The following is a 55709-nucleotide window of genomic DNA, read 5'->3' as shown; positions in this document are numbered from 1 at the left end:
AGCACATTGGTGGCATCGAGCCGCCCGCCGAGCCCGGTCTCGATCACGCAGACGTCGGCGGGTTCGCGATGGAAGGCGAGGAAGGTGGCGACGGTGGTGACCTCGAAGAACGAGGGCGCTAGGTCCTCGCCCGCGTCGAGCACGTGCCTGAGCAGTTCGGCGAGCAGTTCGTCCGAAACGAGGCGCCCGGCGATGCGGATGCGTTCGTTGTAGCGGACCAGGTGCGGCTTGGTTGCGGCGTGGACCTTCAGGCCCTGCGCTTCGAGGATCGCGCGCAAGTAGGCGCAAGTCGAGCCCTTGCCGTTGGTGCCGGCGACGTGGAACACCGGCGGCAGCGCATCCTGCGGGTTGCCGACGCGGGCAAGCAGGGCGCGCACGGTGTCGAGCCCCAGGCGCCCGGTCGGCAGCGAGAGCGCGCCGAGGCGGTCCAGTTGGTCCTGGACCGCCGGATCGTCGGAAATGGCGAAATCGCGCAATCTACCCCTCCGTCAGCGCTTCGCGCTGCCACCTACCCGAGCAAGCTCGGGGAGGATCTGGCCAAGTTTATCCTTCCCGAGCTTGCTCGGGGAGGGGGACCGTCCGCCGGAAGGTGGAGGGGCTCATGCCGCCTTGGCCGCCGTCAGATAGCCGATCGTCCTGGCGAGGGTTTCCTTGAGCGCGTGGCGGTGCACGACCATGTCGAGCATGCCGTGATCGTGCAGGTACTCGGCGCGCTGGAAGCCTTCAGGCAGCTTTTCGCGGATGGTGTCCTGGATCACGCGCTGGCCGGCAAAGCCGATGAGCGCGCCGGGTTCGGCGATCTGAACGTCGCCCAGCATAGCGTAGCTGGCGGTGACGCCGCCGGTCGTCGGATCGGTCAGGATCACGATATAGGGCTGGCCTGCCGCGTGCAGCTTGGCAATGCCGACGGTGGTGCGCGGCATCTGCATCAGGCTGAGAATGCCTTCCTGCATGCGCGCGCCGCCGGCAGCGGTGACCGCGACATAGGGGCACTTTTCCTTCACCGCGCGATCGATGCCGGCGAGGAAGGCGTTGCCCACGGCCATGCCCATCGAGCCGCCCATGAAGGCGAAGTCCTGCACACCGACCACGGCCTTGTGCCCTTCGATGGTGCCGAAGGCGTTGGTCATCGCATCAGGATGCGGGTTGGCGGCCTTGGCGGCCTTCAGACGGTCGGTGTACTTCTTGCTGTCGCGGAACTTGAGCGGGTCTTCCTTGACCTTGGGCGCGGGCAGCAGCTCGAAACCGGGATCGAGCAATTGCGCAAGGCGCGCGTCGGCGCCGATGCGGCCGTGATGCTCACAGCGCGGGCAGACCGAGAGGTTGTCCTCGTATTCCTTGGTGAACAGCATCTCGCTGCACGAAGGGCACTTGATCCACAGGTTGTCGGGCGTGTCGCGCTTCGGGGTGAAGGGAAGCGCGTTGCGGACGCGGGTTAGCCAGCTGCTCATGCGAGTTCCTTTCGCGCCGAATGCACGGCCTGGGCAAGCGCGGAGACGAGCTTGCGCACAGGTTCGGCGGCGTTGGCGCCGTGTTCTGCGATCAGATCGACCAGTGCCGAGCCGACGACGACGCCATCGGCGACGCGTGCGATTGGCCCCGCCTGTTCGGGCGTGCGGACGCCGAAGCCGACCGCGACGGGGATTTCGGCGTGGGCCTTCAGCCGCTGCATCGCCTGCTCGATCGAATCGAGCGCGGCGGACTGCTTGCCGGTGATGCCCGCAACAGAGACGTAATAGAGAAAGCCCGACGAGCCTTCGAGCACCGCAGGCAGGCGGGCGTCGTCGGTGGTCGGCGTGGCGAGGCGGATCGGCGAAATGCCCTTGGCGCGCAGGGCGGGGCCGAGCTCGGGATCTTCCTCGGGCGGAATGTCGACGCAGATCACGCCATCGACGCCGGCCTTGGCGCAGGCGTCTGCAAACCATTCGGGGCCGCGAATGGTCATCGGATTGGCATAGCCCATCAACACCAGCGGCACGTCGGGATGGCGGGTGCGGAAGTCGGTCGCGATCCGCAGGATGTCGGCCGTCGTGGTGCCCGCGCCAAGGCTGCGCAGGTTGGCGAGCTGGATCGCCGGGCCATCGGCCATCGGATCGGTGAACGGCATGCCCAGCTCGATCACGTCCGCCCCGCCTTCGACCAGCGCGTCGAGGATCGCGGGCGTGGCGTCGGGCGTCGGGTCACCGGCGGTGACGAAGCAGACGAGGGCGGGATGGCCCTTGGCAAAGGCGGAGGCGAGGCGGGTCATCTGATTAGCTTCCAGATCGCTATGACAGCAGAAACAACGGCTCCGCAAAAGCTGGCGAAAGAAATGGCAACCAGCACTTTACCGAAGCCCATGGGTTCGCAGTCGAATTCACACCTTGGAGCTCTGGGGTCCATTGGTTGCCAGTGAAACTGGTCCGAGTTGCCCCAAGCCATAAGCGTGATCGACGCCGTCAGCAGGCCAATCGCAGCAATAGCAGCCAGGCCTGCGGTCACTTTCAAATCTTCACCCCCAGATGCTCGGCGACCGAGAAGATGTCCTTGTCGCCGCGGCCGCAAAGGTTGGCGAGGATGATGGTGTCCTTGGGCAGCGTCGGCGCGACCTTGGCCACGGCGGCGATGGCGTGGCTGGGTTCGAGCGCGGGGATGATGCCTTCGGTGCGGCAGAGCAGCTGGAAGGCGTCCAAGGCTTCCTTGTCGGTGACCGAAGTGTAATCGACGCGACCGATTTCCTTGAGCCAGGCGTGCTCGGGCCCGATGCCGGGGTAGTCGAGCCCGGCCGAGATCGAGTGGCCTTCGGTGATCTGGCCGTCTGCGTCCTGCAGCAGGTAGGTCTTGTTGCCGTGGAGGATGCCCGGGCGGCCCCCGGCGAGCGATGCGGCGTGTTCCTTGTCGAGCCCGTGGCCCGCCGCTTCGACCCCGAGCATCTTGACGCTGCTGTCGTCGAGGAAGGGGTGGAACAGACCGATGGCGTTGCTGCCGCCGCCGATCGCGGCGACGAGCAGGTCGGGCAGGCGGCCGGTGCGGGACAGCAGCTGTTCGCGCGCTTCGCGCCCGATCACGCTCTGGAAATCGCGTACCAGCTCGGGATAGGGGTGCGGGCCGGCGGCGGTGCCGATGATGTAGAACGTGTTGTGGACGTTCGCGACCCAATCACGCAGCGCCTCGTTCATCGCGTCCTTGAGCGTGCCTGCGCCCGCCGTGACGGGCACGACTTCGGCACCCAGGAGCTTCATGCGGAACACGTTGGGCTGCTGGCGGGCGACGTCGGTCGCGCCCATGAAGATGGTGCAGGGCAGGCCGAACCGCGCGCAGACGGTGGCGGTGGCGACGCCATGCTGGCCCGCGCCGGTTTCGGCGATAATCCGCGTCTTGCCCATGCGCATGGCGAGCAGGATCTGGCCGACGCAATTGTTGATCTTGTGCGCGCCGGTGTGATTCAGCTCGTCGCGCTTGAACCAGATCTGCGCGCCGCCGAGTTCGGCGGTGAGGCGCGGCGCGAAGTAGAGCGGGCTAGGCCGGCCGACATAGTGTTCGAGCAGGTCGTCGAACTCGGCCTGGAAGGCGGGATCCGCCTTTGCCTTGCGATATTCCGCCTCGAGATCGAGGATCAGCGGCATCAGCGTTTCAGCAACGTAGCGGCCGCCGAACTGGCCGAAGTGGCCGCGCTCGTCGGGCAGGGTGCGGAAGCTGTTGGGCGTCATCGTGGTCATGGCTCGCGCGTTGGCAGAGCGGGGCGCGAATGTCCAGTTTCCAGCCCCGTCGGGCATCCGGGGCGCAGACCGCGAAGCCGGGTCCCTGTCACACGCTGTTCATGTCCGTTCATCGTACTGCAATGCAGCGCGGCTAGGGGGAGCACGTCACGTCGTGGAAGGCGGTTCTGGTAACAGGGCCGCCTTTCGGCGTTTGTATTTCTTTACTGTGATATACTTAAACTTGCCTGCAATCTCTGTGTGGCAATTATGGCACAACTTCACCGTTATTACAGTTTTGTTGCAGTGCGGGGATTGCCCCTGCGCCTCACCGCTCCTAGCTCCCGCCCCGCCCCCAGCCAAGAAGGGGCTTGTAGTTCAGGAGTTTACATCAATGCGTACGATCCTTCTCGCAGCTGCGGCATCGCTTGTCGCCGCCACCCCCGCCCTTGCCAACGAAGCCCGCGTCGAAGCGCGTGGCGGCGTCGTGTGGAGCCATGGTGACAGCGAAGCGATCGCCGGTGTCGCCGCCGGTTATGACTACGACCTCGGTTCGGCCACGTTTGTTGGCGCCGAAGTCTCGGCTGACAAGATCCTCACCAGCGACACGCGCGTGACGTTCGGCTTCAACGGCCGCGCCGGCGCGAAGCTTGGCGAAGACGGCAAGCTCTACGCCGTCGGTGGCTACAACACCAAGAATTGCTCGGGCTGCGTTGGCACCTGGACGCTTGGTGGCGGTTACCAGCACTCGTTCGGCAACCTCTACGGCAAGGTGGAATATCGCCACTTCTTCGTGAAGGACGGCCTGCCTGACTTCGACGCGGTTGCTGTCGGCGTCGGCACCAAGTTCTGATCCAGCGCGGCATTGCGCCGCGTGTTTCGGACATTCGGGCGGTCTCCTTCGGGAGGCCGCCCTTTTTCTTTGGCGGTCAGGCGGCGCGGACGGCGCTGGCGAAGGCGGCAATGCGGCCCTCGTCCTTGACGCCGGGGGCGCTTTCGACGCCGGAAGAGACGTCAACCAGCGGTGCGCCGGTCACGCGAATGGCTTCGGCGACGTTGTCGGGCGAAAGGCCGCCGGCAAGGCCCCAGGCAAAGGGCGCGCGGTAGCCGGCAAGCAAGGTCCAATCGAACACCAGGCCAAGTCCGCCGGGCAGATCGGCGCCCTTGGGCGCCTTGGCATCGAACAGGACCAGATCGGCGGCGCCAGCATATCGCGCGGCGGCGTCGATGTCGGCACGGCTGGAGACAGACACGGCCTTCCACACCGGCAGGCCAAGCTGGCCGCGAAGAGCCGCCACCCGTTCGGGACTTTCCTTGCCGTGAAGCTGGATCGCACCAAGGCGGGCGGCGCTGGCCGCTTCGGCAATCGTCGCATCGTCGGCATCGACAAACAGCCCGACCGCGCTGGCACGGCCGGACAGCCGGGCCCCAAGCGCGGCGGCATCGCGCAAAGCGAGGTTGCGGGGGCTCTTGGCGAAAAACACGAAGCCCAGGTAATCGGCACGATGGCGAACGGCGGCATCGAGCGCGGCCGGGGTATTGACCCCGCAGATCTTGATCCGGGCAGTACTCATGCGCGCAGCCGATAGGACGGCGGCGCGCATGAGGTCAATCGCGACAGCCCTTCAGGGTGCCAGCTCGTAAGTAACGGTGACGTTGGCGCGCATTTCCAGTTCGCCTGCTGCGACCGGGCTCGGCGGCGCGGGCGGGGCGGCGTCCATCATCTTTTCTGCGCGGGCAAACAGCACTGGCTGCGGGCTCCAGCCACCGCTTTCGTTGATGGTCAGGACGCGTACGACCCGCAAACCCGCGGCTTTGGCATAGAGGTCGGCGCGCGCGCGCGCCTTCTTCATCGCGGCGATGCGCGCTTCGTCCATCGCGCCGTCACTGTCCTCGAGCTCGAAGCTGGGGCCGTTGACCTGATTGGCACCGGCATTGACGAGGGTGTCGATCACCTTGCCGTACTGGTCGAGCTTGCGCTGGCGCACCTGGACCTGGTTGGTCGCCTGGTAGGCGATGATTACCGGGTCGCCTTCGGTGGTGCCATCGGCGAGCCGCTTGGGCTGGCCATAGACGGGATTGACCGAGAGATTGCTGGTCTGGATGTCGCGGTCGGCGATGCCCGCCTTCTTGAGCGCTGTGATCACCGCGTTCATCTTGCCCGCATTTTCGGCGAGCGCGGCGCTGGCGGTCTTGGCCTGCGTGGTGACCCCGGCGTTGAACGTCGCAAGATCGGGGCTGCGGGTCGAGCGGCCGTCGGCAGAAACGGTCAGGACCGAATTGCCAGGCGCGACAACCGGAGCAGTGGAAAGCTGCTGGGCATTGGCGGCAAGCGGGACCGCGCAAAGCGGCAGTGCAGCAAGCGAAGCAGCAAGAATAAGGCGTTTCATCAGGTCGGTCTCCCTGTCGTGTGCCAACTTTGTGGACGAGACGAAGTTTCGCGGCGATGAACCGCTCAGGCGAGTGCGCGTTCCAGCACAACCATCGCGAACGGAAATTCACCGGGCATCGGGAAGGGGCGGATCTCGCCCGTGCGGACATAGCCGCGCCGTTCGTACCAGGCGATAAGCTCGGCGCGCCTGTCGATCACGGTCATTTCCATGAACGTTGCGCCGAAGTCGCGCGCGGCCTGCGCTTCTGCCGCCGCGATGAGCTGGCGGCCGAGACCCGCAGCCTGCAGATCGGGATCGACGCACAGCATGCCGAGGTAGGCATGGGTATCGCTCTTGCGGGTGATCGTGACGGTGCCGGTGAAGCGACCGTCATCGACCGCCACGATCAGGCGGCAGGCGGGATCGGCGAGTGTTGCGGCAAGCTCCTGCTCGTCGGTGCGCTCGTCATCGAGGAGGTCGGCCTCGTGAGTCCAGCCACCGCGCGCGGTGTCGCCGCGATAGGCGCGCTCTACCAGCAGGCGCAGCGTGGGGATGTCTGCCGCGGTCGCGAGCCGGATCGCGAGCATCGCGTCAGAGCGTGGCTTCGATCGCGCGGGCGGCGGCGACCGGATCTTCGGCGCGGCTGATCGGGCGGCCGATGACGAGCACGCTGGCCCCGCCGTCGCGCGCCGCACGCGGGGTGACAGCGCGCTTCTGATCGCCCAGCGCGGCTTCGGCAGGTCGCAGGCCGGGCACGACGAAGAAGCCGCTCTTCCAGCGCTTGTGGATCGCGGCCACCTCGTGACCCGAACAGACGATGCCGTCGAGCCCGGCTTCGTGCGCCAGATCGGCAAGCCGCAATGCCTGGTCGTGCGCGGTGCTGTTGACGCCGACGGCACCGAGATCGCCATCATCGAGGCTGGTCAGCACAGTGACCGCCACAACCTTGCAGTTTTCGCCCGCGGCTGCCTTGGCATCTTCCATCATCGCGCGCCCACCCGAGGCGTGGATGGTGACGATCGCCGGTTCGAGCACGTGGATCGACTGCATGGCGGCGGCGACGGTGTTGGGAATATCGTGCAGCTTGAGGTCGAGGAAGATCGGCAGGCCGACCTTGGCGACTTCGTGCACGCCATGGTGGCCGTGGGCGCAGAAGAATTCGAGCCCGAGCTTAAGGCCGCCGACATGACCGCGCACCTTCTGGGCGAGCGCGACGGCAGCGTCGAGGCGGGGAAGGTCGAGGGCGAGATAGATGGGGTTGCTCACGGCGTCTCTGTCGGTTGGCTGGCAGCGGCATCGAGCTGCGTGGAGGTGAGCGAGGCCGAGGCCTGCGCGGCGAGGTTGGCTTCGAGCTGCGCGATCCGCTTGCCCAGGCGCCAGCGGGTGGTGCGGTACACCAGCCAGGTCGGCACGAGCCCGGCAAGGAAGGCGAAGACCACCAGCGCCGGCAGCTTGGTATCGAGCACGAGGCCCTGCCAGATGCGCACTTCGACCGGGTTCCAGTTGGCGGCCGTGAAAGCCGCCAGCAAGGCGATGACGAGCACCCAGAAAATCGTTCGCAGGACCTTCATGCTTCCCCTTCCGGACCCTTTCCGCCCGTCGCAACCCTAGGCGGCGTGGACAAATTCCGCAACGCCACGGTTGCCCTGGTGAAGGCCCCGGCAAGGAGTGAGGCCGCAGGTGGAGTGGGCCTCCATCAAGGCCGAGCGACGCCGCCGGGGCCTTCACCAGGGCAACCCCGAAAGGGGCTGGACCAAAAAACGCCATCGCAGCGTCGGCTCGGCTCGCAATATTCCCGATATTGCGTCACCTCGCCTCCTCGCGCTGGCGTTTTTTGCCTCCAGCCGTGGCGCTGTGGAATCTGTCCACGCCGCCTGAGTCGCATCGACGCGGAAGGCGAGTCCGGAGGGTGTTGCGGCTTATTCGCCGAAAACGCGCGCGAAAATCGTGTCGATCGCCTTGAAGTGGTAGTCGAGGTTGAACTTTTCCTCGATCTGTTCGGCGGTCAGCACGGCGGCGACTTCCGGATCGGCCTTGAGCAGTTCCATCAACGAGAGCTGGCCGTCCGATTCCCACACCTTCATCGCGTTACGCTGGACAAGGCGGTAGGAGGCATCGCGCTCCAGCCCGGCCTGGGTCAGCGCCAGCAGCACGCGCTGCGAATGGACCAGGCCGCCCATCTTGTTGAGGTTCTTCTCCATCCGCTCGGGATAGATCACCAGCTTGTCGATCACCGAGGTCAGGCGGCCGAGCGCAAAATCGAGCGTGATCGTGGCATCCGGGCCGATGTAGCGTTCGACCGACGAGTGCGAGATATCGCGTTCGTGCCACAGCGCCACGTTTTCGAGGGCGGGGGTCACGGCCGAACGGACCACCCGGGCAAGGCCGGTGAGGTTCTCGGTCAGCACAGGGTTGCGCTTGTGCGGCATCGCCGACGAGCCCTTCTGCCCCGGCGAGAAGTATTCCTCCGCTTCCAGCACTTCGGTGCGCTGCAGGTGGCGCACTTCGGTGGCGAGGCGTTCGATCGAGCTGGCAATCACGCCGAGCGTTGCAAAGAACATCGCGTGGCGATCGCGCGGGATCACCTGCGTGCTGACCGGTTCAACCGCAAGGCCCAGCTTTTCCGCGACGTATTCCTCGACCGACGGGTCGATGTTGGCGAAGGTGCCGACCGCGCCGGAAATGGCGCACGTGGCGATCTCGCTGCGGGCGTGTTCGAGACGGGTCTTGCACCGGCTGAATTCGGCATAGGCTTCGGCCAGCTTCTTGCCGAAGGTGGTCGGTTCGGCGTGGATGCCGTGGCTGCGGCCAATGGTCGGCGTGTACTTGTGCTCGATGGCGCGGCGCTTGATCGCGGCGAGCAGCGCATCGAGGTCTTCGAGCAGCAGGTCCGCGGCGCGGGTCAGCTGCACGGCGAGCGTAGTGTCCAGCACGTCGGAGCTGGTCATGCCCTGGTGCATGAAGCGCGCTTCGGGGCCGACCTGCTGGGCCACCCAGTCAAGGAAGGCGATCACGTCGTGCTTGGTCACAGCCTCGATCGCGTCGATCGCGGCGACGTCGATGGCGGGATTGGTCGCCCACCAGTCCCACAGCGCCTTGGCGCCCAATGGCGGCACGACGCCGAGTTCGCCCAGCTTCTCGGTAGCGTGGGCCTCGATTTCGAACCAGATGCGATAGCGGGCTTCCGGCTCCCAGATGGCGGTCATCGCGGGACGGGCGTAGCGGGGTACCATGGTTCGACTCCGAAAAGTTCTGTCGCCCGCGCCGCTAGGGAAGGGGGGCAGCAGATGCAAGTGTGGGCTAGCCGTCCGATAATAACTGACGCGTCAGTCATGAACGTAGCAGGTTATAGATGACTGACGCGTCAGTTATTATCGGACGTCAAAACCGCAATTCCACATCCCCAGTGGCACGCCCCGCTGCATCGAAGCTGCGCTCGAAGGCGAGGCCACATCCATCGTGATCGACGAGGACAACGGTAGAGCAGCGCGTGCCATAGACCGGATTGGCAATGAAAACGGGCGAAAAGCCGGCGAGGGGGCCTGCGCCGCTTGGCGGCGGTGGCAAGGGCGTTTCGTCGCGCAGCGCGGCGAGAAGCGGGGCGATGTCCTCCACCGCTTGCGCCAGCCAGTCGGCCAGGACCGCCTCCAGCCGCAAAGTCTTGGCCCAGCGATCGTCGAAACCGCCGTTCGACAGCCCGTGGATCCCGGGCGAAAGCGGGGTCCGGGCAAGTTCGGGATAGTTGCTGCGATGCCACGCGCCTTCCGGTCCGGCCTCGATCAGGTGGAACGGGTTCATCGCTGCAAGGTCGCCGGGCTGCCGTCCGCCCAGCCAGTCGGTAACGAGGCTCCCGCGTGACGGGGCACCGGCGCGCGGATAGCCGTCGACACGGTAGTTGGTGACGAGCCCCAGCCGTCCTGCGGCGTTGACGCCCAGCCAGGTGCCGCCGGCCTGCAGATCGCGGCCTGCGATCGTGCCATCGTCCCAGCGCGAGAGCGGCGCTGCGGGCCGGTCGTGGAATTCATCGCGATTGCCGATGACGACAAGCCGCCAGCGCGGATGCGCGGACCAGGCGATCGCGGCGACGCACATGAACCTGTTTCTCCTGCGCTCAGCGCCGGGCTGGCGTGCCGAGGCTGCCCAGCACCGCAAACAGCGCGGCGAGCGCAGGTGGGCCCATGGCGAGGAGGCCGACGATCACCCCGGATTCGAGAATGTCCGAAACGAGAAAGCTGCGTCCCGCAACGCTTGCGATCGCGGGGTTGCCGCGCAACAGGTCGGGCACGAACTGCAGCGCGAGCAGGATCCACACGAGCGGCGGCAGCACCCGCAACCGCGTTGGCGCGATGGGATGGCGAACCTTGCGGTCGGTCAGCGCCTCGACCAGCGCATAAAGCTGGACCATCGCCCAGCAGGTAAAGATCCAGCCGAGGAAATTGGTCAGCGGCACGCCGAAATAGCCCGATGGATGCAGATAGCTCCAGGTGCCGGCGACGGTCGAACCCATTGCATCACCGACGAGGTCGAGCCCGGGAATGATGAAAGCGGCAAGCAGCGGCGCGCCCAGCAGGCGCTGCGCCGAAGGGCCGGGCTCCTCGCAGCGCAGGATGGTGCAGGCGAGCCGCCAGCCGAGATAGCCATAGACCGCGTAGGAAGGCGGCACGATCAGCGGCACGCCCAGCGGCCGGGGCATCGCCATGTGATGGACATAGAAGCCGAAGGGAAAGCCGGTGGCGATGCTCAGCGCTTCGAGGAGGAACGAAACCAGCATCGTCACGGCAAAGAACACCACGATGCTGCGCGCGCCCATCGTTGCAATGCCGTGGGCAATGACGAAGGCGATCAGCGCGAACAGCGACAGCCCCGGCTGCCCGGCCAGCTTTTCGGCCACAAGGACGATCAGCCACAGCAGTGCCAGGGCGATCGCCAGCGTGGCACCTCGGCCCGGGCCCTGCGCCAACCTGCTGTCGTCCAGTCTTGTCATGACGCATCTTCCCCTTGCCGCGACCCTGGACGGGTCATGGCGCGGGACAAGGGGGCTTGTCCACCTGTGCGTTCAGATCAGGCCCTGCGCCTTGAGCGAAACGTGACCTTCGCGCCCGATGATGACGTGGTCGTGGACGGTGATCCCGAGCAGTCGCCCAGCTTCGATGATCTTCTGGGTGATCTGGATATCGGCGCGGCTCGGCTGGGGGGAACCGGACGGGTGGTTGTGGACCAGGATCAGCGCGGCTGCGCCAATGTCCATCGCCTTGTGGATGACGCGGCGCGGATGGATCGCGGCTTCGTCGATGTCTCCATCGGCGACCTTTTCGTCGAGGATCAGGCGGTTCTGCGTGTTGAGATAGAGCACGCGGACGCGCTCGTGCGTCAGGTGCGCCATATCGATGGTGAGGTAGTCGATCAGCGCCTGCCAGCTGCCCAGCACGGGCATCTGCTGCACGCCCGTGCGGGCAAGGCGCCGGGCTGCTACACCGACGATGCGCAGCGATGCTGCAGCCGTTTCCTTGATCCCCGGCGTTTCGACCAGCGCCCGCCAGTCGGCGTTGAGCACGGCGGCCAGCGAGCCGAAACGCTGCAGCAGCATGCGCGCCTGCGGCTTCACGTCCTTTTGCGGGATTGCGGTCATCAGCAGGTATTCGATGACTTCGTGATCGGCCAGCGCATCGTCGCCGCCATCGAGCAGCCGCTGGCGCAGGCGGGCGCGGTGGCCCGAAGGATCGTTTCCGGCTTCGCGAACGCGGTCTTTTGATCGCCGATCGGGATCCCGTTCAGGAAAGAGTCGGGGTTCGTCGGGCATCGAGGAACTCACAGGCACCATTCTTGGTCGTGCACGTTTGCACAAACGTGCATTGCCGATGATGGGGGAGTGCGCAAGAAGGGGCCAATGGGGGACACGACCGATTTGGCGGAAGATCCGGGCGAGGTTGAAGGCGCTGATGCGCTGCCGACGCGCCGGAACCGCCGGGCACGCATTGCCGGACTTGTCGCCGGGACCGCGCTGATCGCGACGGCCGGCGCATTCTGGCTGGCGCGCGAGCGCATTGCCGATCGCGTGATCCAGCGCGAGCTGACTGCGCTCGGCTTGCCCGCGACATACGAGATCGACACGATCGCGCCCGGCGTAGAAGTGCTCAAGCACATCGTCATCGGCGATCCGAAGCACCCCGATCTGACCATCGAGCGTGCCGAGCTGCGCGTCGTCTATGGGCTCGGCCTGCCGCAGATCGGCAAGATCGTGCTGACCAACCCGCGCCTGCACGGCCAGTGGCGCGATGGGGGCGTCCATTTCGGCAGCCTCGACCCGCTGATCTATCCGGACAAGCCATCGACCGAGCCGTTTCGCCTGCCGCTGCTGAACCTCGAGATTGCAAACGGCAAGGCGCTGATCGACACCCCGATGGGCCCGCTGGCGTTCGTGGCGCGAGGCAAGGGCAAGTTGCGCAACGGCTTTGCAGGTACGCTCGTCGGCGCCGCGCCACGGCTGGCGAGCGCGGATTGCAGGATCGACAATGCGGCGCTTTCCGCGCGGATCACCAGCGCTGGCGAGCGGTTGCGTCTGACGGGCCCGCTTTCGCTCGACGCGCTCGACTGCCAGGGCCTGCACAGCGAAGCGGCGACGCTGGCGCTCGATGTCATCGGGGATCGCGACTTCAAGGGGGCGGTCGCCAAGAACAGCCTGCGGTCCGGCGAAATCGCCGCGGATGGACTTGCGCTCGAATCGCTGGCGCTCGATTCCGCGCTTTCATGGCGCGATGGCAAGCTGGGCGGGCGGATCGCGGGCAATGCCGGCGGCGTCCACGCAGGCGGCACCACGGTCGCGCTGCTCACCGTCGATGGCCGCGTGGCAGCGCGCGACGGATTCGCCACGGTGGAATTTCGCGGCGGGGTCGACGGGCAGGGCCTGCGGCGCGGGGCGGTGTTCGACCGCGCGCTGTCCTCTACCCAGGCGCAGGTCGAAGGCACCCTGCTGGGGCCGATGGTCGCGCAGATCCGCCGTGCGATCGCCAGTCAAGAACGCGGTAGCCGGCTGGGTGGCGAACTCGCCTACCGCAAGCAGGGTGATGGCTGGAGCCTCGTCGTGCCGGCGGCCGCGGTGAAGGGAGGTAGCGGGGTGCCGCTGCTGACCGTATCGCGCTTCCAGCTGGCATCGGCCGGCAATCGCACTCCGCGCATGTCGGGCGCGTTCCGCACCGGCGGGCCGGGCATGCCGCACGTGACCGCGCGGCTAGAACAGTCGCTGCCGGGCCGCGCCGTGTTCAGCGTGGCCATGGACGAATATCGCGCGGGCGACGGCCGGATCGCCATCCCGCAGCTCACCATCGCGCAGGTGGGCGATGGATCGCTCGGGTTCGCGGGCACGGCGCAGGTGTCTGGCGCCATTCCTGGCGGCCGGGTCGAAGGGCTCGAACTGCCGCTGCATGGCGCCTATTCCGCGCGCGGCGACCTTGCGCTGTGGCGCCGCTGCGTGACCCCGCGCTTCGAAAGGCTGGAACTTGGCGCGGTCGCGCTCGATGCGCAAAGCCTCATCGTATGCCCGGTCGGCGGGCAGCCGATCTTGCGCAACGGCGCTGGTGGCTTGCGCATCGCCGGCGGCACCAACGCGCTGGCGCTGAGCGGGCACCTGGGCGAAACGCCGGTGCGGCTGGCGAGCGGTCCCGTCGGCTTTGCCTGGCCAGGCGTGGTGACCGCGCGCAAGGTCGACGTAGCGCTCGGTCCGGAAGCGAGTGCCACGCAATTCAAGCTAGACGAGGTGGTCGCAAGGCTCGGCGGCGAAATGTCGGGCACGTTCTCCGGCGTCGAGGCCCGGCTGGCCGCAGTGCCGCTCGACGTGAGCGGCGCAAAGGGCGACTGGCGCTTCGTCGACGGCGCACTGACCCTGTCGAACGCAACCTTCGACCTGACAGACCGGCAGAGCCCGGCGCGGTTCGAGAAGCTGACCGCGCGCGATGCCACGCTGACGCTGGTCGATAACAGGATCGATGCAGCCGCGGTGCTGCGCAACCCGCAGGCCGATCGCGAAGTCGTCCGCGTGGCGATTCGCCACGATCTGACCAATGCCAGCGGCCATGCCGATCTCGATGTAGACCGGCTGGTGTTCGACAACGGCCTGCGCCCCGATCAGCTCACGCGCCTCGCGCTCGGCGTGGTCGCCAACGTTTCTGGCACGGTGAAGGGCAAGGGCCGCATCGACTGGACCGCGCAGAAGGTCACCAGCCGCGGCACCTTCGGCAGCGACAATCTGGATCTTGCCGCGGCATTCGGCCCGGTGCGGGGTCTTTCGGGCCAGCTCGTCTTCACCGATCTGCTGGGCATGGTCACCGCGCCGCACCAGGTGCTCAAGGTCGCGTCGGTCAATCCCGGGATCGAGGTCAACGACGGCACGATCGACATCCAGCTGCTGCCCGAACAGCTGCTGCGCGTGAACGGCGCGCGCTGGCCGTTCCTGGGCGGCACGCTGACGATGGAACCGACCGAACTGCGGCTCGGCCTTGCCGAAACGCGCCATTACACGATGGTTGTCGACGGGCTCGATGCGGCGAAATTCCTCGCCCGGCTCGAGATCGGCAATCTTTCGGCCACGGGCATCTTCGACGGGCGGTTGCCGCTGGTGTTCGATGCCGATGGCGGCAAGATTGTCGGCGGATCGCTCGTCGCCCGCCCGCCCGGAGGCAACGTCTCCTACGTTGGCGCGCTGACCTACAAGGACCTTTCGCCCATGGCGAACTACGCCTTCGACCAGCTCAAGTCGCTCGATTACCGCGAGATGACCATCGCCATGCAGGGCGATCTGGAGGGCGAGATCGTCACCAACGTCAAGTTTGCAGGCGTCAAGCAGGGTGCCAGCGTGAAGCGCAACTTCATCACCCGGCAGCTCGCCAACCTGCCGATCCAGTTCAACGTCAACATCCGCGCGCCGTTCTACCAGCTGATCACCTCGGTGAAGGCGATGTACGATCCGTCGTTCGTCAAGGATCCGCGCACCCTCGGCCTTGTCGACGAAAAGGGCCGGGCGGTCTCGCGGCTGACCAACGGGGTACGCGCCGGCGGCACGCCGGTGATCGTGCTGCCCGCCAACATTCAGCCTCCAGCAAGCGGAAAGATGCCATGAGGAGCCTCGAATTGACCACAGACACGAACCCTGCGACCCTTTCGATGATGAGGGAACGTGTAAGCCGGTCGAAGAAGGGGAAGCGCATCCTGCGGCTTCTCCCTGTGCTGGGCGCGACGGCGATGCTTGGCGGGTGCATTTCGGTTAAGGCGCCCGACAAGCCGATCGTCATCGAGCTCAACATCAACATCAAGCAGGAAGTGGTCTATCGCCTGGCGGCCGACGCTGCCCAGACGATCGACAAGAATGCAGGGATTTTCTGATCATGGCACGCATTGGGACCAAGTTTGTCGTTGCCGCCACGCTCGCCGGGCTGCTCCTGCCCGCCGCCGCGCTTGCGCAGCGCGACCCCGCCTACGCCGCCGCGCGCGCTGCGGGGCAGGTGGGCGAGAAGATGGACGGCTACCTGGGCTACGTCGTTTCGCCGAGCGCGGCGCTGCGCGCGGTGGTCGAGGACATCAACATCAAGCGCAAGGCGGTCTATGCCGACAAGGCGAAGGCCAACAGCGCCACGGTCGAGGAATATGCGCTCACTTCGGGCTGCCTTCTGATTGCCCAGACCAAGCCGGGCGAGAAGTACCAGGCGCCCGACGGTTCGTGGCAGACCCGCACCGCCGCGCCGCCCCTTCGGGACGCGCGCTGCCCCTGATCGCAGAGCCGATAGCGCGCTGCACCGGCGCGGTTGTGCGCATACGTAGCAAACAACGAAATTCCGCCCCTTCCTGCCCGCACAGGAAGGGGCATTTCATTTCGGATCACCTGTGGCCCGTAGCGGTTGACTTGAACAAACCCCCCGCCTAAGGGGCAGGCGCTCCCGGCGGACAGCCGTTGGTTGCGCTGCGCTTTCGGTCGGGCTTTACACGATCTGGGGAGAGCAGCATGACCGACGACACATCCGACGTGACGCCCATCGGCGAAGATCCGCGGATCTCCACGCTCGACGCGCGGCTTCAGGCCGCTCGCCAGCGCGAGGACGAGCGGATCAACAAGCCGGCACCGGATGGGTCCGACGCGAACTATCGCCTTGGCAACCGCGTGCTGGCTGAACTTGTGGGCGGCATGGTGGGGGGCGCGTTCATCGGCTGGGTCATCGACCAGTTTGCCGGAACGAAGCCCTGGGGGTTGTTGGTGATGCTGTTCGTGGGGGTGGGAATCGCCTTCCGCAACATCATCAGGATTTCGAACCAGCGCCCCGAATAAGGGCGCTGTTGTCTTATTTTGAGTTGTGACGGGGAAAGCACGTGGCCGAAGGCAAGGTCGATCCGGTTCACCAGTTCACGATCGAGCCGCTGTTCGGCACCGATCACTGGTCCATCGCCGGTTACAACGTGATGTTCACCAATTCGGCACTGTGGATGGCGATTACCGCCGTCGTGCTGATCGTGTTCGTTGCGGGCGGCGCAAAGCGCGCCGTGGTGCCGGGTCGCTGGCAGATGGCGGTCGAAGGCTTCACCGGCTTCGTCGACAACCTGCTCAAGTCGAACATCGGCGAGGCGGGCCGCAAGTACCTGCCGTACATCTTCTCGCTGTTCATGTTCATCCTCTTCGCCAACCTGCTCGGCCTGCTGCCGCTGGCCCTGGTCGGCCTGCATCCGTTCACGGCGACCAGCCACTTCACGGTGACCGGCGTGCTGGCGGTGATGAGCTTCGCGATCGTGCTGATCGTCGGCTTTGCCAAGCACAAGCTGCACTTCTTCTCGCTGTTCGTGCCGCACGGCACGCCCGTTCCGATGATCCCGATCATTTTCCCGATCGAGCTGATCTCGTTCATGGTGCGTCCGTTCTCGCTCGGCCTGCGTCTGTTCGTCGCCATGATGGCCGGCCACGTCCTTCTCGAAGTGCTTTCGGGCTTCGTGATCTCGGGCACCAATGCCGGCGCGCTGACCTTCGGTATTGCCGCGCTGCCCAGCTTCCTGCTGATGATCGGCATCTGCGCGCTCGAACTGCTCGTCGCAGGCATCCAGGCCTACGTCTTCGCACTGTTGACCTGCGTCTATCTCAACGACGCGGAAAATCTTCACTGATCGGTTTCAACCTTTCCACTACGGATTTGAAAGAGGGAGTTTTTATCATGGACGCACAGAGCGCAAAGCTTCTCGGCGCTGGTCTGGCCGCCATCGGTGCGGGTCTCGCCTCGCTCGGCGTGGGCAATGTCTTCGCGAAGTTCCTCGAAGGCGCGCTGCGCAACCCCGGCGCTGCCGACGGCCAGCAGGGCCGCCTGTTCATCGGCTTCGCGGCTGCTGAACTTCTCGGCCTGCTCTCGTTCGTCGTCGCGATGATCCTGATCTTCGTCGCCTGATCGAACGTTTCGAATACTGTTGATGCAACGGACGGGGTTCGCAAATTTTGCGGCCCCGACCGCAAGAAGCGCGGACCAACGCGATGCCTCAGATTGCACAGCTTGCCACCACCTATTCCAGCCAGGTCTTCTGGCTTCTGGTGTGTTTCGGCCTGGTCTTCTTCGTCGTCGGCCTCGGGCTCCTGCCCAAGGTGACTTCGACCGTAGACCTGCGCGACAAGCAGATCGCCGACGATCTCGCCGCGGCTGAAGCCGCCCGGGCCGCCGCCGATGCCGAGGAAGAGGCGTGGAAGGTCACGGCCGCCAGGCAGCGCGCCGAGGCCCAGGCCGTGATCGCCCAGGCCAAGGCGGATGCCGCCAAGTCGACCGAAGCGGCGCTTGCCGTGGCTTCGGCCAAGGTCGACGAAACCCTTGCCGCCGCCGAAGCGCGGATCGGTGCCGCCCGCAATGCAGCGCTCGGCGAAATCGAAGCCGTCGCCGCCGATGCGGCGCAGGACATCGTCTCGCGCCTCGCCGGCATTTCGGTTCCGGCCGAACAGGCGCAGGCCGCCGTGAAGGGAGTTCTCGCTCATGGCTAATGCCGCCGAAACCACCGCAACCGTCGAGCAGCCGCATGGCAGCGAGCACGAAGTCGAACCCACCGCGCTGGGCCTCACGCCCGGCATGTGGGTCGCGGCGGCCATGCTGGTCTTCCTTCTCATCCTGGTGGTGAAGAAGGTTCCCGGCGCCATCGTGGGTGGTCTCGACAAGCAGATCGCCGCGATCCGCCAGCAGCTTGACGAAGCCAAGGTGCTCCGCGCCGAAGCCGAAAAGCTGCGCGCGGAATATGCCGCCAAGATCGCCAATGCCGAAAAAGACGCGGCGGCGATGCTCGAGCATGCCCGTCACGAAGCGGACCTGATCGTGGCCAAGGCCTCGCAGGACACTGCCGATGTGATCGCCCGTCGCGAAAAGATGGCGGCGGACAAGATCGGCGCGGCCGAGCGCGCTGCGGTCGACGATCTGCGCGCCAAGGTGGCTTCGGCCGCAGCGGCCGCCGCCGGTCAGCTGATCGCCGCAAACCACGGTGCGAACGCGGACAAGGCGCTGGTCGACGGCGCGATTGCCGGTCTTTCGCACTGATCGTCCTGCCTGCTCGCAATAGCCGCGCATCGACACGATGAGCCCCGCCGGGAACGGTGGGGTTTTTCATTTTCGGGCATGGCGTCGCCCCGTTCAGAGCGCGCGGTGCATGACCAAGGCATCGACCCGGCCGAGTGCGGGATGGTCGAAGGCGTCGGGAAGGCGGCCGACGATGGCAAAACCCAACGATGTCCACAGCGCGACCGCGCGCACGTTCGTGCTCACCACGAAATTGAACTGCATGGCGGCAAAGCCCGCAGCGCGCGCCCGCTCGAGAGAATCCGCACACATTGCCCGGGCAACGCCGCGCCCGGCGGCAAAAGCTGCGGTGATGTAGCCGCAATTGCAGACATGACTGCCCCCGCCGGGCTGGTTTGCGCGCAGGTAGTAGGTGCCTACGATGCCTTCATTGTCTTCGGCCACAAGGGTCTGCTTGTCGGCACCAAACCAATAGGAGAGCGCGGCGTCGCGGCTCATGTCCCTATCCAGGGCGTAGGTCTCTCCGGCGCGGATCACCGGTTCCAGGATCGCCCAGATCGCGTCGACATCGCTGGCGGCGGCGTCGCGGATCCTCACGTCGTCAGTCGCGCGTGGAACCGCGCACCACAAGGCGAACCGGCACCCGGCGGGGCGAAGGCGCTTCGCCGCCGATGGTCGCGATCAGGCGATCGACCAGCAGCGAGCCTGCCACTTCGAAATCGGATTCGACCGTGGTCAGCGGCGGCACCGACCATTGCCCGGCGCGCACGCCATCGAAGCCGACCACCCCCACATCATCGGGAATGGCGATGCCGCGACGGCTGAGTTCCTTGAGCGCACCGAGCGCGATCTCGTCGCTTACGCCGAACACCGCGTCGAACGGACGGCCGCTCTCGGCCAGCGCGGCGGCGGCGCGGCGGCCCTGTTCCTCGCGCGGCAGGCCACGATCGATTTTCTGCAGCACTGGTTCGAGCCCGGCCTCGCGCATCGCTGCGGCATAGCCGTCGAACCGTTCCTTGAACTGGCGCTGGGGTGATGTTTCCGAACCGAGGCAGACGATCTGGCGATAGCCGCGCACCAGCATGTGGCGCGTCGCCAGCGCGGCGCCGGCGGCGTTGTCGCTGCGGATCCAAGGAAAATTGTCGTTGGGAGCGCCCCAGCAGACCCAGTTGGTGCCTTCGGGCAGCGCGCCGAAGTAATCCCACGCCTCGGTGTTCTCGCTTGTGCCGATGACGATCATGCCGTCGGCCTTGCGCCGCTCCTGGTAGTGGCCCCAGAAGTTGGCGGCGCTGTCCTGGAACGCGACGAGCACTTCGTAACCGCGCGCCGAAGCGGCGGCGCAGGTGCTGCCCAGCAGAGCGAAGTAGAAAGGGTTGATGTCCTTGCGGTCCTGCCCCGGACGGCAGATCATCACCAGCGCCAGCGTGCCGGTCTTGCCCCGGCGCAGGCGGGCGGCGTTTTCGTCGACCTGGTAATTGAGCTTCTGCGCGGCTTCGATCACGCGCTTGCGGGTCGGCTCGCTGATCGAGGTGTCGCCTGCAAGTGCGCGGCTGACGGTCGACTGGCTGACGCCCGCCGCCTCGGCCACGTCGAACGAGGTTACGCGGGTGAGGCGCTTTTCAGGCATCGGCTTGTTCATTCCCCTCGTGTCCGCATGCAGCCTAGCGGAAGTCGTCCTTTGCGGCACGCAGCGCGGCAAAGGTTTCCACTGCATTCGCACCACCCCACCGCGCCTGCATGGCAGGGTCGTCGGCGCGAAGGAAGGGGTTGGTGGCAAGTTCGCGATCAAGGGTGGTCGGAACAGTCGGTTGCCCGGCTGCGCGGCGTTGCTCGACCTCCGCCGCATAGGCTGCCAGCGTTGCGTTGTCGGGATCGGCGTGGAGCGCGAAGCGGGCGTTCGAGGCGGTGTATTCGTGCGCGCAGTAGATTGTCGTTGCGGGCGGCAGGGCCTTGAGGCGCGAGAGGCTGGCCCAGAACTGGTCGGGCGTTCCTTCGAACATTCGTCCGCAGCCCAAGGCGAAGAGCGCATCACCGACGAACGCGATGCCTGCTGCCGGGATGTGGTAGGCGACGTGGCCCATCGTGTGGCCGCCGACGTCGATTACCTGGGCTTCGAACTTTGCCAGGTTCACGCCCATCGCGTGTGTGACTTCGCGGTCGACCGCGGCGATGCGGGGGGCGTCGACGGCCGGGGCAATCACCGTGCAGCCCGTCGCGTCCTTGATAGCCTGGTTGCCGCCGGCATGGTCCGGGTGCCAGTGGGTGTTCCAGATCTGCGTTATCTTCCAGCCCTTTTTCTCCGCCTCGCGGAGGTAAGCGGCAGCATCCGGGGTGTCGATGGCGACGGTTTCGTCGCTCGTCGCATCGTGCACGAGATAGCCGTAGTTATCGGACAGGCACGGGAACTGGTGAACTTCTAGCGACGACGGCACGATCCGGGCATCCTCAACTGCGACCGCGCGGAAAGTGCGGGATCGCGCCGGGAATGGCAACCCAATCGTGCTGCGTCTCCTCCCAGACGGATCGGACAGGGGCGGGGAAGGCGGGATCGGCGAAGGCGCCCACGGGCACGCCGATGGTATCTGGCTTCAATTCGGTGCGGCACCACACGGTTGCGCCGCAGCTGGGGCAGAAGCCGTTGACGAAGACCGCGCCGCTGGTGCCGGCCCTGGCATATTCATGCACGACGCCTGCAATCTTCACGGCGGCAGCGGGGAAGTAGGCGAGAACGCCGAATGGCGAGCCGGTGCGGCGCTGGCAGGCAAGGCAATGACAGGCGACGATCTGGTCGGTCTGGTACCCGGCTTCGATCTCTACGACGAGCTGGCCGCACTGGCAGGTGGCGCGCATGTGGGGAGCCTACTCCATCCGAGCGCCAAAGCAAAAGCCCGCCCGGATCGCTCCGGACGGGCCTTGCTTTGTCCCGCTAAGGGCTCTCGTTCTTACGAACGGGCCTTCAGCGCGGCGCCGAGGATGTCGCCCAGCGAAGCGCCGGCATCCGACGAGCCGTACTGTTCCACGGCTTCCTTCTCTTCGGCCAGCTGGCGGGCCTTGACCGAGAAGTTCGGCTTCTTGGAACGGTCGAAGCCGGTGACCATGGCATCGAGCTTCTGGCCGACCTGGAAGCGGTCCGGACGCTGTTCGTCGCGGTCGCGGCCGAGATCCGAACGCTTGATGAAGCCGGTCGCGCCGTCTTCGCCCGCCTGCACTTCGAGACCGCCATCGCGGACTTCGAGAACGGTGACGGTGACGACTTCGCCACGACGCAGCGAGCCAGCCGAACCGGCCGAGACGCCGCCGGCAGCCGGAGCACCCTTTTCAAGCTGCTTCATGCCGAGCGAGATGCGCTCCTTTTCGACATCGACGTCGAGGACCACGGCCGAAACCTGCTCGCCCTTGCGGTGCAGGGCAAGCGCGTCTTCGCCCGAGATGCCCCACGCGATGTCCGACATGTGGACCATGCCGTCCACGTCGCCATCGAGGCCGATGAACAGACCGAATTCGGTCGCGTTCTTGACTTCGCCTTCCACGGTCGAACCGACCGGGTGCTTTTCGGCGAAAGCTTCCCACGGGTTCTGCTGGGCCTGCTTGAGGCCGAGCGAGATGCGGCGCTTGTCGCTGTCGACTTCCAGCACCATGACGTCGACTTCCTGGCTGGTCGAGACGATCTTGCCGGGGTGGACGTTCTTCTTGGTCCAGGACATTTCCGAAACGTGGACCAGGCCTTCGATGCCCGGCTCCAGCTCCACGAAGGCGCCGTATTCGGTGATGTTGGTGACGGTACCGTGCAGCTTCGCACCGACCGGGTACTTGGCGGCGACGCCATCCCACGGATCGCTTTCGAGCTGCTTCATGCCCAGCGAGATGCGCTGCGTGTCCTGGTTGATGCGGACGATCTGGACGCGCACGGTGTCACCGATGGCGATGACTTCGCTCGGGTGATTGACGCGCTTGTAGCTCATGTCGGTGACATGGAGCAGGCCGTCGATGCCGCCCAGGTCGACGAACGCACCGTAGTCGGTGATGTTCTTGACGACGCCGTCGATGATCTGGCCTTCCTTGAGGTTCTGGATCAGGCCCGAGCGCTGTTCGGCGCGGGTTTCTTCCAGCACCGCACGGCGCGAGACGACGATGTTGCCGCGACGGCGGTCCATCTTCAGGATCTGGAACGGCTGCGGCATGTCCATCAGCGGGGTCACGTCGCGGACCGGGCGGATATCGACCTGCGAGCCGGGGAGGAAAGCCACGGCGCCGTCGAGATCGACGGTGAAGCCACCCTTCACGCGGCCGAAGATCACGCCTTCGACGCGCTTGCCTTCGCCGAATTCGTTTTCGAGCTTGTCCCAGGCGGCTTCGCGGCGGGCGCGGTCGCGGCTGAGCATCGCTTCGCCGTCGGCGTTTTCGACGCGGTCGACGTAGACTTCGACTTCGTCACCGACCGAAAGGCCATGCGGCTGGCCGGCCATGGCGAATTCGCGCAGCGGCACGCGGCCTTCGCTCTTGAGACCGACGTCGATGACGGCCTTGTCGTTTTCGATTGCGGTGACGGTGCCCTTGACGACGCGGCCTTCGAAACCGCCATTCGCGGCGGCGCCCAGCGTCTCGTCGAGCAGCGCGGCGAAGTCGTCGCGCGTGGGAGTGCTAGCCATGCTATGCTTCCTGTATCGTGTTATTCCGGCCAGGCGGTTGTCTCCGCCGGTCTTTCCTCCGCCTTCCGCACCATGCGGAAACGACGGGCCAAAAAGGGCCGAACCGCCCGCCGGGCCTCATGCCATGGCGGGCATCCGTACATCGGGCCGGTTAAGGCCGTCCGAGGGACCGCGCGCCCCTAGGCCAAGCCCCTGCAAAACGCAAGCAAAACCGTGTCTTTTGCAAGCGCGCGATTGCGCTGGATCAAGGTGCACGATGCTGCGGTTGCTAACGTCGCCGCATCACAACGCCAGATCGACGGAGATCCCGCCATGCCCCAGATCACCACGCTTGCGGAGCTTGCCCCGATGACCCAGATGACCACCCGTGACGGAACCGTGCTGACCGTGCGCGCCGCCTTTTCGGAAGACGAAGGCGTGCTGGCCGATTTCTTCGACAAGGTGAGCCCGGAAGACCGGCGCTTTCGCTTCCTGACCGCGATCGGCCATCTCGAACACGCGCAACTCCAGCCGTTGACCCATGTCGACCACTGGCGCACCGAAAGCTTCGTGGCGTTCGATGCGACCACAGGGGAAATCGTCGCCTCGGCCATGCTGGCCTGCGATCCGCGCATGCAGACCGGGGAGATCGCCGTTTCGGTGCGCAGCGATTATCGCGGCCGGGGCGTGGGCTGGACGATGCTGGACCTGCTTGCGGCCGAAGCAGACAGGCGCGGACTGGAGCGGGTGATCTCGATCGAGGATCGCGACAACCACGCCGCGATCGAGCTGGAGCGCGAGAAGGGCTTCGAGGCGCATGGGCTCGATGGCGACCCGCACCTGGTGCTGCTGGAAAAGCGCTTCGCCTGACCTCGGGCTGTCGTGTCAGGCCGCCCGGCGCATGGCGCCGGGTTGCCGGCCGGAGGTGCGGAACTGCGAGACGATTTCGGCAAGGGCTTCCGCCTCTTCGGCAAGCGAACGGGCGGCGGCGGTGCTTTCCTCCACCATGGCCACGTTCTGCTGGGTCAGCCGGTCGATATCGCCCACCGCGCGATTGACGTGATCCATGCTGACGGCCTGCTGTTCCGACGCGCGGGCAATGTCGGCGACCAGCGCGCCGACACCGGCGGTGCGCTCGACGATGGCCGACAGCGCTTCTCCGGTATTGCCGACGAGGGCGACCCCGGCGGCGACTTCGCGCGTGCTGGTGGCGATCAGCGTCTTGATCCCCTGCGCAGCTTCAGCGGATCGCTGGGCGAGCGCGCGCACTTCGGTGGCAACCACGGCGAACCCGCGTCCCGATTCGCCAGCGCGCGCGGCTTCCACCCCAGCGTTCAGCGCCAGCAGGTTGGTCTGGAACGCGATGGCATCGATCAGGTCGACGATCTGCCCGATCTGCTGTGACGAATTCTCGATTGCGGTCATCGCCCGCACTGCATCGTCGACGATGCGGCGGCCGTTGGCGACTTCGCTGTTGGCCGCGCCGATTGCGCCGTGCGCCTCGGCAGTGCGGCGCGCGGTATCGTGGACCAGGTCTACCGCCTGTTGCACGGCCGCGCCCGATTCCTCGATGCTCGCAGCCTGGATCTGGTTGCGCCGCGACAGGTCATCGCTTGCGCCGCGGATCTCGGCCGCGCCCACCTTGACGTCTCCCGCCGACACCGAAACCTGGGCGACGAGGCGGTCCAGCTTGACCGCGGCGGTGTTGTAGGCGGTACGCAGGCCTTCGTAGTCGGGCGCGAATGGCTGCTCGATGCGATGGACGAGATCGCCGCCAGACAGGCGATCCAGCGCGCCGCGCATCACGCGCACCACCTCGGCCTGGGCTTCTGCGGCCTCACGGGCGGCTTGCCCGGCGCTGCGGAACACGGCGATGGCGCGGCTCATGTCGCCGATTTCGTCGGCCCGGTCGGTATGATCGGGCGTGCGGTCGAGGTCGCCCCCGGCCATGTCGGTCATCAGCTCGGCGGTGGCCGCCAGCGGGGTGAGTACATGTCGGCCCAGCAGTCGCAGCGCCACGAACACCATGGCCAGCACCGCGATCCCGGCGAGCGCCATCACGCCGAGCGTCAGCCGCATGGTCAGGTGGACATGGTCCGACAACGCTTCGCGCACCTTGGCCGTGTGCCCGGTCAGCTGGCGGACCGCATCGGCGTGCTTGCGATAGAGCAGGCGCGCCTTGCCCTGACTGAGCGCGGCGCCATCGGCATCGTTGCGCTCCAGCGCGGGGACAAGGTTCTGGTCGATCTCGGTCCAGAAGCGATCGCCCAACGCGCCGGCCCCGGCGGCAAGTTCAGCCTTGAGCGCGGGGTCGAGTTCCGACTTTGCCCAGCGATCGCGCGCCGTGCGGTATTCGCGTTCGAGCCGTGCAAGCGTTGCCTTGTCCTCATCGAGCGAGCCGCCGATGTTCGCGGCATCCGATGCGGTCAGCATGGCTTCGGTCAGGAACAGCGGCGGGGGAAGGATGTCGGCGTTGAAGTCGGCCAGTTCCTCGACGCGGGTGTAGATGGGGCCACCGACGCGGACGCGCGCCACGCCGACGGCAAGCGCGGTGGCGGCGGCCAGGAGGATGCAGGTGATGATGAGCCCGCCTTTTCGGCTCGTTTCGCGGATCGTCATGGCCAGGCCCCACGCTGCCCCGGCCGGCGCGGGGATGCCGGCGGGTTAGCGGGGACCTAGCACCGCGCCCGGCACCAAACGGTTGCCTTGGACTCGCGACGATTTCGTACGGCCCGGGGGCTTTTTGTTAAGGCGGGGGGGCGATCTCAGGCGAGCCGGGCGAGGATGTCGCGCGCGAACGTGGACAAGGTATCGTCGCGCGCGCCCATGATCACGATGCGATCGCCGGGGCGCGCAAGCGCGACGATGCGGTCGGCGCAATGATCGCGCGACGCGATGTGTTCAGCCTGGCCGCCGTGGCCTTGCACCAGCGCGACGATGCGTTCGGAGCCGACCGAGCGGTCGACCGTGCCGCCGAAATAGACCGGATCGCACAGGATGGTCACGTCATCGCTGTAGAGCCGGGTGGCCAGCACTTCGGCCAGCTCCGCGCCCATCTGGCGCAGCGGGCCATAGCCGTGGGGCTGGAAGAAGGCGATCACGCGGCCGGGATGGGCTTTCAGCGTAGCAAGCGTGGCGGCGACCTTTTCGGGGTTGTGGCCGAAATCGTCGATCACGGTGACACCCGATGGGCTGGTGCCCACGATGTCGAAGCGGCGGGCAAGGCCGGTGAACCCTTCCAGCGCCCGCGCCGCTTCGGCGAGCGGCAGGCCGGCGGCATTGGCGGCGGCCAGCGCGGCGAGCGCGTTGGCGAGGTTGTGCCGGCCAGGCACTTGCAAGGCGAGCGGCACAGCAGCGCCGTCGCGGCGATCGATCACGGTGGCCGCGATGCCGGTGGGATGCTCGACGATGGTGGCTGCATCGACTGAAATGTCGCCATCGGTCGAAAAGCCGAACGTCAGCGAGGCATGGGCGCGCGGGCGCAGGGCGAGGCTTTCGGGATCGTCGGCGTTGATCACCGCGATCGCGGCGCGCGCCAGGAAATCGCCGAACAGCGCGCGCAGTTCCTCCAGGCTCTTGTGATCGAGGCTGACGTTGTTGAGCACCGCGATCGCCGGGGTGTAGAGCGCGATCGAGCCGTCGCTTTCGTCGACCTCGGACACGAACAGCTCGCCGCTTCCGACGCGGGCCGAGGCGAAGGGCGCATCGGGCGTGCGGAAGTTCTTCATCACCGCGCCGTTCATCACCGTCGGATCGCGGCCCGCCTGCGTCATGATCCAGCCGATCATCCCGGTGACGGTCGACTTTCCGCTCGTGCCGCCGACGGCGATGCCGGTCCTGCTTGCGTTGAACAGGCGCGAGAGAAGTTCGGCGCGGCTCATGCGCGGGCAGCCAAGCTCGCGGGCGCGGACCATTTCGGGCACGGTGTCCTCCACCGCAGCGCTGGCGACCAGCACCTGTTCGGACGAGGTTACGCCGCTGCCGTCCTGCGGGAACAGCGTGAAGCCCAGGCTTTCGAGCCAGGCGAACTTCTCCGGCGTGCGGCCCTGGTCGCGGCTGCGGTCCGAGCCGGCGACACTTGCGCCAAGGCCGCGCAGGATCAGGGCGAGGGGTAGCATGCCCGATCCGCCGATGCCGCAGAAGAACCAGGGGCGCGAGGTGAGGTCGGTGGCTGTGGCAGAGGTCATGGGCGCAACGCACTACAGCAACGGCCACGCCAGTCCAGACTTTGGCCCCCAAACGTTGGCCCATTGCTTTGCGCCGGCTTGTGGTTGTCGCTATGGCAAGTCGATGCGTGTCGCCATCTGCGCCCCTTCGACCCCGTTCACCCGCGAGGATGCGGCGCGCGTGGTGGCGCTGGCCGGGGCGGAGTTCGCGTCCATCGCGCTCGATTTCCACGAACAGTGCTTTGCGGTGGAGGGACATTTCGCCGGAAGTGACGCGGTGCGGCGGGCGGCGTTTCTCGATTGCGCCAACGATCCGGCGTTCGATGCGGTGTGGTTCGTGCGCGGCGGCTATGGTGCCAACCGGATCGCCGCCGATGCCGTGGCGCAGGCGGGCGCGGCGGCGCGCGACAAGCTCTACCTCGGCTATTCGGACGGCGGCACGTTGCTGGGCGCGCTCTATGGTTCAGGGATCGGGCAGCAGGTCCACGCGCCCATGCCGACCGATCTCCGGCGCACCGGCGGCGAGGCGGCGGTGCGGCGCACGCTCGGCTTCCTGAGCGGAGCGCGCGACGGGATCGAGCCCTCGGCGGGAGCGCGCCCCCGCGTTGCGTTCAACCTGATGACGCTGGCCATGCTGCTGGGCACGCCGCTGATGCCCGATCTTGCGGGCCACGAGGTGCTGGTCGAGGAGGTGGCCGAATACGACTATGCCGTCGACCGGCTGCTGTTCCACGTCTGCCACGCCCTTGCCGGGCAAGGGGCTGCCGGCCTCCGCCTCGGCCGCGTCAGCGACGTACCCGAGAACGACCGGCCGTTCGGCTTTGCGCCAGAAGCCATGGCACGGCACTGGTGCGGGGTTGCCGGCCTCTCCTTCCTGGGTTCGGCCGACATCGGCCACGATATCGACAACAAGATCGTCCCGTTCGGGCTTGCCCCGCGCGAGTGACGGCAATAGGGCGCGCGCCCAAAGGAGCGTAGAGGACATGAGAGCTTTCGTTTTCCCGGGGCAGGGCAGCCAGAAGGTCGGCATGGGGCTGGAACTCGCCGAGGCGAGCGCCGCCGCGCGCGAAGTCTTCGAGGAAGTCGACGACGCGCTGGGCCAGAAGCTGTTCCAGATCATGAAGGAAGGGCCGGAAGACGCGCTGACGCTGACCGAGAACGCCCAGCCCGCGATCATGGCCAACGCCATCGCCGTGCTGCGCGTGCTGGAAAAGGAAGGCGGCATTGCGCTCGCTGACAAGGCGGACTTCGTCGCGGGCCACAGCCTGGGCGAATATACCGCGATCTGTGCCGCAGGCGCGTTCAGCCTTGCCGACACCGCGCGCCTGCTGAAGCTGCGCGGCCAGTCGATGCAGGCGGCCGTGCCGGTGGGCGTGGGTGCGATGGCGGCGCTGCTGGGTGCCGATATCGAGAAAGCCTCGGCACTGGCCGAAGCGGCGGCGGAAGGAGAAGTCTGCACCGTTGCCAACGACAACGATCCCACGCAGGTCGTGCTTTCGGGCCACAAGGGCGCGATCGAGCGCGCCGTGGCGCTGGTCAAGGACCACGGCATCAAGCGCGGCGTGCTGCTGCCGGTATCCGCGCCGTTCCATTGCCCGCTGATGCAGCCGGCGGCCGATGCCATGGCCGAAGCCTTCGAAAAGACGCCACCGGCCGCGCTGCGCGTGGCACTCTTCGCCAACGTGACTGCAGCGGTCGTGACCGACCCTGCCGAAGTCAAGCGCCTGCTGGTCGAGCAGGTGACCGGCCGCGTGCGCTGGCGCGAAAGCGCGATCGCGATGAAGGACGCCGGCGTCGAACAGTTCATCGAACTGGGCGGCAAGGTCCTTTCGCCCATGATCAACCGCACCGTGGCCGATGTGTCGGTTACCAGTGTCGTCGGCATGGCCGACATCGAAGCCATCCTGAAGGATATCTGAGCCATGGAAAACCGCCTGTTCGATCTTAGCGGCATGACCGCCCTCGTGACCGGCGCGGCCGGTGGCATCGGCTCGGCGATCAGCCACGCGCTGGCGCGGCAGGGGGCGCGGCTGGCGCTTTCGGGGACCAACCCGGCAAAGCTGCGCGCCTTCCGCGAGGAACTCAACGAAACCTACGGCCACGATCACGTGGAGATCACCTGCGACCTGTCGAACACCGAACAGGTCGAACATCTCGTCCCCGCCGCGCTCGATACGCTGGGCAAGGTCGACATCCTGGTGAACAACGCCGGGATCACCCGAGACAACCTCGCCATGCGGATGAAGGACGAGGAATGGGACGCGGTGATCAAGGTCAACCTTGAAGCCGCCTTCCGCCTGATGCGCGCGGCGACCAAGCCGATGATGAAAGCGCGCTTCGGCCGCATCATCACCGTGACGAGCGTGGTCGGCGCCACGGGCAATCCGGGGCAGGTCAACTATGCCGCGGCCAAGGCGGGCCTTGTCGGCATGAGCAAGTCGCTCGGCCAGGAACTCGCCAGCCGCAACATCACCGTCAACTGCGTGGCACCGGGCTTCATCCGCACCGCGATGACCGACGTTCTGCCCGATGCGCAGAAGGATGCGCTGAACGCCCGCATCCCGATGGGCCGGATGGGTGAAGGCAGCGACATCGGCGCAGCCGTGGCCTATCTTGCCAGCAAGGAAGCAGGCTACGTCACCGGCCAGACGCTGCATGTCAACGGCGGCATGGCGATGCTTTCCTGATGATGCGCAAGGTCCTTGTCGCGCTGGCGCTGCTCGCTGGCGCGCAAGGGGCGCAGGCGCGTTCGCCCGAGGCGCTGGCCTGCGCGGTCAAGGCAGCGCCCGTGGGGCTCGACGCGCGCGTGGCCGATGCGATCGTGGCGCAGGATCCCGATCGCAACCGTCCGGTGATCGATGAATTGCGCCGCGTGGTGGAAGGATGCGCGCGCGACCAGTTCCTCGATGCCAAGCAGACCGATGCCTATGTCGACTACACGCTCGGGCGGATGGGGCGCGACGTGCTCGATGCCCGGTTGGCGGCGATCGGCATTCCGGTGTCGCTGATCGACGATGCGCTCGATATCGGTCCAGGCAAGACCAACAACCCGGCCGAGAAGGTGACGCAGGGCGATCTCAACCGCATCACCGCCGCGCTGCGCGATGCGGGACAGGATCCCGCAGCGGTGACGCCGGACGGCTGGCGGCTGATCACCGCGTGGATCGCGGCGACGGCCAACATGTTCGATGGCCTGCGCCGGCTCGATTGAGGCGCAATTCCTGCAGTTTATGCACAGCTTCGCTTGGCAGCGGCGCCGGAGCGCTTGCCCGCGCCGGTCCGCGCGCTAAGGAAGGTAGTCCGAATTGACCTGTGTTTCCGGGCGATTCCGCCACAGGAAACCTTAGCTGACACCGACCGGCCGGGCATGCTGAACCCTGCCGACTGGGGGGACGAGAGACGAGAATGAAGGCGACGATCGAACGCGCGACGCTCCTGCGCTGTCTGTCCCACGTCCAGTCCGTGGTCGAACGGCGCAACACGATCCCGATCCTGTCGAACGTGCTGATCGAAGCGTCGCCCGACAATTCGGTTCGCCTGATGGCCACCGACCTCGACCTGCAGATCGTGGAATCGATGCCGGCCGTCTCGGTCGAAGGGCCGGGCGCGATCACCGTGTCGGCGCACCTGCTGTTCGACATCGCGCGCAAGCTGCCCGACGGTTCGCAGGTGAGCCTTGAAACCGCCGACAACCGCATGGTGGTCAAGGCCGGGCGCAGCCGCTTCCAGCTGCCGACGCTGCCTCGCGACGATTTCCCGGTGATCGTCGAAGGCGATCTGCCCACCAGCTTCGAGATTCCGGCGCGCACGCTGGCTGAGCTGATCGACCGCACGCGCTTTGCGATCAGCACCGAAGAGACGCGTTATTACCTCAACGGCATCTTCTTCCATGTGGCGGACGATGTGCTGAAGGCCGCCGCGACCGACGGCCACCGCCTGGCGCGCTACACCCTGCCGCGGCCCGATGGCGCCGAAGGCATGCCCGACGTGATCGTGCCGCGCAAATGCGTGGGCGAACTGCGCAAGCTGCTCGAAGAAGTGCTCGATACCGCCGTTCTCGTCGATCTTTCGGCCAGCAAGGTGCGCTTCACGCTGGGCGGCGAACACGGCGTGGTGCTCACCAGCAAGCTGATCGACGGCACGTTCCCCGATTACAACCGCGTGATCCCGACCGGCAACGACAAGCTGCTCAAGCTTGATCCGCGCTCGTTCTTCCAGGGCGTCGACCGCGTGGCGACCATCGCCACTGAAAAGACCCGTGCGGTGAAGATGGCGCTCGAAGCCGACCGCGTGACGCTGTCGGTGACGAGCCCGGACAACGGCACCGCGGCCGAAGAGCTTGCGGCAGACTATCGCGCCGAAGGCTTCGAGATCGGCTTCAACGCCAACTATCTCAAAGATATCCTCAGCCAGATCGACGGCGATACGGTGGAATTGCACCTCGCCGATGCCGGGGCGCCCACGCTGATCCGCAAGGACGACAAGGCACCGGCGCTCTACGTGCTGATGCCGATGCGGGTCTGAGCCGGCAGAAAGCCAGATGTCCTCGCGGACGTCGTAATCGTACCTAATCGGCGGCCAAGGTTGATTGAGGGCCTTGTGACATAACGCAGCAACCATTTTCTGGAAGCTGCGTCATGTCCCCAACGCCATCCCTTTCCCGCACGCTCGATTTCTTCAGCCTGACCGACGATGACTATCGCCGGTTTCCAGCGATTTCGGCGGCGATGGCGCGCTTGGCGCCGCCCGCGCTCGAACGCCTTTACGACCGGATCGCGGTGAGTCCCGAAATCGCCGGTCTGTTCGGTTCGCGCGCGGCGATGAACCATGCGCGCGACAAGCAGCTGCAGCATTGGCAGACGATGTTCTCGGGCCGCCCGGATTCGACGTACCTTGAAAGCGCGCGCACCATCGGTCGTGTACACGCGCGGATCGGCCTTTCGCCGGACTGGTACATCGGCGCCTATGCCAGCGTGATCGACGAGGTCATGGTTGGGCTCGCCGGTGCGCTGCCGACGCTTTCGCCGCGGCGCACCGCGCGGCTGGCGGGCACGATGGTCAAGATGGCGCAGCTCGACATGAACATCGCGCTGTCCACGTATTTCGAGATTGCGGAAAAGGCGCGTGTCGAGGTGATCGGCCATCTCGGCAGCGCCTTGCAGCGCATGACCAACGGCGATTTTCATTCGGCGATCGAGAACCTTCCGCAGGAATTCGCCGCGATCCAGTCCGACTTCGAAACGATGCGCGCCAAGGTGGCGGAGGCGCTTTCCGAAGTGGCCCAGGCTTCGACGTCTGTCGACACCGGCGCCAAGCAGATCCGCCAGGCTTCCGACGACATGGCGCGGCGCACCGAGCATCAGGCGGCAAGCCTTGAAGAAGCATCGGCGGCGATGACCTCGCTCGCGGCGAGCGTGCGGTCCACCGCCGACGATGCGGGCAACCTGCACGATGCGGTCCGCCAGACCCATACCGATGCGCAAGATGGCGGAACCGTGGTGGGCGAGGCGGTTCAGGCGATGACCGATATCCAGCAGTCGGCGCAGGAGATCGGCAAGATCATCGCGGTGATCGACGGCATCGCCTTCCAGACCAACCTCCTCGCCCTCAATGCCGGCGTCGAGGCGGCGCGTGCGGGGGATGCAGGCCGCGGTTTCGCCGTCGTCGCCAACGAAGTGCGCGCGCTGGCGCAGCGTTCGGCCGAAGCGGCGCTCGACATCAAGAACCTGATCGGCGCGAGCTCGGCGCAAGTCGATCGCGGTGTCGCCATCGTCGGACAGACGGGCGAGACGTTCTCGCGCATCGTCGGCCGGGTGGGCGAAATCGCCGACCTTGCCAGCAGCATCGCCGCATCGGCGCGCGATCAGGCGACCAACATCGGCCAGATCCGTGAGACCGTAGGCGAGCTCGACACGATGACGCAGCAGAACGCGGCGATGGTCGAAGAGGCGACCGCGGCGGCGCGCAACCTGGCGGGGCAGGCCGACCGCATGGCCGAACTCGTCGACCGCTTCCAGCTGGGCAATGACTCTCGGGTGGCGCGCCGGATGCGCCGCGCGGCCTGAGCCGTCGGGCGCACCCGGGCGGGCGATCAGATATCGACGACGATCTTGCCGAAGTGGGCGCCGCTGATCTGGTGGCGGAAGGCATCGCCCAGCGATTCCAGCGCGAAATGACGATCGATCACCGGGCGGATGCCGTTGGTTTCGATCGCGGCGATCATGTCGAGCTGGCTTGCGCGTGATCCCACTGTAAGTCCCTGGACGCGCAGGTTCTTGTTCATCAGCAGCGCCGTGTTGACGGGACCGGCGAACCCGGCCAGCACGCCGATCACCGCGATATGGCCGCCGACGCGCGTGGCCATCATCGACTGTTCCAGCGTTCCGGCACCACCGATCTCGACCACGGTGTCGACGCCGCGTCCGCCGGTCAGCTCCGCCGCCTTGACGCCCCAGTCGGCATGGGCGCGGTAATTGACGAGCTCGTCCGCGCCCATGGCCCGCAGCCGCTCGAGCTTTTCGTCCGAAGAGCTGGTGGCGATCACCCGTGCCCCGGCAGCCTTGGCGAACTGCAGCGCAAAGATCGATACGCCGCCCGTTCCCTGGATCAGCACGGTCGATGCCGGGCCCGTCGAGCCATCGACGAACAGCGCGCGCCACGCGGTCAATCCTGCGCAAGTGAGCGTCGCGGCCTCGCTATGGCTGAGGCCCTTGGGCGCCCGGGTGAACCAACGCGCCGGGACCACGACTTCGGTGCGGGCGTAACCATCGGTGCTGTCGCCCGGCACGCAGAACTGCATCGGCTGGTGCAACGTGCCATCCTCCCACAGCGGGAAGAACACCGAGACGACCGCGTCGCCCACCGCGAATTCGGTCACGCCATCGCCGATGGCCACGACTTCACCCGCGCCGTCGGACATCGGGATGCGATCTGCCGGGGCCGGCAGCATGCCGGCGACGACGGCGTAGTCATGGAAGTTGAGTGACGAGGCGCGAATGCGCACGCGGATTTCGCCAGCACCCGGCGCGCCGGGATCGGGCAGCTCCACCGCCTTCAGACTGTCTAGCGTGGCCGGCTTTGCGCCGAGCTGCATCGCGCGAACGGACATTTCCTCTCTCCCTAAATCGCCTGGCAACGGCAGCTGTCGCCGCACGCCCCTTACTTAGTTAAGCGATTAAGGCAGAGGGTTGCGGCCCGGTCAACCTCGCGCGCGGATCATCTCGGCCACGTCGACGAACTTTTCGCGCGGCGCGCCGTCGCGGGCGCGGGCGGCTTCGGCTTCCTCGATCCGCTTCCAGTCGCGGAAGGTGACGACGTCCAGCCCGCGCTGCGCCGCGAGCGCGTCGAACCCTTCGCGCCCCGCCTTGTGGGCGAAGGCGGGCATGTCCTCGGCGATCTTCTCGATCACCGCGAAGCCATCGGGGCGGTTGGTGCCGATCGTGCCGGATGGGCCACGGCGCGCCCAGCCGACGCAATAGAGGCCGGGCAGGATGCGCCCTTCGTCGTTGGCGAAGCGGCCGGCGCGCTCGTCGAACGGCACGCCCGGAATCGGCGCGGTGCGATAACCGATGCAGGCGACGACGAGGCTGGCGGGAATTTCGTAGAATTCGCCGGTGCCGACGGCGCGGCCGCCCTCGATGCGGGTGCGCTCCACTTCGATCGCCTCAACCCGCCCATCGCCGAGCAGCGCGCGCGGAGCGGCGAAGAAATCGAACTCCACTTCGATGTCGACGTCGGCGCGGTGGCTTTCCGGGATCGCGGCGAAGCTGCGCAAGTGGTTGACCGATTTGCGCAGGCCCGGTTCGAGCAGCGCATCTTCACCCACATCGGGCAGGTCCGCCGGATCGACGCGTGGCGCGGCGCGCGAAAGATGGCCCAGTTCGCCAAGTTCCTTGGGCGTCATCATGATCTGGTGAGGGCCGCGCCGGCCGAGGATGACCACACGGCGGATCTTCGAGGCGACGAGCGCTTCGAGCGCGTGGCCGACGATGTCGCTGCCGGCGAATTCCTCGCGCGTCTTGGACAGGATCCGCGCGACGTCGAGCGCCACGTTGCCCATGCCGATGACGACTGCGGTTTCGCCCGACAGGTCGGGATCGAGCGCGGCGAATTCGGGGTGGCCGTTGTACCACCCGACGAAGGCGGCGCTGCCGTGGATGTTGCGCAAGTTGTCGCCCGGCAGGTCGAGCCCGCGATCGCGCGGCGCGCCGGTGGCGAGCACCACCGCATCGTAGAAACCCTGCAATTCCTCTATTGAAACGTCCTGCCCGATGGTGACGTTGCCGACGAAGCGCACGTTGTCGGACAGCGCGGTCTGTTCGTAGCGGCGCGAGACGCCCTTGATCGACTGGTGATCGGGCGCGACACCGGTGCGGATCAGGCCGTAGGGAACGGGAAGGCGGTCGAAGATATCGACCTTGACGTCGTCCCCCCACTGCTTCTGGGCGGCTTCGGCGGTGTAGTATCCGGCAGGTCCTGAACCGATGATCGCGATGTGACGCATGCGCTCTCCCGCGCGTTTGTTGTGATTCTGCGGGAGATGCTAGGCGGCGTGGACAATTTCCGCAACGCCACGGTTACCCTGTAAGAGGCCCCCGGCAAGGAGCGAGGCCGCAGGTGGAGTGGGCCTCCATCAAGGCTGAGCGACGCCGCAGGGGCCTCTTACAGGATAACCCAGAAGGGGCTGGACCAAAAAGCGCCATCGCAGCGTCTGCTCGGCTCGCAATATTCCCGATATTGCTCCGCCTCGCCTTCTCGCGCTGGCGCTTTTTGCCTCCAGCCGTGGCGCTGTGGAATATGTCCACGCCGCCTGACGGACCGGCGGCAAAAGGAAAGCGTTGAGGCGGGTCAGGCGGCCCGCTTGGGGTAGTGCGGCCGTTCGTCGAGGAAAGCAGTGAGCTTCTCGCCGAATTCGTGCGACTTCGACAGCATGAACAGGTGGCCGCCGCCTTCGAACATCTCGAGCCGGCTGCCGGGAATGGCATTGTGCAGGAAGTGCGAGTTGGTCGGCGGGATCAGCTGGTCTTCCTCGTCGGCCATGATCAGCGTCGGCACCGAGATCAGCGGCAGGAACGGCACGCTTGTCCACGTGGCGAACGCGGTCATCTGGCAGGCCCAGCCGAGCGGCGATGGCGCCTTGGCGGCGTTCAGCGAAACGCGCGCCGATCCGCCCCCGTTGTAGAGCATGGCGAGGTTGCGGCGCAGCGCCTTCTCGACGGTATATTCGCGCGGATCGGCCATCTTGCCGAGCAGGGCGAAGTTGCCCGGCACCATCGTCGCGCCGCCCGAGGCGGTGGCGGCGAGCACCAGCTTGCCGAGCCGGCCGCGATGCTGGAAGGCAAACTGCTGGGCCACCGCGCCGCCCCAGCTGATCCCGAGCAGATCGACCTGTTCGATGCGCAGGCGATCGAGCAGCGAGGCGAGCGCGAGCGCCATGCAGGGAATAGTATAAGGGAACACCGGATCGGGCGAACCACCGATGCCGGGCATGTCGACCGCAATGATCCGACGGTCGGTCAGCACCCGCGCGATCGGTTCGAGAAGTTCGATGTTCATGCCGATGCCGTTGAGGATGACGAGCGGCCGGGCCCCGGTCTGTTCGGCATGCCACTGGCCCACGCGAAGCCTGCGCCCGGCAACGCCGATCATCGAAAATGCCGCAGTCGAAGCCAATTTTCCCTCGCAAACGTGACGCCGTCGGGCGAGCGACTAGCAGGTTCGATCCGGTGGCAAAAGTCGCAAGGTTCCGGCTGTGGTTTCAGGTCCGCGTTAAGCCTTTTTCAAAGCAAATGGGGCAATCGGGAAACCATGTCCGATGAACCGGCGGTCGTGATGGCCGATTTCCCTGCCAAGCCCCAGACGGGCCGTGATTTCGCCCGCACCCAGAAGCGGCGCGAACGCACCGCCTCGGTGCCGCCGGGAGACGTCTTCCTGTTCGGCGATCGTCGCAATCGCACGCTGATCGGCCCCGAATGGCCGCACATGGCCTTGCCGATGGCCGCCGGAATTGCCGGGCTCGCGGTCGTCAACGCAGCGTTTACCTCGTGGACCGCGCCGGTGATGGCGCTGGTCGCCGCGATCATCGTCTTCGCCGGTCGATTCGCCGTGCGGCTCGAACAGACCGCGCGGCTTTCGACTGCCGTGCGCACCGCAAGTCTCGCGCTTGCCGTGGTCCTGCCGATGTTCGTCTACGGCACGGCCGTCGGCCTGTGGGCGAACGGTGGACATATCGCGTGGGATCAATCGCTTGCGCTTCTGGTAACCATTTCGCTGTTTACCACGGTTACCCAGTCGGGGCGCCTCGCCGCCATGCTCGCGGCGCAGATCGCGCTGTGGTCGGGGGTTACCTGCGTGGTCAGCGCGCAGGGCGGCCTGCTTGCGCTGCTGATCGGCCTGGCGATCGCGGGCGTTGCCTACATGCGCCAGCGCGAGATCGACTTGCGCACCGAGGAGCGCGTGCAGGAAGAAGCCCGCGTGCAGACCCGCGCGCAGGAAATCCTCGCCGACTATGAAGAGACCGGGCAGGGCTGGTTCTGGGAAACCGACCGCCGCGGCCAGATCACCTATCTTTCGCGCCCCGTGGCCGACACGCTCGGCCGCGAGGTTGAGGAGCTGATCGGTCGTCCGCTGGCCGAACTGTTCAACCTGGCCGAACAGTCGGGCGAGGGCGAGCGCACGCTGGCCTTCCACCTTTCCGCGCGGTCGAGCTTTTCCGACCTGGCGGTTCGCGCCGCCACGCAGAACGAGGAACGCTGGTGGTCGATCACCGGCCGTCCGACCTACGACCTGTTCAACAACTTCCAGGGTTTCCGCGGCTCGGGTACAGACCTGACCGAAAAGCGCCGCTCGCAGGAACACGCCAGCCGCCTCGCGCACTTCGATTCGCTGACCGGCCTGTCGAACCGCTTCCGCATGTCGCAGTCGCTGGAAAAGATCCTCAACGCTCCGCAAGCCAGCCACCGCGCCTGCGCCGTGTTCCTGCTCGATCTCGACCGGTTCAAGCAGGTCAACGATACGCTGGGCCACCCGGCGGGCGATGCCCTGCTCAAGCAGGTGGCGCAGCGGCTGGAACGCGTGATCGGCAAGCACGGCCGGGTCGGGCGTCTCGGCGGTGATGAATTCAAGGTCATCCTGCCTGGCAAGACCGAGCGCGAAAAGCTGGCGCCGATCGCGGCACAGGTGATCGAAGCGCTTTCGCAGCCCTATTCGATCGACGGCAGCCGGGTGATGATCGGCGCGTCGGTCGGCATCGCGCTCGCGCCCGATGACGGCGTCACCAGCGAAGCGCTGATCCGCAACGCCGATCTTGCGCTCTATGCGGCCAAGGATGGCGGGCGCGGACGCTACCACTTCTATGCGCCGGATCTGCACAGCGATGCCGAAGAGCGCCGCCAGCTCGAAGAAGAGCTACGCGATGCGGTCGCCAATGGCGGGCTCGAGCTGTATTACCAGCCCGTGGTGCAGACCGCGACCGAACGGATCACCGGGTTCGAGGCGCTGCTGCGCTGGCACCATCCCGAGCAGGGCTTCATCTCGCCCGCCAAGTTCATCCCGATTGCCGAGGATACCGGCCTGATCGCCACGATCGGCGAATGGGCGCTGCGCACCGCGTGCCAGGATCTGGCCAAGTGGCCGACCAACGTGCGCGTCGCGGTCAATGTATCGCCGCTGCAGTTCGCCAATCCCTCGCTGCCCTCGATCGTCACCAGCGCGCTTGCCCACGCGCAGGTCGATCCGCAGCGACTGGAGCTCGAGATCACCGAGAGCGTGTTCCTCAACGACGATTCCGACACCGAGGCGATGTTCCGCGCGCTCAAGTCGGTCGGCGTGCGGCTGGCGCTCGACGATTTCGGCACCGGCTACTCCTCGCTCGGCTATCTGAAGAAGGCGCCGTTCGACAAGATCAAGATCGACCAGTCCTTCGTGCGCGGCGCGACCCAGCCGGGCAGCCGCAACGGGGCGATCATCGGCTCGATCGTCAGCCTGGCCGAAGCGCTGGGCATGGAAACGACGGCAGAGGGCGTGGAAACGCTCGACGAGCTCGACCTGATCCGCGTTCTGGGCTGCAGCCACGTGCAGGGCTACATCTACGAACGCCCGCTTTCGGCCGAAGCCGCCGCATCGCGCCTGACCTCGGGCCTGATCGCCGTGGCGCAGGGTCCGCGTTCGGCACGCGCCAGCCGCCAGACGATGCTGCGCAAGGTCGTGCTCGACCACGCGGGGCACCGCTATCATGGCACCGTGCGCAACATCAGCCGCACCGGCGCGCTGATCGAAGGGCTGTGGAACGTGCCGCCCGGAACGATCTTCCGCGTGCTGCTGTCGGAAAACTACCCGGTCACGGCCACGTGCCGCTGGTCGAACGACGACCGGCTCGGGGTGGAATTCTCGATGCCGCTCGAACTTGACGAGGATGGCCGCATCGCCGCCGTCACGCTGCGCAGCGTCCCGCAGGAAGTGGCTCAGCGCAAGGTCGGCTGATGCTTTCGCCAGTGAGGCTTGGGGCCAGCAGACTTCTGGCCGTCAGACTGCGGGCTGGTTGCCCATGTGCCAGGCAAGAGCTTCGACCTTTGCCATGATCGCGTCCGCAAGCGGCGAGGGCGCGATCACTTCGCCCCACGCCTGACCGAAGCAGAGCAGCCAGCCTTCGATCTCGGCCCGGCCGATGGGGGCAACGAAGTGGCGCATGCGCAACCGCGGGTGGCCATACTTGTCGGTATAGAGCGGCGGTCCGCCGAGCCAGCCGGTCAGGTAATCGTAGAGCTTTGCCTCGGCATTCGCCAGTGACGGTGGATGGACCGCGCGCACCGCGTGCGCCTCGGGCAAGGTATCCATCAGCTCGTAGAACCGCGCGCACAGCGCTCGCACGGTCGGTTCGCCGCCGAAGAGTTCGTAAGGGGTCTGCTCCATGGCGGCGCCTTGGCGCAGGATCGCATGTGCTGCAACACGCGCCACACGAAGAAGGGCGCCCCGTTCCGCACGGGGCGCCCTCCGTTCTTTCGTGCCCGGCCGTTATCAGGCGGCGGCGGCAGCCTTCTTGCGGCCGCTGGTCGGGATGTCCTTGAACGCCACGTCCTTGTCGACGCGGATGTCGCCCGGAAGCCCCAGCACGCGTTCGCCGATGATGTTGCGCAGGATTTCGTCCGAACCGCCTTCGATGCGCGTGGCGGGCGAGCGCATCAGGATCGCCTGGAAGCGGCCATCGTGCGGGCCGTCCTTTTCCCAGATCACGCCCGACTGGCCCTGCAGATCAAGCGCGAACATCGCGAGGTCCTGCATGGTGGCGCCTGCGACGAGCTTGCCGATCGAGTTTTCCGGCCCCGGCGTTTCGCCCTTCGACAGTGCGGTGATGGCACGCATGCCAGTGTACTTGAGGCCCATCTCGCGAACCGCGAACTGCGCGAGCTTCGAACGCACGTTCGAATCCTGCACCGCCGGCTTGCCGTCCACTTCGACGTCCATGCACAGCGAGAGAAGCTGCGGGAACCCGGTCGACATGCCCGAACCGATCGACAGGCGCTCGTTCATCAGCGTGGTCAGCGAGACTTCCCAGCCCTGGCCCACTGCGCCGAGGCGCTGGCTGTCGGGGATGCGCACGTCCGTGAAGTAGACTTCGTTGAACGAGGATTGGCCGTTCGCCTGCTTGATTGGACGAACCTCGACACCCGGCGACTTCATCGACAGGAAGAACATCGTCAGGCCCTTGTGCTTGGGCACATCCGGGTCGGTGCGGGCGATCAGCAGGCCCCAGTCGGAGTTCTGCGCGCCGCTGGTCCAGATCTTCTGGCCGTTGACGATCCAGTCGCCCGAACCGTCATCGGCCTTGACCGCGCGGGTGCGAAGACCGGCAAGGTCGGACCCGCTGGCGGGTTCGGAGAACAGCTGGCACCACACTTCCTCGCCCGAGGCGAGGGGGGGCAGCATGCGGCGCTTGGTTTCTTCATCGGCCCAGGCCATCACCGTCGGCCCGCACATGCCCTGGCCGATCGTGAACAGCCCGCCGAGCGAGCGGAAGATGCCCTCTTCCTGGTTCCAGATCACGCGCTCCATCGGCGTGCGGTTGCCGCCGCCGTATTCCTTGGGCCAGTGCAGGCAGGCCCAGCCGGCTTCGGCCTTCTTCTTCTGCCACGACTTGCAAGCCTGGATGGGGTCCTCGCTGGTCACGCCCATGTCGCCGAAGTTGGCGCGCTTGAGCTGGTCCTCAAGGTGCTTGGGGGCGTTGGCGTCGATCCAGCTGCGCACTTCGGCGCGGAAGGCGGCTTCTTCTGGGGTATCTTCGAAGTCCATGTTTGCTCTCCGAATGAAAGGGGTCAGGCGGCAGCGGCGACGTTGCCGGTGGTCATGCGGTCAACCAGCATGTCCTCCCACGTCGAAACCGAACCGAGCGCGAGCGCGAGGGCGTTGGCGCGGCGATAGAACAGGTGGCAGTCGTATTCGAACGTGAAGCCCATGCCGCCGTGCACCTGGATGTTGTTCTTGGCGCAATGCTGGAAGGCCTGGCTCGCCGATACGCGCGCGGTGGCAGCGGCAACCGGCAGTTCCGATGCGCCGGAAGCCAGCGCCCATGCGCCGTAGTAGCAGTTCGAGCGCGCGAGCGTCGCCGAAACGTACATGTCGGCCAGCATGTGCTTGATCGCCTGGAACGAGCCGATCGGCCGCCCGAACGCCATGCGCTCCAGCGCATAGTCGCGCGCCATTTCCAGCGCGCGGTCGGCACCGCCCAATTGTTCGTAGGCCATCAGGATCGCCGCGCGATCCATCACTTGCGTCGCAATGTGCCAGCCATCGCCTTCGCCGCCGAGCAGTTCGGCCGGCGCGCCGCTGAACGTCAGCACCGCCTGCCCACGGCTCGGGTCAATCGAGTTGAGCGTGCGGCGCTCGACGCCGGGGCCGTTGAGATCGACGACGTAGAGCGATACCGCGCCGCTTTCCGACCGCGCCGCCACGATCGCGACATCGGCGCAATCGCCATCGGCGACCGGGCTCTTGGTGCCGGTGAGCTTGCCGCCCGAAACGCTGGCCTTGATCTTTTCAGGCCCCATGCGGCCTTCGCCTTCGTTCAGGGCGAAGGCGCCGATGGCCTCGCCCGCGGCCAGCTTGGGCAGCCAGGCCTCCTTCTGCGCCTGCGATCCCGCCTGCAGCAGGAATTCGGCGGCGAGGTAGATCGAGGAGGCGACCGGCACCGGCGCGATCACGCGGCCCAGTTCTTCAGCCACCACGCACAGGTCGAGGTGCGACAGGCCGACGCCGCCGAATTCTTCCGGGATCGCCGCGCCGAGCACGCCGAGTTCGGCCAAGCCCTTGTACAGATCCTTGTCGTAAGAGGCATCGCTCGTCAGCACGGCGCGCATCTGCGCAACGCCGCCGCGGTCCTCGAGGAAACGCCTTACCTGTTCCTTGAGCGCTTTCTGCTCGTCGGAGAAATCGAGATTCATGCCGCCACTCCCATTGGCCATGTTCTTGAGCCACGCGGAATCGCGCGCGGCCTCGAACGTGAAGCTGCGACATCTGTGTTAATTGAGCAATTAAAAAATGCGACCGCATGGTTTGCCCGCGCGGGAATCGGGGCAGATGACAGCTTGGCGAAGCACTGCTAACGGGCGCGGCATGACCGAGCTTTCGCTGATCCGCAATTTTTCCATCATCGCCCACATCGACCATGGCAAGTCGACCCTGGCCGACCGCCTGATTCAGTACACCGGCGGCCTGACCGAGCGCGAGATGAGCGCGCAAGTCCTTGATAACATGGATATCGAGAAAGAGCGCGGGATCACCATCAAGGCGCAGACCGTCCGCTTGAACTACAAGGCCAAGGACGGGCTGACCTACGAGCTCAACCTGATGGACACCCCCGGCCACGTCGACTTCGCCTACGAGGTCAGCCGCAGCCTTGCCGCCTGCGAAGGCGCGCTGCTGGTGGTGGACGCGGCGCAAGGGGTGGAAGCGCAGACGCTCGCCAACGTCTACCAGTCGATCGAGCACGACCACGAGATCGTGCCGGTGATCAACAAGATCGATCTGCCCGCCGCCGAGCCGGAAAAGGTCAAGGACGAGATCGAGGAAGTGATCGGCCTCGATGCGAGCCAGGCGGTGCTGACCAGCGCCAAGTCGGGCATCGGCATCGAGGATGTGCTCGATGCCGTGGTCGAACGCATTCCTCCGCCCAAGGGCGACCGCGCTGCCCCGCTCAAGGCCATGCTGGTCGACAGCTGGTACGATCCCTACCTCGGCGTCGTCATTCTTGTCCGCGTGGTCGATGGCGTCATCAAGAAGGGCTTGCAGGTCAAGTTCATGGCCGGCGGCACCGAGCACCTGATCGACCGCGTCGGCTGCTTCACGCCCAAGCGCGAGGACCTGCCCGAACTGGGGCCGGGCGAGATCGGCTTCATCACCGCGCAGATCAAGGAAGTGGAAACCGCCAAGGTCGGCGACACGATCACCACGGTGAAGGGTGGCGCGCTCGAGGCGCTGCCGGGCTACAAGGAAGTGCAGCCGGTGGTGTTCTGCGGCCTGTTCCCGGTCGACGCGGCCGACTTCGACAAGCTGCGCGAAAGCATTGCCAAGCTGCGCCTGAACGATGCCAGCTTCAGCTTCGAGATGGAGAGCAGCGCGGCGCTGGGCTTCGGCTTCCGCTGCGGGTTCCTGGGGCTGCTGCACCTGGAAATCATCCAGGAGCGGCTGAGTCGCGAATACGACCTCGACCTCATCACCACGAGCCCGTCGGTCGTCTACCGCATCCAGCTGCGCGCCAGCAAGACCGACGACGCGCGCGAGATCCTGCTGCACAATCCGGCCGACTATCCCGATCCCAACCGGATCGAGCAGATCGACGAGCCTTGGATCAAGGCGACGATCTACACGCCCGATGAATACCTCGGCTCGATCCTCAAGCTCTGCCAGGACCGGCGCGGCATCCAGACCGGCCTGACCTACGTCGGCGGTCGTGCGCAGGTGAACTACGAGCTGCCACTGAACGAAGTGGTGTTCGACTTCTATGACCGCCTCAAGTCGATCAGCCGCGGCTATGCGAGCTTTGACTACGAACAGATCGGCCTGCGCGAGGGCGACCTCGTGAAGATGAGCATCCTCGTCAACAACGAGCCGGTCGATGCGCTGTCGATGATCGTGCACCGCGCCGTGGCCGAGGAACGCGGGCGCGGCATGTGCGAGCGGCTCAAGGACCTGATCCCGCGCCACCTGTTCAAGATCCCGATCCAGGCGGCGATCGGCGGCAAGGTCATCGCCCGCGAAACCATCGCCGCGCTGCGCAAGGACGTGACCGCCAAGTGCTATGGCGGCGACATCACCCGCAAGAAGAAGCTTCTGGAAAAGCAGAAGAAGGGCAAGGCCCGCATGCGCGAATACGGCAACGTCTCGATCCCGCAGGAAGCCTTCATCGCCGCGCTGCGGATGGGCGAGGAGTAAGGCGGGCGCCGGGGCTGGTCTGGCGCTTGCCGGCGCTGCCCCGGACCACCCCCCAGCCGTCATGCCAGAAGGCTGGCATCGCTATCGAAGTGATACGATGGTCCGGTCATGGAGCAGCGGCCAAAGCTGAAACCCGGACTGACTGGTCAGGCGGACTGAGCGCGCGTTCCGATGCGATGCCAGCCTTCGCTGATATGACGTTAGCTTGGCAGGTCCTTTCCGCCCTACCGGCAAAAGGTGCCCGATGCGCGTATCGGGAAAGCACGACTGCTTTCAATGTCCAGAGTGAGCACCAACGTTTGCTCCCCGTCACGCCTGTGCCCTGCGGGTCCAACATGGAGGTGCCCCATCCGAGGGGACGATTGCGATGAAAGGACGGAGGGCCAATCTCCGACCCCGCCCCCGTCAATGCAGCGCGACAGCGCTTAACACATTTCTGACGCGCGCGTCAGTTACGTGTCAACTTGCACCTGTCCTACACGCTCGCCTGCGCCCATAAGAGGCGGAGAGAAGGGCGCTGAAATTGGCGCTTTTTGAAGCGTTGAACGCGCTCTTACCGGGCCCTGGAGTCTTTTCCCTGAACACTGTCAACTTCGTCAACTTGGGTGGGATTCCAGATCAAGACTCGGTCGCATTTGAAGCGCTATCGCCAAGGCCCGCGCGGGCGTCCGGATCGGCCGTCGTTCCATCAATGCCGCTCATGCGTTGATGAGGATTATGTGTTGGTACATGGATTTCAGGCGGGCTAGCCGCCCTTGATGCTGCGGAGCCTTTTGGGACATCTCGAACGAAGGTGTTGCATCCGGGGCGCTACCGAACGAAGGCCGCTGCTAATGAATGAAACGGGGTTTGCATGATCGAAGCGCGGCAGTTCCGCGATGTACTGGGGTCCTATCCCACCGGGGTGTGCGTGATCACCGCGATCGGGGACGATGGCGCGCGCCACGGGCTCGTGGTCGGCTCGTTCACGTCGATCTCGCTCGATCCGCCGCTGGTCGGCTTCTTTCCCGACAAGCGATCGACGACTTGGGCGCGGATCGCACCGACCGGGCGCTTCTGCGTCAACGTGCTGGGATCGGACCAGCTGGACCTGTGCCGCCGCTTCGCCTCGCGCGCCGAGGACAAGTTTGCCGAGCTGGCCCACGGGCACAGCCCTTCAGGCCTTCCGCTGCTCGACGACGCGGTCGCGTGGATCGACTGCGCGATCGAGCGCGTGGTGGAAGTGGGCGATCACTGGCTGGTGGTCGGCGCGGTCGAGGCGTTGGGCCATCGCGAGGCGGGCGCGCCGCTGCTGTTCTTCCGCGGCGGCTACCACGACCTGGCGAAGCTCGACGATTGAGTGGGCGGAAACGCGGCCCTTTTTTGCAGCGCGGCCGCGTTTTGATATCCGTCAAGGCGGGCGGGCACGGGTTGGGCGAGAAGCGGCCTATCGAAGGAAAGATCGCCATTTCGGAGATCAGACCTTCGCCGATTTCTCCCCGACTCGGGCGGTCATTTCGTGGCCGCCCAATTTTTTTGCGGGTCCGTCACACTGCATTTCATTGTGACCGGGCCGCTATTTTGTTACGCGCCTAAGTCATGTCCTCTTGCGATACCTGCGTCGTCCGCAACCGGGCGATCTGTGCCGGCCTGGATAACCAGGAAATCGCGGCGCTCAACACCATGGGGCGCAGGCGCGCGGTATCGGCGGGCGAGCCGCTGATCTGGGAGGACGACGATTCGCTGCTCGTCGCCAACGTGATCGAAGGCGTGCTCAAGCTCACCACCTCGACCGAGGACGGGCGCGAGCAGATCGTCGGCGTGGCCTATCCATCCGATTTCATCGGCCGCCCGTTCGGCCAGACCAGCAAGGCAAGCGTTGTCGCGCTGACCGATGCGCGGGTCTGCGTGTTCGCGCGCAACGATTTCGACCGCTTCGCCCGCGAACACCCCGAGCTGGAACACAAGCTGCTCGAGCGCACGCTGGCCGAACTGGATCGCACGCGTTCGTGGATGATGCTGCTGGGCCGCAAGACCGCGCCCGAAAAGATCGCCACGTTCCTGCTAGAAATGAGCGAGCGGCTGAACGAGACCGGCTGCGCGGTGAAGCTTGGCCCCGCGCGCCGCTTTTCACTGCCGTTCAGCCGCCAGCAGGTGGCCGACGTGCTGGGCCTGACGATCGAGACGGTGAGCCGCCAGTTCACCAAGCTGAAGAACGACGGCGTGATCGAACTGCCCTCGCGCCGCGAGGTCGAGATTCTCGACCGCCCGGCGCTGGTTTCGCTGGCGGGCTGAACCGCCCCCGTCAGGCGACGGTCACCGAAACGCGCTGATCGTTGAACCGGGCAAAGCCGAAGGCGGTCAGGAACGGCACGTCGGCGGCATCGCGACCGACCCCGATGATCGCCGTTTCGTCGCACCTGGCCATGCCCGTGGCGTCGACGATGTGCCACGATCCCGCCAGCCAGACTTGCGCCACGGCATGGAAATCCTGCGGCTTAACCCCTGCGGCATAGACGCTGACGAAGCGGGCAGGCAGCCCGGCGGCACGGGCGAGGGTGACCATCAGGTGCGCATAATCGCGGCAGATGCCCTGGCGCCGCACGAACGTGTCGGTGGCATCGGTGCCAGAATCGCTGACCCCCGGGACGTAATCGACGTTTTCGGCAATCCAGTCACGGATTGCGAGCACGCCTGCGCCGGTGGTGATCTCGCCGAACTTGCGCAGCGTGAACGACTGGAATTGGTCCGACGGGCAATAGCGCGACGGCATCAGGTACGGGATCGTCTCGCCCGGAAGCAGGCGGTGCGCGGTGACGGCAAGCGGCGCGATGTCGAGGCTGGCGCGCTCGATCTCGACGCGGGCGCGGTAGGTGACCTGCAGGCGCCCCTGGCGGTGCAGCCAGATCCGCTCGCCGATGGCATCGAGCGCGGCGATGCGGGTACCGGCGTCGTCGGCGGTAATGTCGATCCTGGCGTCGAGGATGCGCTGTTCGGGCAGCGGCGCGGCTTCGATCTGGAGCAGCAGGTCGGTCGCTGCATCGAACTGGTAGTCGAGAAGAACGTCGATCGAAAGCTGGCGCGACACAGATGCTCCTGGGACCCTTGGGTTTGTTTATCGGCAACCGCTTTGACAGGGGAAGGTTTCGGTTGCGATAGGGCGCATCTGTTCATTCCCCAAAAAAGAAGCGGGCGGGCCAGGCCGGAGTGATCCCAGAACCCCGGTTGACCCGCCCGCCGTCCCCCGGTCCCGCCCGTGCGTGGGGGCGGGGCGGGACCGGAGGAAGCTGGTATCAGAAGCGGTAGCTGACGCCGGCGCTGAGCACCCAGGGATCGAGCTTGTGCTTGGTTTCGAGCGCGAGCGTGCCGTTGTCGTAGAACTTGGCCGTGGGCTTGATGAAGTACTTCTTGGCATCGAGCGAGAGGCCGAAGCCCTTGTCGCCGAGCGCGATGTCGACGCCGCCCTGCAGCGCGACGCCGAACGAATTGCTCATCCTGACCTTGTCGATGCCGAGCGCCTTGGCGGTATCGCCCGGCTTTTCGCCGAACACGAAGAACAGGGCGGGGCCTGCGCCGACATAGGGCTTGATCGCGCCCAGCGGCAGGTGCGCCTTGGCGGTGACCGTGGCGGGGAGGATCAGCACGTGATCGACGATGCGGCCGGCACCGGCGAGACCCTTGTCGCCTTCGACATGGTGCCCGGTGAAGCAGCAGATCGTTTCGACCGAGACGTTGGGGGTGAAGAAGTATTCGACCGCGAGCGTCGGCACCACGTTGTCGTTCGCCTTGACGTCGGGGTTGGTGACGGCGGCGAGGGTCGAGCCCAGCGTGGTCGCTGTGTTGATCGACTTGATTTCGTCGATCTTGCCGTTGGGCAGAACGGCGGTGCCGAGCACCTTGACCTGCCACTTGCCATCGGCCGAGCCAGCGTGCGCCGCGGTCGGGGCGACCAGCGCGGTGGTGGCGAGGGTGGCGCCGAGGGCGGCGGAGAGCATTGTCTTCATGGGGTCCAATCCTGACGACCGCGGGTGGCCTGCCCCTCGCAGACCCGGTTGCTGCCTCGCGGTGTGACAGCGTGATGCACCCCTTGCGAATCAGCCTCATTGACCGAGCGCAAAAATCGGACCGGCGACCCTAGACCTTTGTAGGGGTCTGATTTTCCGGCAATTTGACCCGCATCAATGTTTGCCTGCCCACATGGGCCCACGGCGGCGAGACATCATTCATGGAAGGGAAGGGTCCATGGTCTCGTTAGTGACGCGCAGCGGCATATGGCTCGCTGTGCTATTTCTCGCCGTCATTGCGATCGCGCTCGCAAAAGACACCCCGTTCGCCATCCACATGGGCATCTGCGCTCTCGCCGCGCTGATCGGCCTGGTCGTCTCGCTGCGGCAGGCCGACGTGGATTCGCTCGCGCGCGGCATCCTCAAGATGCCAGACCAGGGGCGTTACGATGACGACCCGATCCGCTGGGGCGTGATCGCCACGGTGTTCTGGGGCATGGCGGGCTTTCTCGCCGGGCTTTACATCGCGCTGGAACTGACCTGGCCGCAGCTCAACTTCGGCCTTGAATGGATCAACTTCGGCCGCCTTCGCCCGCTGCATACCAGCGCGGTCATCTTCGCTTTCGGAGGCAATGCGCTGATCGCGACGTCCTATTACGTCGTCCAGCGCACCTGCCGGGCGAGGCTGGCCTTCCCCGGCCTCGCCCGTTTCGTTTTCTGGGGCTACCAGCTGTTCATCGTGCTGGCCGCGACCGGCTACCTGCTGGGCGTGACGCAGGGCAAGGAATATGCCGAGCCCGAATGGTACGTCGACCTGTGGCTGACGATCGTGTGGGTGTCGTACCTCGCCGTGTTCGTCGGCACGATCCTGAAGCGCACCGAGCCGCACATCTACGTCGCCAACTGGTTCTACCTCTCGTTCATCCTGACCGTGGCGATGCTGCACCTGGTGAACAACACGGCGATCCCGGTAAGCTTCTTCGGTTCGCACTCGATTTCCGTGTTCGGCGGCGTGCAGGGCGCGCTGGTGCAGTGGTGGTACGGCCACAACGCGGTCGGCTTTTTCCTGACCGCCGGCTTCCTCGCGATGATTTACTACTTCGTGCCCAAGCAGGCCGAACGCCCGATCTACAGCTATCGCCTGTCGATCATCCACTTCTGGGCGCTGATCTTCCTCTATATCTGGGCGGGTCCGCACCATCTGCACTACACCGCGCTGCCCGACTGGGCGCAGACGCTGGGCATGGTCTTCTCGGTCATGCTGTGGATGCCGAGCTGGGGCGGCATGATCAACGGCCTGATGACGCTGAACGGCGCATGGGACAAGATCCGCACCGACCCGATCATCCGCATGTTCGTGATGAGCCTGGCCTTCTACGGCATGAGCACGTTCGAAGGCCCGATGATGAGCGTGAAGAGCGTCAACTCGCTCTCGCACTACACCGACTGGACCATCGGCCACGTGCATTCGGGCGCGCTGGGCTGGAACGGCATGGTGACGTTCGGCACGCTGTACTACCTCGCGCCGCGCCTGTGGAACCGCGAGCGGCTGTACAGCCTGCGTCTGGTGAACTGGCACTTCTGGCTCGCGACCACGGGTATCGTGTTCTACGCCGCGAGCATGTGGGTGGCAGGCATCACCCAGGGCCTGATGTGGCGCGAATACGGGCCTGACGGCTATCTGGTGAACTCGTTCGCCGAAACCGTCGCCGCGCTCCACCCGATGTACGCGCTGCGCGCTTTTGGCGGGCTGCTGTACCTCACCGGTGCCAGCATCATGGCCTACAACATCACCCGCACGATCATCGGTTCGCCGCTCCGCGTCGAAAAGCCGATGACCGAGACTCCCTACGACGCGAACCGCGACGTGCCGCTGGCCGGCATCTCGGCGGCGCACGCCTGACGCCTTGGGGAAGGAGACACGACAATGGCATTCTCCATCATGGAGCGTCACAAGAAGCTGGAACGCAACATCACCCTGCTGGGCGTGCTCGCCTTCGCAGCGGTGACGGTGGGCGGCATCGTCGAGATCGCGCCCCTGTTCTGGATCGATAACACGATCGAGAAGGTGCAGGGGATGCGGCCCTACACCCCGCTCGAGCAGGCGGGGCGCGACATCTACATCCGCGAAGGCTGCTACTTGTGCCACAGCCAGATGATCCGTCCGTTCCGCGACGAGGTCGAACGCTATGGCCACTACAGCCTTGCCGCGGAATCGATGTACGACCACCCCTTCCAGTGGGGATCGAAGCGCACCGGGCCGGACCTTGCCCGCGTGGGCGGCAAGTATTCGGATGAATGGCACGTCCAGCATCTGAAGGACCCGCGCTCGGTCGTGCCGGAATCGATCATGCCGACCTACCAGTTCCTCGCCGAGAAGGAGCTGAACCCCGGCGACATGACGGCGGAGCTGCAAACGCTCTACCAGGTGGGCGTTCCGTACTCGAAGACCGACATCGCCAAGGCGAATGACGACCTGAAGGCGCAAGCCGATCCCGAAGCGGATACCGCCGACCTCAGGAAGCGCTATCCCAAGGCGCAGGCGCGCGATTTCGACGGCGATCCCAAGCGCCTGACCGAGATGGATGCGCTGGTGGCGTACCTGCAGGTGCTGGGTACGATGGTCGACGTCAACGCCCCTGCCGCGCAGGAGGATCTGGCCAAGGAGAAGGGACGATGAGCCTCTTCTCCATGTCCACCCACTCCACCTACGACCTGCTGCGCCATCTGGCGGACAGCTGGGGCCTCGTCGCGATGGGGATCGTGTTCCTCGTGCTCTGCCTCTGGCCGTTCCGGCCGGGCGCGCGGGTGACGAACGACGAAGCGGCGACCTCGATCTTCAAGGATGAGAACGATGGCGAACGATAAGCGCATCGACGAGGCCACGGGCGTCGAAACCGTCGGCCATGAATGGGACGGCATCGAGGAATTGAACAATCCGCTGCCGCGCTGGTGGCTGTGGACGTTCTACGCCTCGATCGTCTTCGCAATCGGCTACTGCGTGGTCTATCCGGCCATTCCGGGTCTGCACAGTGCGACCGCCGGCACCTCCGGCTGGTCGAGCCGGGGCGCACTGGCGCACGAGATGAAGGAAGCCGACGCCGAGCGCGCCGGCATCCGGGCCGAGATCGCAGCCACGCCGGTGGAACAGCTCGCCAGCAACGAAAAGCTGCTGCGTGCCTCGATCGAAGGCGGGCGCGCCGCGTTCAAGGTCAACTGCGTGCAGTGCCACGGCGCGGGCGCGGCGGGGGCCAAGGGCTATCCGAACCTCAACGACGACGACTGGCTGTGGGGCGGCGATATCGCCACGATCCACCAGACGCTGCAGCACGGCGTTCGCCAGCCCGGCGACGATGCCACGCGGATGAGCCAGATGCCGGCGTTCGGGCGCGACGGCATCCTCACGCCAGCGCAGGTGCAGGACGTGGTCAGCCACGTCCGCGTTATCAGCGGGCAGGAAAAGCCGAGTGGTTCTTCGCAGCGCGGCGCGGCCATCTTCGCGGCCAACTGCGCGGTGTGCCACGGTGGCGGCGGTGAAGGCGGGCGCAACGTCGGCGCGCCGCGCCTCAACGACGCGATCTGGCTCTATGGCGGGGACCGCGCGACGCTGACCGAGACGGTGACCAACGCCCGCTATGGCGTGATGCCGGCCTGGGGCAGCCGCCTCGATCCGGTCACGGTCAAGATGCTCGCCGCCTACGTCCATTCGCTGGGCGGTGGTGAAGCGGCGCCGGCACCTGCTGCGGCGCCAGCTCAGGCGGCCGCCAAATAATCGGGTGGGGCCGCTGCATCCGACCACGGACCGGCGGCCACCCTTTTCAGGACAGATCCCATGAACCTCGCGCACGATCCCAAGCTCACCCGCGCGGACCATTCCGAAGAAATCGGCTTCTACGAAAAGCGCAAGGGCGTGTTCCCGCGCGGCAGCGACGGTCCGTTCCGCCGGCTGAAGTGGGCAATCATGGCGTTCTGCCTGATCGTCTACTGGGGAACACCCTGGCTGCGCTGGAACCGGGGGCCTTATGCCCCCGACCAGGCGGTACTGGTCGATCTCGCCCATCGCCGCTTCTACATGTTCCAGATCGAAATCTGGCCGCACGAATTCTACTTCGTGGCGGGCCTGCTGATCATGGCGGGGATCGGGCTGTTCCTCGTCACCAGCGCGGTGGGGCGCGCGTGGTGCGGCTATGCCTGTCCGCAGACGGTGTGGACCGACCTGTTTCAGCACGTGGACCGGCTGATCGATGGCGACCGCAACGCCCAGATCCGTCTGCAGAACGCACCGTGGACGCCCGCCAAGATCGCGCGGCGCACCTTCAAGTGGGGCGTCTACCTTGCCATCAGCTTTCTCACCGGCGGCGCGTGGATCTTCTACTTCGCCGATGCGCCCACGCTGCAACGGGAGTTCTGGACCGGCACGGCGGCACCGGTCGCCTATGCCACGACGGCGGTGCTGACTTTCACCACCTTCTGGCTCGGCGGGTTCATGCGCGAACAGGTGTGCATCTACATGTGCCCCTGGCCGCGCATCCAGACCGCGATGCTCGATGAACGCTCGCTCACCGTCACCTACAAGGACTGGCGGGGCGAACCGCGCGGATCGGTCAAGGCGGCTGCGAAGCGGGCGGAACAGGGCCTTGATCCGCTTGGCGACTGCATCGATTGCAAGCAGTGCATCGCGGTTTGCCCCACCGGCATCGACATCCGCGAAGGGCCACAGATCGGCTGCATCACCTGTGCGCTGTGCATCGATGCCTGCGACAAGGCGATGGCCGATGTCGGCCGCCCGCGCGGGCTGATCGACTATTTCACGCTGGAGGATGCCGACAAGGTCAAGCGGGGCGAGGCGCCGACGCCGGTGCTGCGCACGATCTTCCGTCCGCGCACGCTGGTCTATTTCGGCGTATGGGCAGGGATCGGCGTGGCCATGCTGTTCCTGCTGGGATCGCGCACCCGGCTCGACCTGTCGGTCGCCAAGGATCGCAATCCCGAGTACGTCATGCTGTCCAAGGGCGAGGTGCGCAACGGCTTCACCGTCAAGCTGCGCAACATGGAGGACCGGCCTCGGCCCGTCACGCTGTCGATCGACGGGCTGCCGGGCGGTGCCATCTTCACCGACGAGATGGATGCGGCGCTGGCAAGGACTGTGCTCTCGGTCGAGGTGCCGGCCGATACGACCAAGCGCATGCGCGTCTACGCCATCGTGCCCAAGGGTGCGAAGCCCGCTGAATTCTTGTTCCAGATCAAGGCGCTGGACAAGGAAGGCGGGCAGGACAGCGTCCGCACCACATTCACTACAGCGGAAGGAAACGGCCAGTGACCCAGCAGCGCCGTGCAGACGAGCCCCGCCACAGGGGGCAATTCACCGGAATGCATATGGCCGCGATCATGGTCGCGTTCTTCGGCGTGGTCATTGCTGTCAACGTGCTGATGGCCCGGCTCGCCACCTCGACCTTCGGCGGCGTGGTCGTCGAAAACTCCTACGTCGCGAGCCAGCACTTCAACACCTGGCTCGACGAGGCGAAGGCTGAGAAGGCGCTCGGCTGGAAGGCGCTGGTAGAACGAACGGGCAGTGACCGCGTCGAAGTGCGGCTGCGCGATGCGGCGGGCAGGGCGCTTGGGGGCGTGAAGCTCAGCGCGGTGGCGGAACATCCGCTCGGCCTGCGTGCCGACGAAACCCTTGCCTTCCGTGAGAGCGCGCCTGGCGTCTATGAAGCGCCGCTGCCTGCCGGACGCTGGCGCCTGCGGCTTGCCGCGCGCGCGCAGGGCCGCGAATGGCGCACAGTCGGAGACGTCCAGTGACCGCCGCCGCACGCCGGATCTCAGGCGAAGCGGCTGTCGAGCTCCACAGCGTGTTCTCGGTCCCCGGAATGCATTGCGCCGGGTGCATGGGGAAGGTCGAACGGAGTCTTGCCGCCGTGCCGGGGGTTGCTTCGGCGCGCACCAACCTGACCGCACGGACCGTCGAGGTGGTGCACGAACAGGGCGTCGAGACGCCCAACCTGATCGCCGCGCTTGCCGGTGCCGGGTTCGAAGCGCAACCGCGCGTCGATATCGAGGAAGCGCCCTCGGCGGTAAAGCCGCTGCTGGCACCGCTCGCCGTGGCGGCCTTTGCCTGCATGAACGTGATGCTGCTTTCGGTCAGCGTCTGGTCGGGCGCGGAAGGCACCACGCGCGAGATGTTCCACTGGCTGTCGGCGGCGATCGGCGTTCCCGCCATCGCCTATGCCGGAAAGCCGTTCTTTTCCTCCGCCTTCGCCGCATTGAAGCGCGGGCGGACCAACATGGACGTGCCTATCTCGATCGGCGTCACGCTCGCCACCAGCCTTTCGGTCTACGAGACCGTCACCGGTGGCACCGATGCCTGGTTCGATGGCACGCTGATGCTGCTGCTGTTCCTGCTCGCGGGCCGCGCGCTCGACGCGATGATGCGCGATCGCGCCCGCGCGGGCGTGGATGCGCTGCTGCGCCAAGCGGCGACAGGGGCGATGGTCGTGGACGCCGATGGTGCGACGCGCTGGGTCACGGCGGCGGCGCTGGTGCCCGGCATGGTGATGCGCGTGGCGGCGGGCGAACGGCTTGCCGCCGACGGTATCGTGATGCGCGGCAACAGCCGGTTCGACCAGTCGCTGCTGACCGGCGAAAGTGCGCCCGTCCCTGCGCGCGAGGGCGAGGCGGTCCATGCGGGAACGCTCAACGTCGATGCCCCGGTCGACGTGCGGGTCACGGCGGCGGGCACCGATACGGCGCTTGCTGAAATCGCGCGGTTGATGGAGGCGGCGGGCCAGTCGCGCTCCGCCTATGTCCGCATCGCCGATCGCGCCTCGCGGCTCTATGCCCCGGCGGTGCACACGCTGGCGGCGCTGACGTTCGCGGGCTGGATGCTGGCAGGCGCTGGGCTGTATCATTCGCTGGTCATCGCCATCGCGGTGCTGATCATTACCTGC

56 protein-coding genes (2 of these 56 cut by a window edge) are annotated in these 55709 nt (G+C 66.2%); 27 read left to right on the top strand and 29 right to left on the bottom strand.

Features of this window, described 5'->3' with window-relative positions:
- The 5 genes from HHL27_RS10930 to trpB form a co-directional block, all read right to left on the bottom strand.
- Positions 1 to 476: the beginning of a bifunctional folylpolyglutamate synthase/dihydrofolate synthase gene (locus HHL27_RS10930; protein ID WP_169493442.1), read on the bottom strand. Its footprint begins 832 nt before the window's first position; 476 of the gene's 1308 nt are visible here — the first part of the coding sequence; the start codon lies at positions 474 to 476; the stop codon falls past the left edge of the window.
- Positions 477 to 599: 123 nt separating this feature from the next.
- Positions 600 to 1451 (bottom strand): acetyl-CoA carboxylase, carboxyltransferase subunit beta, encoded by an 852-nt coding sequence (accD, locus tag HHL27_RS10925; RefSeq protein WP_169493441.1) that lies wholly within the window; start codon positions 1449 to 1451, stop codon positions 600 to 602.
- Positions 1448 to 2248: a tryptophan synthase subunit alpha gene (gene trpA / locus HHL27_RS10920; RefSeq protein ID WP_169493440.1), complete on the bottom strand. Its 801-nt coding sequence runs from the start codon at positions 2246 to 2248 to the stop codon at positions 1448 to 1450. Before trpA ends, accD begins: the two co-directional genes overlap by 4 nt.
- A complete protein-coding gene (locus tag HHL27_RS10915; RefSeq protein ID WP_169493439.1) occupies positions 2245 to 2481 on the bottom strand; it encodes a hypothetical protein in 237 nt (78 codons plus the stop codon). Before HHL27_RS10915 ends, trpA begins: the two co-directional genes overlap by 4 nt.
- A 2-nt stretch (positions 2482 to 2483) precedes the next feature.
- Positions 2484 to 3698 carry a tryptophan synthase subunit beta gene (gene trpB, locus HHL27_RS10910; RefSeq protein ID WP_169493438.1) on the bottom strand — a complete coding sequence of 405 codons (1215 nt, stop codon included), beginning with the start codon at positions 3696 to 3698 and terminating at the stop codon, positions 2484 to 2486.
- Between the two features lie 373 nt (positions 3699 to 4071).
- Here trpB and HHL27_RS10905 point away from each other — a divergent pair, with 373 nt between their 5' ends.
- A complete protein-coding gene (locus HHL27_RS10905) occupies positions 4072 to 4530 on the top strand; it encodes a hypothetical protein (protein ID WP_169493437.1) in 459 nt (152 codons plus the stop codon).
- A gap of 76 nt (positions 4531 to 4606) precedes the next feature.
- On the opposite strand, the gene HHL27_RS10900 is transcribed toward HHL27_RS10905, so the two are convergent.
- The 9 genes from HHL27_RS10900 to radC all read right to left on the bottom strand — a co-directional run bounded on the left by HHL27_RS10900 (position 4607) and on the right by radC (position 11849).
- Complete coding sequence (locus HHL27_RS10900) at positions 4607 to 5251, bottom strand: phosphoribosylanthranilate isomerase (protein ID WP_169493436.1); 645 nt, start codon at positions 5249 to 5251, stop codon at positions 4607 to 4609.
- A gap of 51 nt (positions 5252 to 5302) precedes the next feature.
- On the bottom strand, positions 5303 to 6067 hold the full coding sequence (locus HHL27_RS10895) for an SIMPL domain-containing protein (protein WP_169493435.1): 765 nt from the start codon (positions 6065 to 6067) through the stop codon (positions 5303 to 5305).
- A 65-nt stretch (positions 6068 to 6132) separates the two neighbouring features.
- Positions 6133 to 6636 carry a GNAT family N-acetyltransferase gene (locus tag HHL27_RS10890; protein ID WP_169493434.1) on the bottom strand — a complete coding sequence of 168 codons (504 nt, stop codon included), beginning with the start codon at positions 6634 to 6636 and terminating at the stop codon, positions 6133 to 6135.
- 4 nt (positions 6637 to 6640) lie between these two features.
- A complete protein-coding gene (pyrF, locus tag HHL27_RS10885) occupies positions 6641 to 7315 on the bottom strand; it encodes an orotidine-5'-phosphate decarboxylase (RefSeq protein WP_169493433.1) in 675 nt (224 codons plus the stop codon).
- On the bottom strand, positions 7312 to 7620 hold the full coding sequence (locus tag HHL27_RS10880; RefSeq protein ID WP_169493432.1) for a DUF1049 domain-containing protein: 309 nt from the start codon (positions 7618 to 7620) through the stop codon (positions 7312 to 7314). Before HHL27_RS10880 ends, pyrF begins: the two co-directional genes overlap by 4 nt.
- Positions 7621 to 7968: 348 nt before the next feature.
- Positions 7969 to 9282: an adenylosuccinate lyase gene (gene purB, locus HHL27_RS10875; protein ID WP_169493431.1), complete on the bottom strand. Its 1314-nt coding sequence runs from the start codon at positions 9280 to 9282 to the stop codon at positions 7969 to 7971.
- Positions 9283 to 9430: 148 nt separating this feature from the next.
- Positions 9431 to 10141, bottom strand: a complete 711-nt coding sequence (locus HHL27_RS10870; protein WP_169493430.1) for an NRDE family protein — start codon at positions 10139 to 10141, stop codon at positions 9431 to 9433.
- 19 nt (positions 10142 to 10160) lie between these two features.
- Positions 10161 to 11033, bottom strand: coding sequence for a carotenoid biosynthesis protein (locus HHL27_RS10865; protein ID WP_169493429.1), 873 nt, complete (start codon positions 11031 to 11033; stop codon positions 10161 to 10163).
- 72 nt (positions 11034 to 11105) lie between these two features.
- Positions 11106 to 11849 (bottom strand): RadC family protein, encoded by a 744-nt coding sequence (gene radC / locus HHL27_RS10860; protein ID WP_169493428.1) that lies wholly within the window; start codon positions 11847 to 11849, stop codon positions 11106 to 11108.
- A gap of 87 nt (positions 11850 to 11936) precedes the next feature.
- Between radC and HHL27_RS10855 the strand changes: the two genes are divergently transcribed.
- The 8 genes from HHL27_RS10855 (at position 11937) to HHL27_RS10820 (ending at position 18582) form a co-directional block, all read left to right on the top strand.
- Positions 11937 to 15161 (top strand): intermembrane phospholipid transport YdbH family protein, encoded by a 3225-nt coding sequence (locus HHL27_RS10855; protein WP_169493427.1) that lies wholly within the window; start codon positions 11937 to 11939, stop codon positions 15159 to 15161.
- Between the two features lie 11 nt (positions 15162 to 15172).
- A complete protein-coding gene (locus HHL27_RS22795; RefSeq protein WP_338114878.1) occupies positions 15173 to 15424 on the top strand; it encodes a YnbE family lipoprotein in 252 nt (83 codons plus the stop codon).
- A 2-nt stretch (positions 15425 to 15426) separates the two neighbouring features.
- Complete coding sequence (locus HHL27_RS10845) at positions 15427 to 15810, top strand: YdbL family probable chaperone protein (RefSeq protein ID WP_169493426.1); 384 nt, start codon at positions 15427 to 15429, stop codon at positions 15808 to 15810.
- A gap of 230 nt (positions 15811 to 16040) precedes the next feature.
- Positions 16041 to 16361, top strand: coding sequence for an AtpZ/AtpI family protein (locus tag HHL27_RS10840; RefSeq protein ID WP_169493425.1), 321 nt, complete (start codon positions 16041 to 16043; stop codon positions 16359 to 16361).
- Positions 16362 to 16402: 41 nt separating this feature from the next.
- Positions 16403 to 17185, top strand: a complete 783-nt coding sequence (locus tag HHL27_RS10835; protein WP_169493424.1) for a F0F1 ATP synthase subunit A — start codon at positions 16403 to 16405, stop codon at positions 17183 to 17185.
- A 47-nt stretch (positions 17186 to 17232) separates the two neighbouring features.
- A complete protein-coding gene (locus HHL27_RS10830; protein ID WP_022677864.1) occupies positions 17233 to 17460 on the top strand; it encodes a F0F1 ATP synthase subunit C in 228 nt (75 codons plus the stop codon).
- 83 nt (positions 17461 to 17543) lie between these two features.
- Positions 17544 to 18038: a F0F1 ATP synthase subunit B family protein gene (locus tag HHL27_RS10825; RefSeq protein WP_169493423.1), complete on the top strand. Its 495-nt coding sequence runs from the start codon at positions 17544 to 17546 to the stop codon at positions 18036 to 18038.
- On the top strand, positions 18031 to 18582 hold the full coding sequence (locus HHL27_RS10820) for a F0F1 ATP synthase subunit B family protein (protein ID WP_169493422.1): 552 nt from the start codon (positions 18031 to 18033) through the stop codon (positions 18580 to 18582). The genes HHL27_RS10825 and HHL27_RS10820 overlap by 8 nt, the downstream gene beginning before the upstream one ends.
- Positions 18583 to 18675: 93 nt before the next feature.
- Here the strand turns inward: HHL27_RS10820 and HHL27_RS10815 are convergent, their stop codons facing one another.
- The 5 genes from HHL27_RS10815 to rpsA all read right to left on the bottom strand — a co-directional run bounded on the left by HHL27_RS10815 (position 18676) and on the right by rpsA (position 23210).
- On the bottom strand, positions 18676 to 19158 hold the full coding sequence (locus HHL27_RS10815) for a GNAT family N-acetyltransferase (protein ID WP_169493421.1): 483 nt from the start codon (positions 19156 to 19158) through the stop codon (positions 18676 to 18678).
- 4 nt (positions 19159 to 19162) lie between these two features.
- Positions 19163 to 20188 carry a LacI family DNA-binding transcriptional regulator gene (locus HHL27_RS10810; protein ID WP_206069540.1) on the bottom strand — a complete coding sequence of 342 codons (1026 nt, stop codon included), beginning with the start codon at positions 20186 to 20188 and terminating at the stop codon, positions 19163 to 19165.
- Positions 20189 to 20222: 34 nt separating this feature from the next.
- Positions 20223 to 20993 carry a hydroxyacylglutathione hydrolase gene (gene gloB / locus HHL27_RS10805; RefSeq protein WP_169493420.1) on the bottom strand — a complete coding sequence of 257 codons (771 nt, stop codon included), beginning with the start codon at positions 20991 to 20993 and terminating at the stop codon, positions 20223 to 20225.
- A gap of 13 nt (positions 20994 to 21006) precedes the next feature.
- Positions 21007 to 21411 carry a GFA family protein gene (locus HHL27_RS10800; RefSeq protein WP_169493419.1) on the bottom strand — a complete coding sequence of 135 codons (405 nt, stop codon included), beginning with the start codon at positions 21409 to 21411 and terminating at the stop codon, positions 21007 to 21009.
- Positions 21412 to 21503: 92 nt separating this feature from the next.
- Positions 21504 to 23210 carry a 30S ribosomal protein S1 gene (rpsA, locus tag HHL27_RS10795; RefSeq protein WP_169493418.1) on the bottom strand — a complete coding sequence of 569 codons (1707 nt, stop codon included), beginning with the start codon at positions 23208 to 23210 and terminating at the stop codon, positions 21504 to 21506.
- 312 nt (positions 23211 to 23522) lie between these two features.
- Between rpsA and HHL27_RS10790 the strand changes: the two genes are divergently transcribed.
- Positions 23523 to 24059, top strand: coding sequence for a GNAT family N-acetyltransferase (locus tag HHL27_RS10790; RefSeq protein ID WP_169493632.1), 537 nt, complete (start codon positions 23523 to 23525; stop codon positions 24057 to 24059).
- 15 nt (positions 24060 to 24074) lie between these two features.
- Here the strand turns inward: HHL27_RS10790 and HHL27_RS10785 are convergent, their stop codons facing one another.
- Positions 24075 to 25808, bottom strand: coding sequence for a methyl-accepting chemotaxis protein (locus HHL27_RS10785; RefSeq protein WP_169493417.1), 1734 nt, complete (start codon positions 25806 to 25808; stop codon positions 24075 to 24077).
- Positions 25809 to 25954: 146 nt separating this feature from the next.
- A complete protein-coding gene (locus tag HHL27_RS10780; protein WP_169493416.1) occupies positions 25955 to 27376 on the bottom strand; it encodes a glutamate ligase domain-containing protein in 1422 nt (473 codons plus the stop codon).
- A gap of 103 nt (positions 27377 to 27479) precedes the next feature.
- On the opposite strand from HHL27_RS10780, the gene HHL27_RS10775 reads away from it, so the two are divergent.
- The 6 genes from HHL27_RS10775 to HHL27_RS10750 all read left to right on the top strand — a co-directional run bounded on the left by HHL27_RS10775 (position 27480) and on the right by HHL27_RS10750 (position 33420).
- Entirely contained in the window at positions 27480 to 28301 is an 822-nt protein-coding gene (locus HHL27_RS10775; protein WP_169493415.1) for an LD-carboxypeptidase, read from the top strand.
- Between the two features lie 37 nt (positions 28302 to 28338).
- Positions 28339 to 29274 carry an ACP S-malonyltransferase gene (gene fabD, locus HHL27_RS10770; protein ID WP_169493414.1) on the top strand — a complete coding sequence of 312 codons (936 nt, stop codon included), beginning with the start codon at positions 28339 to 28341 and terminating at the stop codon, positions 29272 to 29274.
- Between the two features lie 15 nt (positions 29275 to 29289).
- Positions 29290 to 30042 carry a 3-oxoacyl-[acyl-carrier-protein] reductase gene (gene fabG, locus HHL27_RS10765; protein ID WP_169493631.1) on the top strand — a complete coding sequence of 251 codons (753 nt, stop codon included), beginning with the start codon at positions 29290 to 29292 and terminating at the stop codon, positions 30040 to 30042.
- Positions 30042 to 30566, top strand: coding sequence for a hypothetical protein (locus HHL27_RS10760; protein ID WP_240959680.1), 525 nt, complete (start codon positions 30042 to 30044; stop codon positions 30564 to 30566). The genes fabG and HHL27_RS10760 overlap by 1 nt, the downstream gene beginning before the upstream one ends.
- A gap of 194 nt (positions 30567 to 30760) precedes the next feature.
- Positions 30761 to 31879 carry a DNA polymerase III subunit beta gene (dnaN, locus tag HHL27_RS10755; RefSeq protein WP_169493413.1) on the top strand — a complete coding sequence of 373 codons (1119 nt, stop codon included), beginning with the start codon at positions 30761 to 30763 and terminating at the stop codon, positions 31877 to 31879.
- A 113-nt stretch (positions 31880 to 31992) separates the two neighbouring features.
- Positions 31993 to 33420, top strand: coding sequence for a globin-coupled sensor protein (locus HHL27_RS10750; RefSeq protein ID WP_169493412.1), 1428 nt, complete (start codon positions 31993 to 31995; stop codon positions 33418 to 33420).
- A 26-nt stretch (positions 33421 to 33446) separates the two neighbouring features.
- Here the strand turns inward: HHL27_RS10750 and HHL27_RS10745 are convergent, their stop codons facing one another.
- The 3 genes from HHL27_RS10745 to HHL27_RS10735 form a co-directional block, all read right to left on the bottom strand.
- Positions 33447 to 34463 (bottom strand): zinc-dependent alcohol dehydrogenase family protein, encoded by a 1017-nt coding sequence (locus HHL27_RS10745; RefSeq protein ID WP_169493411.1) that lies wholly within the window; start codon positions 34461 to 34463, stop codon positions 33447 to 33449.
- Between the two features lie 90 nt (positions 34464 to 34553).
- Entirely contained in the window at positions 34554 to 35858 is a 1305-nt protein-coding gene (locus HHL27_RS10740) for an FAD-dependent oxidoreductase (RefSeq protein ID WP_169493410.1), read from the bottom strand.
- 344 nt (positions 35859 to 36202) lie between these two features.
- Complete coding sequence (locus HHL27_RS10735) at positions 36203 to 37027, bottom strand: alpha/beta fold hydrolase (protein WP_240959677.1); 825 nt, start codon at positions 37025 to 37027, stop codon at positions 36203 to 36205.
- 135 nt (positions 37028 to 37162) lie between these two features.
- Here HHL27_RS10735 and HHL27_RS10730 point away from each other — a divergent pair, with 135 nt between their 5' ends.
- Complete coding sequence (locus HHL27_RS10730; RefSeq protein ID WP_169493409.1) at positions 37163 to 39835, top strand: EAL domain-containing protein; 2673 nt, start codon at positions 37163 to 37165, stop codon at positions 39833 to 39835.
- A 42-nt stretch (positions 39836 to 39877) separates the two neighbouring features.
- Here HHL27_RS10730 and HHL27_RS10725 read toward each other — a convergent pair whose 3' ends face one another.
- The 3 genes from HHL27_RS10725 to HHL27_RS10715 form a co-directional block, all read right to left on the bottom strand.
- On the bottom strand, positions 39878 to 40264 hold the full coding sequence (locus HHL27_RS10725) for a group II truncated hemoglobin (protein ID WP_169493408.1): 387 nt from the start codon (positions 40262 to 40264) through the stop codon (positions 39878 to 39880).
- Positions 40265 to 40369: 105 nt separating this feature from the next.
- Complete coding sequence (locus tag HHL27_RS10720) at positions 40370 to 41641, bottom strand: acyl-CoA dehydrogenase (RefSeq protein WP_169493407.1); 1272 nt, start codon at positions 41639 to 41641, stop codon at positions 40370 to 40372.
- 23 nt (positions 41642 to 41664) lie between these two features.
- The gene (locus HHL27_RS10715; protein ID WP_169493406.1) at positions 41665 to 42789 is read right to left on the bottom strand and encodes an acyl-CoA dehydrogenase family protein; all 1125 of its coding nucleotides are present in this window, start codon (positions 42787 to 42789) and stop codon (positions 41665 to 41667) included.
- A gap of 172 nt (positions 42790 to 42961) precedes the next feature.
- On the opposite strand from HHL27_RS10715, the gene lepA reads away from it, so the two are divergent.
- The 3 genes from lepA (at position 42962) to HHL27_RS10700 (ending at position 47053) form a co-directional block, all read left to right on the top strand.
- Positions 42962 to 44779, top strand: a complete 1818-nt coding sequence (lepA, locus tag HHL27_RS10710) for a translation elongation factor 4 (RefSeq protein WP_169493405.1) — start codon at positions 42962 to 42964, stop codon at positions 44777 to 44779.
- Between the two features lie 853 nt (positions 44780 to 45632).
- Complete coding sequence (locus tag HHL27_RS10705; RefSeq protein WP_169493404.1) at positions 45633 to 46118, top strand: flavin reductase family protein; 486 nt, start codon at positions 45633 to 45635, stop codon at positions 46116 to 46118.
- Between the two features lie 239 nt (positions 46119 to 46357).
- Positions 46358 to 47053, top strand: a complete 696-nt coding sequence (locus tag HHL27_RS10700) for a Crp/Fnr family transcriptional regulator (protein ID WP_169493403.1) — start codon at positions 46358 to 46360, stop codon at positions 47051 to 47053.
- A 10-nt stretch (positions 47054 to 47063) separates the two neighbouring features.
- On the opposite strand, the gene HHL27_RS10695 is transcribed toward HHL27_RS10700, so the two are convergent.
- Both HHL27_RS10695 and HHL27_RS10690 read right to left on the bottom strand, forming a co-directional pair.
- Positions 47064 to 47846, bottom strand: coding sequence for a transglutaminase domain-containing protein (locus HHL27_RS10695; protein WP_169493402.1), 783 nt, complete (start codon positions 47844 to 47846; stop codon positions 47064 to 47066).
- Positions 47847 to 48051: 205 nt separating this feature from the next.
- Positions 48052 to 48762: an OmpW/AlkL family protein gene (locus HHL27_RS10690; protein WP_169493401.1), complete on the bottom strand. Its 711-nt coding sequence runs from the start codon at positions 48760 to 48762 to the stop codon at positions 48052 to 48054.
- A gap of 238 nt (positions 48763 to 49000) precedes the next feature.
- On the opposite strand from HHL27_RS10690, the gene ccoN reads away from it, so the two are divergent.
- The 7 genes in view from ccoN to HHL27_RS10655 are tightly spaced (at most 60 nt apart) and all read left to right on the top strand, a layout consistent with a single transcriptional unit that may run on beyond the window.
- Positions 49001 to 50665: a cytochrome-c oxidase, cbb3-type subunit I gene (gene ccoN, locus HHL27_RS10685; protein ID WP_169493400.1), complete on the top strand. Its 1665-nt coding sequence runs from the start codon at positions 49001 to 49003 to the stop codon at positions 50663 to 50665.
- A gap of 24 nt (positions 50666 to 50689) precedes the next feature.
- Entirely contained in the window at positions 50690 to 51442 is a 753-nt protein-coding gene (ccoO, locus tag HHL27_RS10680) for a cytochrome-c oxidase, cbb3-type subunit II (RefSeq protein ID WP_169493399.1), read from the top strand.
- 11 nt (positions 51443 to 51453) lie between these two features.
- Positions 51454 to 51630 carry a cbb3-type cytochrome c oxidase subunit 3 gene (locus HHL27_RS10675; protein ID WP_169493628.1) on the top strand — a complete coding sequence of 59 codons (177 nt, stop codon included), beginning with the start codon at positions 51454 to 51456 and terminating at the stop codon, positions 51628 to 51630.
- Positions 51617 to 52534: a cytochrome-c oxidase, cbb3-type subunit III gene (gene ccoP / locus HHL27_RS10670; protein WP_169493398.1), complete on the top strand. Its 918-nt coding sequence runs from the start codon at positions 51617 to 51619 to the stop codon at positions 52532 to 52534. The genes HHL27_RS10675 and ccoP overlap by 14 nt, the downstream gene beginning before the upstream one ends.
- Positions 52535 to 52594: 60 nt before the next feature.
- The gene (gene ccoG, locus HHL27_RS10665) at positions 52595 to 54082 is read left to right on the top strand and encodes a cytochrome c oxidase accessory protein CcoG (RefSeq protein WP_169493397.1); all 1488 of its coding nucleotides are present in this window, start codon (positions 52595 to 52597) and stop codon (positions 54080 to 54082) included.
- Positions 54079 to 54564, top strand: a complete 486-nt coding sequence (locus tag HHL27_RS10660; protein ID WP_338114877.1) for a FixH family protein — start codon at positions 54079 to 54081, stop codon at positions 54562 to 54564. Before ccoG ends, HHL27_RS10660 begins: the two co-directional genes overlap by 4 nt.
- On the top strand, positions 54537 to 55709 hold the 5' portion of the coding sequence (locus tag HHL27_RS10655; RefSeq protein ID WP_169493396.1) for a heavy metal translocating P-type ATPase. The gene runs 978 nt beyond the window's last position; the window shows 1173 of its 2151 coding nt (coding positions 1-1173); its start codon is at positions 54537 to 54539; its stop codon lies beyond the right edge, outside the window. The genes HHL27_RS10660 and HHL27_RS10655 overlap by 28 nt, the downstream gene beginning before the upstream one ends.

It is taken from the genome of Novosphingobium olei (assembly GCF_012927405.1).
Classification (GTDB): domain Bacteria; phylum Pseudomonadota; class Alphaproteobacteria; order Sphingomonadales; family Sphingomonadaceae; genus Novosphingobium; species Novosphingobium olei.
This window is presented reverse-complemented; position numbering and strand designations above follow the sequence as displayed.

Coding starts and splice junctions, on each gene's coding strand:
- HHL27_RS10675 (WP_169493628.1), top strand. CDS start 51,454: ATGTCCACCCACTCCACCTACGACCTGCTGCGCCATCTGGCGGACAGC.
- HHL27_RS10690 (WP_169493401.1), bottom strand. CDS start 48,762: ATGAAGACAATGCTCTCCGCCGCCCTCGGCGCCACCCTCGCCACCACC.
- purB (WP_169493431.1), bottom strand. CDS start 9,282: ATGGTACCCCGCTACGCCCGTCCCGCGATGACCGCCATCTGGGAGCCG.
- HHL27_RS10820 (WP_169493422.1), top strand. CDS start 18,031: ATGGCTAATGCCGCCGAAACCACCGCAACCGTCGAGCAGCCGCATGGC.
- HHL27_RS10700 (WP_169493403.1), top strand. CDS start 46,358: ATGTCCTCTTGCGATACCTGCGTCGTCCGCAACCGGGCGATCTGTGCC.
- HHL27_RS10785 (WP_169493417.1), bottom strand. CDS start 25,808: ATGACGATCCGCGAAACGAGCCGAAAAGGCGGGCTCATCATCACCTGC.
- ccoN (WP_169493400.1), top strand. CDS start 49,001: ATGGTCTCGTTAGTGACGCGCAGCGGCATATGGCTCGCTGTGCTATTT.
- HHL27_RS10865 (WP_169493429.1), bottom strand. CDS start 11,033: ATGACAAGACTGGACGACAGCAGGTTGGCGCAGGGCCCGGGCCGAGGT.
- HHL27_RS10880 (WP_169493432.1), bottom strand. CDS start 7,620: ATGAAGGTCCTGCGAACGATTTTCTGGGTGCTCGTCATCGCCTTGCTG.
- HHL27_RS10905 (WP_169493437.1), top strand. CDS start 4,072: ATGCGTACGATCCTTCTCGCAGCTGCGGCATCGCTTGTCGCCGCCACC.
- HHL27_RS10890 (WP_169493434.1), bottom strand. CDS start 6,636: ATGCTCGCGATCCGGCTCGCGACCGCGGCAGACATCCCCACGCTGCGC.
- HHL27_RS10845 (WP_169493426.1), top strand. CDS start 15,427: ATGGCACGCATTGGGACCAAGTTTGTCGTTGCCGCCACGCTCGCCGGG.
- HHL27_RS10720 (WP_169493407.1), bottom strand. CDS start 41,641: ATGGACTTCGAAGATACCCCAGAAGAAGCCGCCTTCCGCGCCGAAGTG.
- HHL27_RS10730 (WP_169493409.1), top strand. CDS start 37,163: ATGTCCGATGAACCGGCGGTCGTGATGGCCGATTTCCCTGCCAAGCCC.
- HHL27_RS10725 (WP_169493408.1), bottom strand. CDS start 40,264: ATGGAGCAGACCCCTTACGAACTCTTCGGCGGCGAACCGACCGTGCGA.
- HHL27_RS10775 (WP_169493415.1), top strand. CDS start 27,480: ATGCGTGTCGCCATCTGCGCCCCTTCGACCCCGTTCACCCGCGAGGAT.
- HHL27_RS10840 (WP_169493425.1), top strand. CDS start 16,041: ATGACCGACGACACATCCGACGTGACGCCCATCGGCGAAGATCCGCGG.
- HHL27_RS10790 (WP_169493632.1), top strand. CDS start 23,523: ATGCCCCAGATCACCACGCTTGCGGAGCTTGCCCCGATGACCCAGATG.
- ccoG (WP_169493397.1), top strand. CDS start 52,595: ATGAACCTCGCGCACGATCCCAAGCTCACCCGCGCGGACCATTCCGAA.
- rpsA (WP_169493418.1), bottom strand. CDS start 23,210: ATGGCTAGCACTCCCACGCGCGACGACTTCGCCGCGCTGCTCGACGAG.
- HHL27_RS10760 (WP_240959680.1), top strand. CDS start 30,042: ATGATGCGCAAGGTCCTTGTCGCGCTGGCGCTGCTCGCTGGCGCGCAA.
- HHL27_RS10810 (WP_206069540.1), bottom strand. CDS start 20,188: ATGCCTGAAAAGCGCCTCACCCGCGTAACCTCGTTCGACGTGGCCGAG.
- HHL27_RS10870 (WP_169493430.1), bottom strand. CDS start 10,141: ATGTGCGTCGCCGCGATCGCCTGGTCCGCGCATCCGCGCTGGCGGCTT.
- dnaN (WP_169493413.1), top strand. CDS start 30,761: ATGAAGGCGACGATCGAACGCGCGACGCTCCTGCGCTGTCTGTCCCAC.
- HHL27_RS10900 (WP_169493436.1), bottom strand. CDS start 5,251: ATGAGTACTGCCCGGATCAAGATCTGCGGGGTCAATACCCCGGCCGCG.
- HHL27_RS10715 (WP_169493406.1), bottom strand. CDS start 42,789: ATGAATCTCGATTTCTCCGACGAGCAGAAAGCGCTCAAGGAACAGGTA.
- HHL27_RS10740 (WP_169493410.1), bottom strand. CDS start 35,858: ATGCGTCACATCGCGATCATCGGTTCAGGACCTGCCGGATACTACACC.
- HHL27_RS10745 (WP_169493411.1), bottom strand. CDS start 34,463: ATGTCCGTTCGCGCGATGCAGCTCGGCGCAAAGCCGGCCACGCTAGAC.
- radC (WP_169493428.1), bottom strand. CDS start 11,849: ATGCCCGACGAACCCCGACTCTTTCCTGAACGGGATCCCGATCGGCGA.
- trpB (WP_169493438.1), bottom strand. CDS start 3,698: ATGACCACGATGACGCCCAACAGCTTCCGCACCCTGCCCGACGAGCGC.
- lepA (WP_169493405.1), top strand. CDS start 42,962: ATGACCGAGCTTTCGCTGATCCGCAATTTTTCCATCATCGCCCACATC.
- HHL27_RS10780 (WP_169493416.1), bottom strand. CDS start 27,376: ATGACCTCTGCCACAGCCACCGACCTCACCTCGCGCCCCTGGTTCTTC.
- HHL27_RS10800 (WP_169493419.1), bottom strand. CDS start 21,411: ATGCGCGCCACCTGCCAGTGCGGCCAGCTCGTCGTAGAGATCGAAGCC.
- ccoO (WP_169493399.1), top strand. CDS start 50,690: ATGGCATTCTCCATCATGGAGCGTCACAAGAAGCTGGAACGCAACATC.
- HHL27_RS10855 (WP_169493427.1), top strand. CDS start 11,937: ATGGGGGACACGACCGATTTGGCGGAAGATCCGGGCGAGGTTGAAGGC.
- HHL27_RS10705 (WP_169493404.1), top strand. CDS start 45,633: ATGATCGAAGCGCGGCAGTTCCGCGATGTACTGGGGTCCTATCCCACC.
- ccoP (WP_169493398.1), top strand. CDS start 51,617: ATGGCGAACGATAAGCGCATCGACGAGGCCACGGGCGTCGAAACCGTC.
- accD (WP_169493441.1), bottom strand. CDS start 1,451: ATGAGCAGCTGGCTAACCCGCGTCCGCAACGCGCTTCCCTTCACCCCG.
- HHL27_RS10825 (WP_169493423.1), top strand. CDS start 17,544: ATGCCTCAGATTGCACAGCTTGCCACCACCTATTCCAGCCAGGTCTTC.
- HHL27_RS10830 (WP_022677864.1), top strand. CDS start 17,233: ATGGACGCACAGAGCGCAAAGCTTCTCGGCGCTGGTCTGGCCGCCATC.
- HHL27_RS10750 (WP_169493412.1), top strand. CDS start 31,993: ATGTCCCCAACGCCATCCCTTTCCCGCACGCTCGATTTCTTCAGCCTG.
- trpA (WP_169493440.1), bottom strand. CDS start 2,248: ATGACCCGCCTCGCCTCCGCCTTTGCCAAGGGCCATCCCGCCCTCGTC.
- HHL27_RS10895 (WP_169493435.1), bottom strand. CDS start 6,067: ATGAAACGCCTTATTCTTGCTGCTTCGCTTGCTGCACTGCCGCTTTGC.
- fabD (WP_169493414.1), top strand. CDS start 28,339: ATGAGAGCTTTCGTTTTCCCGGGGCAGGGCAGCCAGAAGGTCGGCATG.